The organism is Pseudoalteromonas holothuriae, from assembly GCF_945859825.1.
GTDB classification, from domain to species: domain Bacteria; phylum Pseudomonadota; class Gammaproteobacteria; order Enterobacterales; family Alteromonadaceae; genus Pseudoalteromonas; species Pseudoalteromonas holothuriae.
Genome location: NZ_CAMAPC010000022.1, coordinates 1 through 52,054 on the forward strand (window position 1 = coordinate 1; position 52,054 = coordinate 52,054).

The window sequence follows — 52,054 nt, forward strand, 5'->3', positions numbered from 1 at the left end:
GCCATTGGAAACTTTATTAGATGGAAAATTGATCTGGGCTGAGAAAAATTTAGCTCAAATCTAGACTGACAGTCACCGATTAAAAAACGGGTAACTGTCAGATCAAGTCTGAGCTAGTACAAATTAGCATAACGTCAAGCTCAACACTTTCATGTTTTAGTGCAGTGCAGCGACACATCATAGCGAAGCTGCACGGTATATAAGCACTCTTAGTACTGCACTTTGGGTGGGAAGTTTTGCAAAATATCACCAACCGTTTTATTGATTGAGGCTGTTCTTTGCTCTGGCGTTTGCTTAGAACGTAGTCGGCCTTCTTTGGCACCGCGCCAAATTAATTGTTGTGATGCATTATCAATCACGTCAATAACCAAAGTGCCCACGTCGTATTCTTTGGCTGTAGTTTGGCTTTGCATTCCCCAGCCCCAATAATTCCAACGCACGCCATAGTGTGTGTTGAGAGTGCTAGATTCTATTTTACTCTCTACAGATGCATGATAGTTAACTAACACGTCGGCTGTGTCGGCTTCAACCATACGCATACCCTGTGTGGATAAGCTTTGCTTGATTGCCGTTCTTACCCGCTTTTCCATTAAATCATTGATCTGGTAGTCTGTTTTGCTTGCTTTTAGGGCTGCATTGGGTGCCCATGCAAAGGTTTTATAATTTGCAAACTCTATTGATTGGTCGTAATCCCAATCTGGCGAGCTTGAGCACGCACTCAATAATAATATTGCGGATGAAATAAGTAACTTTTTAAACATAATCAACACTCCTTTGGTCACCTTGCTAAGCATACAAGCTGACCTATAAACAATTTAAACTATCAGATCAGACCGTTGCATTACTGCTATGTTCCACTTCAATCCAGTCTTTTTCGTCTACCCAGTTTTGGCTACCATTTTTAACGCTGCGAATTGGCACAATATAATCACAGCTAATTTGTGGCTTAACAGAAGCAAAAATAGGCACGAAACCAAAACTTAATGCAGTTTCGATAATGGCTTTTTGGTTCTGGGGATCAATATCAGCCGCTTCATCAATATAAATAGGAATACGATATAGCGCCTGCTCTTGATCAGAAAGTAAATAACGAATGAATAACATACCACATAACAATTTTATTGTAATACGTGTTCCATTTGACCCAGCTGAATCAATTTTATCAAATTGTTCCGTTTCTCCAGCGCGATTGACTACTTCAAAGCGAATATCGAACAGGTCTGTAAGTGTTAAACCTGCTTTGTCACTTGCTAATTTAATCAAATGGTCTTTGGCTTGGTTTAATGCCTTTTGATCAGTCGGTTGTACTGATAGTAAGTCAAAATTATCTCCTTTTTCATAACTATCTGAGGTGCTAATAATGGTATCTATACTGTCAACTAACATTTTACGAGCAATAATATTAATCTTAAATGATTGCAAGTTTGAAATGCGATGCTGGCTTATACCACGATTAAAGCTATTCATTTCACGACGAAGACGGTCTAAGTCTTCACGTAATCCTTTGATAGTTGCAGCAACTTCGGTTAATGCCACACGTGCGTGGCGTTCAACCGCGTCTCGTTCATTATCTAGGTTATGATATGCACTGATCAATTTTGCATATTTTTCATTTTCATCGCTTTCGTTATCGAATTTGGTAATACCGGCGTTATAAATATGCAGATAAGTGTTTCTAACATTAACAGCTAAGTTTTTCAGCTCGTTACACTGCTTATTAAATTGGTGTATCACTTCCGCTAAGTTATCAAAATCCAATTTAACATCTACAGGGTAGGGTACTTGCTTACCCGTAAAAATGTCTAATGTGTGATCTATGCGCTCAGATTTAACCTGACGTAATCTATCGTTTTGACGCGTTAATAAGTCTTGCTTACTTTTGATAATAGAACGTCTATCTGAAATTGAGCCTGCATTACGTTGCACATCTTGTAAATACTCATCAACTTGCTCGCGTTCGGCATTAAGCTGTTCACGAAGCAACTCTTGTGCATCTATAGATTGTTGCATAGTTTGATACTGTTCAAAGCGTTTTAATGCGCCTTCAAGGCCCATTAGCTCTTCATAAAGTGCATCACGCTCTTGTTGTTTTTGCGCAACATTAGCAGCCACGTCACGTTGTTGTTTAAATTCCAGTAATGACTGTTGCAGTGCATCTAGCTGCGCTTTTAGTTGCTCTTTATTATCACCACTTTGCATTTGCACCGGGCTGAGCTTTTTAAGTTTAATGGTTGCCCCTGGTAAAGTCAGTTCACCGCCTTTAACATTGGCTGATAGCTGTGCTAAAAACGCGCCAAATTCATCATCATCGGTAATCGTAACTTCACCAAGGTTGGTGGTAGCAAACGATAGTAAATCGGGATTTAGAATACGTGATATCTCTTCAACTTCTTTAAGCGACAAGTCTTCTCGCATGCGAGTAAATAAGTTAAATTCAAGGTTTTTAAGCTGTAGTTTTAAACTCTTGATTTGCTTTTGTGTTTCGTTAATTCGATAGTCCAAAGTATGCAAGCTTTGGCCCTGCGCACTATTAATAGAAAACGATAATTGCTCATATTCTTTTTTTAGTAGCTGCAAATTTGTTTTCAATGTTGCGTGGTTAGTCAGTTCAAACTCGGTTTTAAGGGCATAATAATCGTTAAACCATTGCTCTATTTGTGTTTGCTTTCGCTCAATATCTCGTGATTGTTGTAAGTACAGCTGTTGTTTTTGCTCAAAATCATGTTTTTCTTGTTCAATGTCTTCTAACTGAACACTGAGTTCAGACATATGTTCTTGCTGGTATTGATCATACTCAACTAGGGCAACATCAATCTTAGGCGAGTAGGCGGCAAGTTTACCTTTAATGGTAACTTCACTTTCAAGCATCGTTTCAAGTGCTGCGATAGGTTCTTGCATTGATTCTAGTGCACTTAGTTCGCGACGAGCACGATTAACTTTATCAAATGCCCTTCGCCACACTTCATAAAAATCCACACGCGAGTTTGACATATGGCGCTCAAATACTCGCAGCATAAAACGTTTTACGTCACTTGCTCCAAGTTTGTGTAGATTTAAAATACGGCGGAATATTTCTTTATAGATAGCCGCATCTTGCACATTGTTAAGCGGGATCATTTTAAGGTTTACATCGGAGTCAAACTGAGTTGTTCCACCGGTGAGTAGGGCGTTTAATTCTTGTGCTTTGAGTTCTTTTGGCTTTTTACCTTGGGCTTCTAAGTGTTTAAATAACTTAGTGTATTTGATGATGCTCTTACCCTCGGTAAAATCATCAAGGTTTAATTGACCATTGAAGCAAAAAAACTGATGTGCAAAGCCGGCTATTTTTCCAAGTCCAGCAACGCCAATTACCACATCACCATGGGGTAGGTTCGCCTCAAGCAAAATATATGACTGATCTGTAGAGAAATAAAACTTTCTAGTGTCTTCTAAGTCATGCCCATCCCATTCAGTTAAGCGCAAGTCATTTATTAATGGGAACTGTAGGGCATTAATAACAGAACTTTTGCCGGTATTATTTGGGGCGCAAATCGAGGCGCTTTTATTCAGAGGTATGACGCATTTTGCGTAGCCTGCCGTATTCAATAATGCTAATTTACTTAGCCCGTATAACTTACTCATACTTCTTCCTCGAGTCCGTCAAAACTGCCTTCGTTTACTTCCATTAATGCGTCGATATAACGATAAACGGGTGCTAGGTGCACAAAACCTTGTTCAACTTCTTTTGCGAGCCCTAAACGGACCATACGAAGGTAAACATCTTTTCGTAAATCGGATCCTGAGAAAATTTCCAACTGATCGAATAGGTGCTTATTTAATTGAACTAACGTTTGCATCAGCTCCAAATCTGCCACTTCGTCAAATAAGGCACGCAGAGGGTCCTTACCTTGGTTTGCATAATGCTCAATCAAAATGAATACGGTCAAAGCAATGGCTCTGGAGATTTTACCCATGTTTGGTGTACTTTCATCGCTTGCAAGATAGTAAAAGCCTCTACTGTCGTGCTGTAAGTCGTGACCAAGGGCATTAAATAAGGCCTGATAAGCATCAATATGTTGGTCCAGTTGTTGCCAAAGTGTGGTGTCTTGCTCACTGATGTGATGTCCGCTCACCAATTTTTTATTGATGGCTTGTAATTCACTTAGTTCTGATAAGTTAATTTGTGTCATGATTTTATTCTTGTACTGTACTTGCATTAAACGGGTAAAGCGCAAAGGTATTGCCATTAATGCTAACTTTGGTGCGTTCAGTGTCTTGATGTAATTCAAATTGTTGGTCGCTGATTAACTTTTGGTATAAAAACAGCATTTCATCTGCGTCTAAGCTCGGGTATTGCTCATTCAAAAAGTCCAGTAATGCCTGACGTTTAGCGCCGCTATTGGCAAATTTTTTGGTAAATGATAAACGCACATCGTTATAATCAGGAATGTTTGGGCTTTGATAGGCTGGCACGTCAGTGCTGTCAGGTAACTCGTAGTCTGCATGTTCAAATTGAGCAAGGCTTGCCATGTATGCAACCATATGACGTTGTTGGCCAAGTGAAAAACGCTGAATGTCAGATACAAATTCAGGTTGTACGGAGGTAAGCATACGATCAACACCATTTTTACGAATTAAACCAAGCACTTTGGCAGCTTGTCGAGTGATTAATGTATTACGACGTAATTCTTCACGCAGAGGCATCAGCATATCAGCACTTTTTCGCAAACTCTCACGTCCTACTAGGTGCATATCTAAAATTCGAGTACGAAGTTGTTCAAGCATTCGCTTATCGCGGGCACCGCGGCCAAACAGCTCGATGTTTTCAATCTGGTTGCTGATTTGTTGTTCTATCATAATAAAACAGGCATGAAATGGACCTCGAATATCCACCATTTCAAGCATTGGTTCGATATACTCATCAAACGCTTCAATAACCGCTTTATAACGCTTTTGCAATGATAGATTACTGTTGTCAGACTTTGCTTGTTCAACGAGATTGAAAATAGCACTTTCATTATGTTCAAACAATTTGACTATTTTACGAACACGTTCATCCATGATGCGGCTAAAGCGTCGAAGCTCGCTGAAATCACCCTCATCACCCGCTTGGTGTAAACGTAAACCTAGTCGCTCTAAGTCTTTTACTAACACAGTAATTTCTTCTGCTAAACCTAAGTTTTCTTCTTGTAATAAAAAGCTGGCAAAATCGGCGATTGCACGATTAATCTCTAATTGTGATGACTTAGCCAGTGGAATGATAATTTCTTGATTTAAAAGACGGTTAGTCTCTTTAAAAATTCGTTCGCTCGTCCACTGAGGATTTTTATGTTTTATGATGCTTTGAACATCTTTTGCGCTGAAATCGGTCATTTTAAACCGTTTAAAAAGCAGCTCTAATACGCTCCAATGTTCATGAAGTGTATTTAATACTTTTTTTGCTGGGATCATAACTTTCCAGTTTGTATCAATTTTGTGACATATAGGGCAAATTAATTACTTGTAGCCATAGCGTATACACGCTGCAAATGCTATTCTTCGCGCCGATTTACCACGTTACCTTCAAATTTTATTAATTTTACTTAACAGGTTGTTTACGCAATATGGTTACGCCCATTATCCTTACCCTGATAGCGATTGCGTTCTTGCTTATCGTTATAGAGGATATCATCCATGTAAACAAGGCCAAAACTACCCTTTTTTTTGGTACTTTATGTTGGATTATCGCTTTTATCTTCCCAATTAATGGGCAAAGCCCAGAAACTGTACAACATCAATTAGATCATAACATTCTTGAAATCGCCACTCTATGGTTATTCTTAATGGCAGCAATGACATTTGTCGCTTATTTGAATTCTAAAGGCTTTATTCAAAATATTGTTCACCGGGTAATGCCAGCCCAGATAAGTGAGCGTAAGTTAATGTTTTTGGTCGGTATATCAGCATTTATATTTTCGTCTATTTCAGACAATATTACCGCAACATTGATTTCCCTTGCTGTGGTTATGTCATTGAAGTTAGACCCCAAAAAATTAATAAAGTACGCAACACTTATTATTTTTAGCGTAAACAGTGGGGGGGTGTCGTTAATAACCGGTGATGTAACCACGTTAATGATATTTTTAGCTGACAAAGTGACGATCCCTGATTTGTTATTGCTCATCGCGCCTGCGTTAGTGAGCGTAATTGCACTTGCTGCAATGCTGTCGGTGGGTATGAATAGCACTTTGGAGTTTAATAAAGATACAACTAGGCGAATTGAAAAAACCGACATTACCATTGCAGTTATTTTTATGTCGACGATTTTTGCCACTTTATTTTTAAGTGTGCAATATAAAGTTCCGCCATTACTTACTTTTTTGTTTGGCTTGTCTTTGATGTTTTTAGTTGCACAGTTTTTGATGCGAAAAAAAGATGTCAATAAAAAGATTATTGATTACATTCGTGAAATTGAATACGACACCTTATTGTTCTTTGTTGGTGTGCTGCTCTTGGTTGGTGCGCTCAAAGAAGTAGGTGTTTTAGCCATGTTTACAGATCTGTACGTTTATATGAGTCCAGAATATGCTAACTATTTGATGGGACTGCTATCGGCAGCTGTCGATAATGTGCCGCTTACCGCTGCGCTGTTAAAAGCAGATATAACCATGACGGCTCAGCAGTGGCTGATGTTCACCTATGCAACTGGTGTTGGTGGCTCAATGTTGGTGATTGGATCTGCGGCAGGGATCATTGCCATGAGTAAAGTAAAGGCATTGACCTTTATGAGCTATTTGCGGATGTCATTGTATTTACTCATCGCTTATACCATTGGCTATGCGGGGGCATATGTGTCAGGTCAGTATATTTAGCCATTTTAAAGGTGTTTCTCGAATAAAAACTTGACACCCAGACGTCTAAAAGATATTTTTTGTCGGCCCACTTAATAAGTGGGCTTTTATTTTGCCAAGATTCAGGTTTGTTGCGGCAAAATATACAGAAGAGGTGCGATGCTTAGGTATTTAGTGGTAGGTGACGAGAGCCGATGACTGCTAATGAGGGAAGTATTCGCCGAGAAAAGCCATAGCACGTCACTGTGGGTTTTCGGTTTGCGAGGCTGAATCCTCGGAACTGTCACCGTTAATGGTGGAGAGCTTCTGGCAAAGGTCATATCATATTATTCCAGCACCTTTATTGCCAAGTTCTCCTGTTTTTATTGATCACGATGTGTGATCACAAGGAGATATCATGAGTTCGCAGTACACAGTCGCAAAGTTTGGTGGCACCAGTGTAGCCAATTATCCCGCCATGCTTCGCTGTGCGCAAATTATTCACAACGACAATCAAGTTCGGTTAGTTACTGTAAGTGCCAGCGCAGGCGTGACTAATCATTTGGTTACTCTCACTCAACAAAAAGCTAATGAATCACAAAGACTTGCGCTAGTTGAAGCCGTTGTTGCCATTCAAGATGCCATTTTACAGCAACTAACTTTAGATACTGATTTAGCAAAGGGCTTTGAACAAACCCTAGATGAATTTAAATCTTTGGCTTTGTTACCTGCTTTAAGCACTCAGCAATGCGATGAAATGTTGAGCTTTGGTGAGCGGCTTTCGTCTTTTTTGTTTACTCAAGTACTACGTAATTTAGGGGTTAATGCAGATCGCTTTGATGCTCGTAAAGTACTCAAAACCGATAATCGTTTTGGCAAAGCCACTCCTGATATTGTTGCCACAGCAGAAGCTGCACAATCACACCTTATCCCATTATTAGAAAGAAAAGTGATTGTTACACAGGGTTTTATTGGTAGTGATCCGTATGGACAAACGACTACGTTAGGCCGTGGTGGTTCAGATTATAGTGCGGCATTATTGGCTGAGGCAATTAAAGCACAATCTATCCATATTTGGACCGATGTTGTGGGTATTTTTAGCACTGATCCAAGACTATGTAGTAAAGCAACACCGATAGCCCGTTTAAGTTTTGATGAAGCGGCTGAAATGGCGACTTTTGGTGCTAAAGTACTTCATCCTGCCACCATATTGCCCGCAAGCCGTAGTGGGATTGCGGTGTTCGTTGGTTCAAGCCGAGACCCTCAAGCGGGTGGTACTTGGATTGAACGTGAAAAGTCGAACCTGCAGGGTATTCGTGCGGTAACACAGCGTAAAAACCAAATACTGCTAACATTGAAAAGCCCCGAAATGTTATTAGCCAGTGGTTTTTTAGCGCGCATATTTACTATTCTAAGCGAATATAACATCTCTGTTGATTTGGTCACTACGTCAGAAATTAGTGTGGCTATTACCTTAGACAATGCACAAAACTCATCACGCCCAGAGTTAGATCAAGCCTGTCTTGAACAGTTAAGTAAATTTTGCCATGTAACCGTTGAGAATAATTTAACCTTGGTTGCATTAATCGGTTCACAAATCCAGCTTAAACAACATCAGATGAATCTCATGCAGGTATTGAGTGATTTTAATATTCGTTTAATTTGCCATGGCGCAAGCAAACATAACTTGTGCTTTTTAGTTGAGCAATCCCATTCCGACCATGTTGTGCAATCAATCCACGCTCAATTATTAGAATCTGCGTAATAGGTATATCAATGAAAAAGGGCACTTTAAATAGTGCCAAATCTTGATTTGTATTGATATCGTTGAATTCTAATAAGTAAATTGATTAGTCTACGAAACAGAGCGTGGACCTATTTCATTCGCATTTTTTAACAACTTAAGTATAATCGGCCGACCAAAACAATAACTAAATTTGCGTAAATATGGCTCAATTACGAGATGGTTTTCAAAGCCGAATTGGCTTTGTACTCGCCGCGGCAGGTGCTGCAGTTGGATTAGGAAATATTTGGGGGTTTCCCACACAAGCGGCGAATCACGGTGGTGGTGCGTTTTTACTTGTTTACTTTATTGTTATATTTTTGTTAGCACTGCCTGCACTTTATACTGAACTTTATCTTGGCCACCAAGCACAATCAAACCCGGTTACAGCGCTTCGTCAAGCATGGCAGGAAAAAGCACCTAAAATAGGTGCTGGTGCAGGGTATATGGGGCTGTGTGGTGCCATAGTCATGTTAAGCTTTTATTCAATTGTGGCAGGTTGGATGTTGGCATTCTCGCTTGAGCCACTTGCACATGTATTTGGGTTTGAAAAGTTGAGTCAATTTTTAAAAGGAGACTCAACACTTAGAAACTTTATTTTTACGCCATTAATGTTGCTGCTTACTGCGAGTATTATTCTCAAAGGCGTTAAATCAGGTATTGAGGCATGGTCGCGGCGACTAATGCCTGTTTTGTTATTATTACTTATTGCTTTAATCGCCTATATTGCTACCTTGGAAGGCGCTGCTAAAGGCTTTAGTGCTTACCTTATTCCAGACTTTTCTAAAATTACCGACCCAGATTTAATTATTGCTGCAATGGGTCAGGCATTTTTCTCATTATCGTTAGGTGTGGGTTGCATGATGATCTACGGCTCATATTTGAAGCCAAACGAAAACCTACCAAAGTTAACATTAAGCGTTGCAGCTCTAGATACGGGGGTTGCATTTTTAGCAGGCTTATTAATTATACCCGCAGTATTTGTTGCTCAACATAATGGTGTACAAGTGTTTCAAGACGGTAAATTGATAGGTGAGGGTCGCCTAATTTTTGCTGTATTACCTGAGCTTTTTTCAAGTATGGGAGCAATTGGTTTATGGGTTGGTATGACCTTTTTTGTTTTGATGTCCATTGCGTCACTAACCTCAACCATTTCATCAACTGAAATCCCTGTCTCTTTTCTTGTTGAAAATCATGGCCTCGATAGACGAAGTGCAACTTGGTGGGTAACAGGCGTGATTATGGTTGTAGCAAGTTTAATTATTCTGAATTTTGAATGGTTATTTGGCTTAGTCATAAGCGTATTTACGCAATACCAACTACCGTTAATGGGTTTATTTTACTTTATTACAGTAGGCTGGATGTGGAAACGTGGTAATCAGCTACGTTTAGAATGTAAAGGCTTTCATTACTGGTTTGCACAATATGTTCGATTTGTGTGCCCAGTGTTGATGACAGCTGTGTTTTTAAATGTAGCAATAAAGTAGCTTAGTATATATTTGGAAAAGGCGTTTAAAACGCCTTTTTTGTTTCAAGCATACGGTATATTGTTACCAACGATTGATATAGTTTAGCTTAATTGTTTTTTCGTCGAACACGGTTCTTTTTTCATGCCAGCCATCTTCAAGACTGTAGCCTTTATTTATACTCAACTGATAAAGTTCGTCTGGCGCACTTTGATAACGTAATCGACTGAATATGGATAGATTGTCCGCGCGAGTATTATGTTGTAGCAAAGTATTCCATGACCACTCGCTATTAAATGCAACATTTGCCTTAAAGCGTGTGCTATACATATTTTCTTTAATTTCGCTTTGTGAATAGTAATGGTGACGTCTGCTCAGCTGTAACAGTACATGTTTGTTAGGCTTATAATTAACTTCAGCCAATACCTGCTTCCTATCGCTGTTATAAAATTCACCCGTTGTGATGCTAAGGTTACCAAATACTGTTTGATCCGTTGGTGTCTCCAAATAGGCTATCCATTGCCCAAAACGATAATTATCAGCATCAAAACCTATTGTTTTACCTAACGCATAGTGCTGTTTAAGTCGTTCTTTTCTAACCTCATATTGAAAATGAAAAGCAGTTGCATCTTTCATCTCTATACGCATTGGGCGAACTACATATCTTTTGCTCAACCAATTGTTATTTACATCACTTCGTTGGTAGTAAAAATAATTAATTTGATAGTAATTAATATATTCACTCAATGAGCTGGTTTTAGGTCGTTCACGATAGTGTGATACGAGTTCATAATAGTTAATACCATTACGATTGACAAAGCCTAGTGCTGGGTTAAAGTCTTCACCTAAATATCTGTACTTGGTACGTATATACACTTTATCGTTAGGTAAAGTAAGTTGAAGGCCATATGCTTTGGTATCTTGCTGTGAATACTGCTTCTGTGTTTCTTGATACCAAGCGTGTGTTCTTATTTGTTGATCATTAAAAATATTGCTTTCAAATCTATAATCTACACCATACAACTTGGTGTTTTTGCGCCCATCAGCGCTACCATTGGTAATGATTGCGCCTACTTGATGTTTATCTCCTAATTGGTGTTTTACACGGGCAACGCTCAGTTGGGTCGTTTCGCTAATTTCGCCATCTTTTTCTTGGTTTACACTTAAAATACCAAAACTTGTATTCCCTAACTGGCCTGTTAATTTCCCACCCCAATCAATGTCTAACACACCATTTTTAGTGCCCTGACCAATCTTACGCGAATAAAATGGCATCCCGTTATAATCATTGTTGTTAAAATCACCAAAACTAAATACTTGGCTGTCTTGTAAGAAAAAATCACGTTTTTCGGCAAAAAACTGACTAAATCTGGTCATATTTATATTTACTTCGTCTACATCAGTACCAGAAAAGTCAGTATTTACCGTCAGCACGCCGGTTAAGTTAGGCGTAAATTTATAAAATGCATCAATCGAAGGAGTCCATTTTGACTCTGTTTGAGTATCTTTAAAGCTCAGCCCTGTCTTTAGTTCAATGCCGACGCCTTGGGATAAGCCTTTTAAGTTACTGATTTTGGCAACCTGTGGGGCTGTCCAGCCCGCATTTTGTGGATCGTTAATATTCCAATAAACTTGCTTGTATGGCTTTGATAATTTGTGCCGTAACTGTAGTCCCCAGTCATTCTTATTCGGGTCAAACGATATTGATTGCATCGGTATAGCCATTTCAACGCTCCAACCATTTTGGGTGCGTTGTGTTTTGGCATACCAAATAGTGTTCCACTGACCTATGTAATGCGTACCATCGATTAGACCATCTTCTTTAACACCTGAAGGCGTAACGTGAAATAAGTAGGCATCACGCTTATCAAAATTAGTGTCTAAAGTAATACCAAAGTAATCTTCATCCCACATACGGTCACCTTGGGTAAGCACTCTGTCAGTAATTGTGTTTTGAGGTTGAGTAATTTCAGCGGCAACGTAAAAAAATGCATCATCATATGCTATTTTGGCTTTAATCGGGTAGATGGGCTTAGTACCAAAATTAGGTCTGAACTCAACAAATTGCTCAATTACCCTCGAACCATGCCATTCTTTGTTTTCTATATAACCATCAATAACAGGTGGGGTATTTAATTTTGATAAACTAATATTCTCTCTTTTAAAGTCAGTGGTTGCGTGCGCGGTTAAACATAACAACATCGCAGCTAGGTAAAAACATGTTAAGTAATGCATACTATTTCCTGATAAAAATACTTCATAAAATCATCTCAGGAACACTGTAAAAAGACGTGAAAAAGTAAGGAAATCAAATGACAAAAAAGTGATTAATTATTTTAAATTTAAGTAAGCTGTTGATAATAAAACTTTTAAATTATTTATTTGTAAGCGTTCGTAATATAGTTCAAGCAGTAAATAGTCAATGACTTATAAGGTGAACTAATTTTTTGGCTGTTACGTAGTGACGAGGTAATGTTTTTTAGGATTTGATCAAATGTCTCGCGCACTTTATTGGTTTACTCACGACTTACGCCTAGCAGATAACGAAGGGGTTATTTCATTGTTATCATCCAATAATTCAGTGGCATTTATTTATGTTATTGACCCTGATTGGTTTAGGCCACTCAATTATAGTCAAACATCAATGGGCGTGCACCGATGGCTTTTTTTACGGCAGTCAATTGAAGACCTGCATAATCAACTAATTGCAAAAGGTCAAAGCCTGCAAGTTGTGGTTGGCAACTCGGCAAATCAAATCTCAAAATTAGTTCGTGATCACAATGTCACGGCGCTTTACACTGCACAACAGTTTGGTCTTTATGAGCGGCATTCGTTAGAGAGAGTTAAAGCAATTTGCCCAAGCTTACAAGTGTATTCTTGTTGCACCAATACGTTGTTTACAAAGGATCAGATTGATGAGCACTCAATACCAATGCAATCTTTTTCAGCATTTAGAAAACATGTAGAAAGCAACGATTACAGCGTTAAAGAAGACCAAATACAAGAGAGTTCTCTTTGGGAAGCAAAACGCGCTTTATTACCTTTACAGGCGAAGAATCAGTTTAATAAAGTGCTCGATGACATAGAGCAAACAATGTTCAGGCCTCATGCCATTAATACTTTAAATAAATGGACAAATGAATTTGTTGGCGGAGAACAACATGCCTGTGAACATTTAAGCTATTATTTTAGCTCATCCGCACCGTTGACTTATAAAAAAACTAGAAACCAGTTAGAAGGAAAATGTTCATCCACAGGGTTTAGTCCTTATCTTGCAATAGGAAACCTCTCGCCAAGGCAAGTGTGGCATGCATTACGGCGCTATGAAAAACAAAACTTAGAGAATGAATCAACTTACTGGGTTGGTTTTGAACTATTGTGGCGAGAGTATTTTCAATGGTTATTGAATGATAACCCAAAAGCATTTTTTATGTTTAAAGGTTTGGCTAACAAAAAACCACTTACAAGTTTCTATACTCAACGATTTGCACAATGGTGTAATGGTAGAACAAATTATCCCTTAGTTAATGCATGTATGAACCAGCTTAATGCAACTGGCTATATTTCAAACAGGGGCAGGCAAATTGTAGCCAGTTGCCTAGTTAATGAACTTAGCGTTGATTGGCGATATGGTGCGGCTTACTTCCAAAAGCAGTTAATAGATTATGACGTTGCATCAAATTGGGGGAATTGGCAGTACATAGCTGGGGTAGGTGTAGACCCTCGAGGTGGACGGCATTTTAATATTGAGAAACAAACTCAACTGCATGATGAAAAAAACGCCTTTATAAATAAATGGCAAGGTAACCTTGAAGGCGAACAGACCTATGATTTAACTGATGCATCAGATTGGCCAGTTAAATGAGTAAATTAAATTTACCTGAAAAGACTTGCCAAGTCTGCTTGCGTCCTTTTAGCTGGCGTAAAAAATGGCAAAAGGATTGGGCTAACGTTAAATACTGTTCAAAACGATGCGCAAGTGACAGACGCACGTTAAGGAATAAACTATGAACAACACCTATCGATGCCTCAGACTTATTTTAGGTGATCAGCTCAACGCTCATCACAGTTGGTATAAACACAAGCATGATGATGTACTTTATGTAATTGCTGAGTTACATCAAGAAACCTCGTATACAACGCATCACATTCAAAAAATATGCGCTTTTTTTAGTGCAATGGAGCACTTTGCTCAGGCTTTAACAAAGGCCGGGCACAACGTAGCGTATTTATCTTTAGACGATACACGCGCCTTAAAAACGATACCAGAATTAATAAAATCGTTGATTTTAAAGTATAAAATCAATATTTTTGAATATCAGCTACCTGATGAATATAGGCTAAGGTCGCAGTTGTCATCGTTTACGAACTCTCTGTCAATTGAGGTTAACTACTTTGAAACTGAACATTTTTACTTAGATGAGGCACAGCTCACAGAGAGTTTCAAACAGGGTAAAAGTCATAAAATGGAAGCCTTCTATCGTAGGATGCGAAAAAAATTTAATATCTTGATGGATGGTGAAAAGCCATTAGGTGGTGACTGGAACTATGATAAACAAAACAGGAATAAGCTCAAGTCAGCAGACTTTGCCAAAGTGCCAGAACCATTACTATTCAAACATGATGTTAATAACATAATCGCACGTTTAAAGCGCCATGATGTTAAAACGATTGGCCGAATTAATGACAATTTAAATTGGCCAGTAACTCGTATACAAGCCAAAACACTGTTAGATTTTTTCTGTCAGTATTGTTTAGCAGGTTTTGGGCAGTTTCAAGATGCGATGACATGCAAACTCGATAATGCATTGCAATCTAGCCAATGGAGTTTGTTTCACAGTCGTTTGTCGTTTGCACTTAATAGTAAAATGCTTAGCCCAGAGTTTGTTATTAGTACTGTAGTGGCATATTACCATAAGCACCAGCAGCAAATTTCGCTACCTCAGATAGAGGGGTTTGTGAGACAGATTTTAGGTTGGCGAGAGTTTGTTAGAGGGATTTATTGGGCTAATATGCCGCAATATGCTCAGCTTAATCACTTAAAAGCAGAGCATGCTTTACCTAGTTGGTTTTGGAATGGTTCAACCCATATGAACTGTTTAAAACATGCCATACAGCAATCTCTAGATTATGCATACGCACACCATATTCAAAGGCTGATGATCACGGGCAACTTTTGTTTACTTGCAGGTATTGACCCTGATGTAGTGGATGATTGGTATTTAGGAGTTTATATCGATGCAATAGAGTGGGTAGAAATGCCCAATACCAGAGGTATGAGTCAATTTGCTGATGGTGGGATAGTTGGCTCAAAAGCTTATGCTGCAAGCGGCAATTATGTGAAAAAAATGAGTGACTACTGTAGTGGTTGTCAATATGACGTAACGCAAGCTACAGGCAAAAATGCATGCCCGTTAAACTCCTTATATTGGCGTTTTATGAATAAGCATGAAGAAGCCTTTGCTACAAATCCCCGTAACTCAATGGTTTATGCAAATTGGCGCAGAAAAAGCGAACTGCAACGCAAAGAAATTATTGAACAAGCAGAGCAATATCTCATAGATATTGAGTTACTTTAGCAACTAACTTTTTAAATAACATCAGTGTATCCTTTTTAAGAAAATAGTTGAGAAGGCAGCAACTTGAAAGCACTAATTTAGACGGGTTCAATTATGTGTTATGGTTAATTTTGCATTTTATACAGTGCCTTTCTTTTAAACACTTCATGTTCAGCGATCGTGATTAATTTTGCTAACTCACCGCTTTTTTTCATTTCTTTAAGCTTATTATCTACTCTTTTTATCAGGTTAATATGCTCTTTACGAATGTAATGATACAAGGGCAATTTATCTAAGTGCTGTGTTTGTGGGGTTATGTCTGTTATGCCAAGCTTTTTAAGTACCACAAGCCCATCCATTTTATTTGTGAGTGCGATATCAGCAAGCCCAGCTTGAATTAGCTTAAACATTTGACTGGTATTGTCAGTGTCAGTTATATCTTTTAAGCCTTTTGTAATATTGTCCGTATGCTTAACACCTCTTACCTTAACAACTTGATAACGTGCTAAATCTGCAGGGGTTTTTATATTCACTCCACTGCCTTTTTTGCTAAATACCATCGTTTCAAGATAATAATATGAGGTAGGGACCCGTATAGTTGAAGGTGTTTCTTCACCATAACTATATATACGCATTATTTCGCCATCATTTAACCCTACTGCCGTCTCGTGCTGAGCACGCTTTCCAGGTAATGGTGTGATAGTTATATTGATACCTAAGCGTTTATAAACTTCAGTAATAACAATACGACCTACTTCTTGTTCAATTAAGAAATTTATTGATGCAAAGTGGTAGCTTTGCCCGTAAAGGGGTAAAGATAGCAAGCAAAATAGTAAATAAAGATACTTCATAATTCTCTAATTTATAAATGGGCTTAACACAGCAGTACTTGCTTTGATTATAGCTTAATTGTTTATGGCAGACTAAAAGCCGATATTTAAAGTCATGATAAGAATATCAGTGAAATCACAATACTGGTACTTGAAGCTCAAGGTGCAATAAATAACTGTGCAATAAGTGCTCTCATTCAACAGATTTTGTATCATGCTAATATCATTTTGCATCTAAGGGTTTACAGTGCTACACAGCCTCTGCTTTGTCCGAATTGTCAACTCGCTGCTGCAAAACAAACAGCAAAGATAAGAACGGCCTAGTGCAAAGGGATATGAATAGCGTTTTTCTGCCAGTACTATTCACATTTTTATACATATTTACAATTGCATAAATTTGTAGGCTGATTAGTATGTTACAGCGCAAGCCAAAAAAGAATAAAACAATGCCTGTATTACAATTTGGTGATTTTCAATTTGATATTGCTTTATCACGCCTTACTCACGCCCATGCACAAGTAAGCCTTGATCCTAGGCAAATAGCCTTACTGACCTACTTTTTACAAAACCCACAGAGAATTATAAATAGAGATGAACTACAAACTCACATTTGGCAAGGGGTTATTGTTACTGATAATGCGATAAATAAGCTTATTGCTAATTTGCGCAAAGCACTGCGTGATGATGCAAAAGAACCTAAATATGTGCAAACAGTTCCAAAGTTAGGTTATCGCTTTGTTTGTGATGTCACTCCTATTGAGGTAGAAAGGGCTAAGCCTAACAACCAGTCACAACAAACAGTTAATTCTCCTCAGTTTTCAAGTGTTTGGGTTGTAGGTACGACCGTATTAATAATTTGCACTTTTATCTTCTGGCTCATTCAATCGAGCTCTAGTGACCCTAGTTTTGGTGATACAAACACACTAACTCGCTTTCATGGTTTGAAACATACCCCCGTTTTTATTGAAAATGAGAATAATTTTTTGTTTATCAATGATACTCACAGAAATAAGACTGTTTGGCTTAGCGATAGTAATACAGCATTGCCCCAGCAAATAAATCAAAGTGGCCGTTTTATAGATGACTTGATAAGTCATTATAATGGTAAATTATTGTATAAAGGGTATGAGCAAGAGTGTGGCTGGTTTATTACAAACTTTAATATAAAAAGCAGCCAAATTGGTAAGCATGTCGAGCAATTCACATTATGCGGTAATTTAGCAGTACACAGCTCAAAATTTAATGAGCGAAACGAAACTTTGTATGTGCTCGCACATCCAAAAAAGCAAGAGCACCTTAACCAATTATACCATGCGCAGCTCGGGCAGCCACTGGCACTTTTATCCGTTGATTTAGGCGAGAATTGGCGAATTGTCGCTATGGACCTAAGCCAGCTAGATAATAGAGTTCTGTTTACGGCACATTCACTTGATGGTAAAAGTGGCGCGTTTAGTTATGATCCAACTTTAAATGAGGTTAAAAAGCTCACCGAATTTGAAACTCTCGTTGAGCATATTGTGTGGGATCATAATGCTCAGGGAGTTGTCTTTATTACACAGGCACCAAATAGCCGTTTAATGCACTTAGACCTACAAAGTAATAATACGCAATTATTGGCCAACGTTAATGAGCGACTGTGTTGTAATATTGTACGCCATCCTAATTTGATTGATTATGTTTTTACAAGTAGTGACATAAACACAGATATAAAATGGCTATCAGCAAATTATTCGCTAGATAATAGCAGTGTCATTGATAGAGAGCCGGTTTTTGCAAATACCAAAGAGGGGCATTATTTTTTGTCTAACCGCTCTGGTAGTTCACAAATTTATTATCAAGCGCCTAATAAACATGCCCGACTGGTTACTGAACTCGCTAAGAACGTGAGAGTAGACTCTATGGCATTGTCAAACGACGATACTTTTTTACTGTTACGAGACAAACATCGCTTATGGCTTGTATCAACAAAAGATGAAGTATCAATAAATAATACATTTATTGATGGTTACGCTTATGCAGAGCATTGGCTAAGTAACACGTTATTCTCAGTTACAGTCAAGCAACATAAGGTAAAGCATGTTTTTATATTCAACACACAAATGCAAAAAATTGCCCAATTACAAGATGACTTTACCCAAATATTAACTGACCCCTTAGACCCAGCAACATATTACTTTGTTGGTAGTGAGGGAAAGCTTTATCGTGCATCCCCAGAGCAAATATTCTCGCCTACGACTGCACAGCAACTTAGTGCTATTGGAGATCTACCAGAGTTTTCAAGGCTATTAATCGAAGACCGCATTCTTTATGTTGTCAGCCGCTATGGAGATACGCTCTCAACCTATAAAATTGGCGATACACTGCAATTTCTAAGTAAGCAACCAATTAATGTATACCTCGGTTTTGATGTAAAAAATGGCCAAGTCATATATTCAGGTAAAACACACTATCGCAGTGAAGTTTATAGAACTGTTGCCTACTAACTCAACCAAGGAATTATAGATGACAAATAAAGTATTAGTATTAGGTGCAAGTGGGGCAACAGGGAAGCACGTTGTTACTTGTTTGCTCAAACATGATCTCAAGGTTGTTACGATTGTGAGAGAGTCGAGCACATTAGCGCCAATTTATGAACACAATGATAATTATGACGAAGTAAGAGCACAAATAGATACATTAGATATTGAGGTATTAGCAAAGCTTATATCACAATGTAATACCGTAATTTGCTGTCTTGGCCATAACTTAAGCATCCAAGGTATTTATGGTAAACCTAGAAAACTGGTGGTTAATGCTTTGATGAAGGTTACATCGGCTATCTCTAAGCTAGAAAAAAAAGCGAAAACAAAAGTTATTCTAATGAATACAACGGGAGTTAGAAATAGAGATATTGATGAAGCTCCTCCGCTATCTCAAAATCTCGTTATAGGTTTATTACGATGTACACTTCCTCCCCAAGTTGATAATGAGTTAGCTGCTGATCATTTGCGCGTTAACATCGGCCAAAATCATCCATACATTGAGTGGGTATCAGTACGCCCTGATGCTCTGATAGATGAACAAGCCGTTTCTCAATACGATATCACAGCTTCACCAACGAGAAATGCTATTTTTGATGCAGCTCAAACTAGCCGCATTAATGTAGCCAAATTTATGTGTGAGTTAACGCTTGATGAAAGGCTTTGGCGAAAATGGGAAGGACAAATGCCGGTCATTTACAATCGTGAGCTTTGATTTTAAAGCTGGTGCTGGTGTTAAAAATTAACAGCCGGACTTAGTTAACCTTTGTTGTGGAAAGCTTTTGATATCAGGCTTTGTAACCTTGCTACGATGACTTGCTATTGTGTAAATGCATATCAAGTTAATTATTTAATGTGTAATAGAGTGTAATATCTACAAAGGTTTATTATTACTAAAAATGCTTTAAACTTAGCGTACATGTAGTAATGAATTTTGGTTGTTATAAGTGCTAAAACCAACCCGTTTGTTTAGCTTTTTAATCGTCTTTTTAATATTTTGGGGTAACCCCGTAAGTGCTCAAAATGATTGGCAAATTATAGATGAATCGCTCAATCAAAAGCTAAATTCTGATCCTAATATAGCGTTAGAACAAGCCCAACAGATACTAGATACAAACCAGTACACATTTGAAACAAACCATGAAGCTTGGTTTTCACTTAATGAAATAATTGCTCACGCACAGGTTAACCTTGGGTACTTTGATAGTGCTTTAGTGATAGCCACTCAACTCTATGAACAACACAATGCTCAGACATACCCGATTTATAGAGTAAGGGCACTGTTGTTATTGGCTATGCTGTCAGAGCGACGTAGCGAAGTTAAGAATGTACAAGCTAAATCTTTGGAAGGGCTAAAATTACTTAAAAATGTCAAGACACCACACCCAATACTAAAAGCCGACCTTTATGCTTTACTGGGTACCAGTTATCGCTCACAAGCTGATTATGGTAATGCACTGAAATATGCAAAACTAGCCGCAGAGCTAAGCAAAAGCAACTTACCCAAACTTGCTCGCGCGCACAATCAGATTGGTGTGATCTACGACTATAGCGGTAACTTTGAGTTATCACTTAAACATCATGAACTATCTCTAAACATACGCAGACAAAATAATAATCAACAAGGGATATCAGATTCACTCTATAACATAGGTGAAATTTACCGTGATATGCAGCAGTTTAAGCAAGCACTTCAACATTTTAAACAAGCATTAAAAGTTGACCAATCTTTAGGTAATCCTTACCACATTGCAAATAGCCATGGCAAACTAGGACAAGTTTATTTGGCTATGGGTAAAATACAACTGGCTAAAGAACATATTAAGCAGGGAATAGAGATTACTAAAAGTATGAAGGCACCAGGTGATACTGGTTGGCAACTAAGTAATATGGCACAAGTTTATATTGCTCAGGGCAGGTTTGATGAAGCTCAAACAATAGCGATGGAGGCCTTAGAGCTTGCTTTGCAAGCCGATGCTAAACGCACAGAGCAAACAATACGCATGACGTTGTTAGATATATCAATAAAGCAAGGCAATCTAAAACTGGCTCGTGAGCATATTGAATTATTGCTTTCTATGCCAAATACAGGTTTACAGTACCAACAAAAGTTGTATCAAGTTAGTGCAAAGCTATATGAAGAGGAAGGCAATGCTGTAGATGCGTACCAGTCGCTAAAACAGTTTGTTGATGTACAAAAAAAGCGTAATGTCGATTTGCAAAAGCAGCAAACAGCGCGTTTAAGGCAAAATGTTGAAGTTATTCGACAAGAGCAAGAACTAAATTTATTGCTAAAAGAAAAAGATTTACAACAAGCACAACTTAATAATCTTAAGCTGCAAAGAGGCATTGTAATGTTAATAATGTTGTTGCTAGCGGGTGCTGTTTTGATGATTTACTGTAAGCAGGTTACTAAGCAAAAAATGACTGATTTAACTGCAAGCATGTTGGCAACAAACTTAGAAGAGAAAAATCAATTATTGGCGGATGTATCTCATGAATTGAGGACACCACTTGCAGCATTAAAGTTATCTGTTGAACTACTGGAACATAATATAGAGCCAGATGTAAATAAGGCATATGCAAGAGTACATGGAAAAATATCGCAACTAGATAACCTAATTGGTGATATATATCGTTCGGCACAGTTTGATAACAATGTTATGCAGTTAAATAAAGAACGGTGTAATTTAGGGGCGTTAATTCAAGATATAGTCAGTGATTTTGAACCGCAATTTCAGGAAAAACCCCAATCGTTAACTGTAAGTAAGTTACCAAGTAATTTAATGTGCACTGTAGATCCAGAGCGCTTTAAACAGATAATTATCAACTTATTAAATAATAGCCTTGCTTACACTTATGAAAATGGTGAAACGCATATCTCAATTGATGTAATTGACCATGGCAGCACAAAAAAAGTACAACTGATTGTTGCAGACTCTGAACCTGGTTTAAATGATATTGAGCTAAGTAAAATATTTGAACGCTTGTACCGTGTTGAATCATCAAGAAATAGAGACTTAGGTGGCTCAGGTTTAGGGTTAGCGATATGTCGCCAAATTGTACTCGCCCATGGTGGCGAAATTGTTGCTGAACAAAGTGCGCTTGGCGGTGTTGCTTTCAAAGTGCAATTAACTATAAATAACGTATAAACAAGGTACTTTTTAACTAGGCTTTGTGTATGGTTTTCTCTGCTTTTATTTTAAAATCAAGGCTATAAAGTAACCAAAATCTATATTTGATGCTGTTTTCGCCATGCTGCTGGCGTAATGGCATAGGCTTTTTTAAACTGACGAATAAAATGTGTTGTATCACTCCAACCTAGCTCTTCTACAATTTCACCTATTGACATTTTAGTGTGCAATAAAATGGTGCATGCTTGAGTTAAGCGGTACTTTGTGATCCAATCCCCTATTGAATAACCAGTTTGCTGTTTAACTAATGTGGCAAGATAGGCAGGGCTAGTGTGAACGGCAAGTGCAACATCCTTTAGAGAAATAGGCTGTGTATAGTTCAGTTGAATATGATTCAATGCATTAACTACCTTGCTCGATTTAAAAGTGCTGTTTATCTTTGTTGCACTCGCGTTTAGTGCTTCATTCAAAATCAAATTAAGAAAGCTTCTAAACACGTCTAAATCATTCGAGTGTTGTACATCAATATAATCTTGTAGCTGTAAAAAAAGCTGGCTGATCCATTGCCTGCGGTTTTCATTCAATTCGACCACGGGAAGAGCACCTAGGCGTATGTTTTTAAAAGGCTTCATCAGTTGATCTTCGTCACTAAGCCCGAAGCAATTTGGACAAAAACTTAACCACCAGACATCTAAATTTTGTACATTAGTTAACTTGTGTGGCATGCCCGCTGGCAATAACGTGAGCATATTAGCACCAACTTTGACCGACTCGCCATGATCAAGATGCAATGTACCGTTTAAAATGAATGTAATAACGTAATGTGTTTGCGAGCCGTGATCGTCATGATCTATTTGAGTGATTAGCTCATGGCCTACACTGAGAGCGTGTTTTAACATTTCCAGAAACTTAAGATCAAACAATTAGCAGATTATAGCGAATAGCCAGCTATATTTTCTAGCATAAATATTGATGATAATAGCTGTCAACGATAAATCAGCCGATTCGGCGCAGGCCAACACATAGGGTTTTTATGGACATATCACTTGCTATCATCGCGTTATCTTTACATATTTTGATTTGGGAAAAATTGCCTGACTGGGGGAGTTGGTTCAATTGGTTAATTGAGCAGGCCCCAAGGCCTTTGCAATATCTCTATGAAGCATGGCAATGCCCATATTGCTTCGGGTTTTGGGCAGCATTATTGTTGCATTGGTTAACTGGGGTATACACCTTAAGTTCGCTTGAAAATATGGTCAATTATCTTGGCAATGTAGCACAACCTTTAGCTTGGTTTTTTGATGCATTAGCAACAGCACTGTTTGTTATGCTTGGCAGTTTAGGGTTTAAGGCTATTTCAGGTCCAGCGATTAAGGGCTATCAGATGACAATGGAATTTAAAAATTAACGAGTGCTAAAGAGTAGGAGTTAACATGATACCAACTTTATTTGAATCAAATAGGCTCACATTTAGAAGTGCTGAAACGTACTTCAATAACATGCCAAAGCAAATTATTAGCTACGTAGGTTTGTTACTGACTGACAATGTACTCAAGACTCTGCCTCAAAACTGGCAGGCAGCATCTCAAACTGGAAGCGAAGAAAAATGGCTTGTTGAACAATTAAATGCAAGCTTACTGATCACCATTGAGTGTAAAAAATCATTAGACATAATTGGATTCATTTTTATTCATCCTGACAATAAGAATGCCCAAATTGGTTACTTGCTGGGTGAACCGTATTGGCATAAAGGCTATGGAAGTGAAGCATTAGAAGCGCTTGTTCAGTACTATCAAAAATCAGGAGTAATTAAGGTTTTGCATGCTGGGGTTAGCGCAGAGCATTTTGCTTCTATTAAGCTACTTGAAAAAGTGGGTTTCACTCGGGTTGAAGCAGATTGTAACAACTCAAATAATGTCATGTACATGTTAACGATTTCCAAATAAGGATTGTAATAGCTGCTAATATGAATTTAAAAAAGTAGTGGGGAAGGTAGGTTTTAGCTTCTCCACTACTTTTAAATAAAAATTACTCGTAAGTTGCCCTAAACTGCGTACCAGTTCCTTGTCCAGTTACCATAAAATAATGCCAACCAGAGTTTGGACTATTTATTGTAATTAGTTCTTCACTGCTATTAGCTGTTGTTGCTGAATTTTCAAAATTACTGGCACTAGGCCAACCTTGACTATTTTGATAAATGCTTGCGTCACTATTACCACCTGTTGTGTTGATGGTGAGTTTTGACTGCCCAGATGGAACTGAAATTGCTACATATACAGTATTACTACCTAGACAAATTGCTTGAGCATTAGTTAAGTTCCCTCTCGTTTGAGGTGCTTTAGTTTCACATATATTTGTTGCCGGTGGTGTTATGATTGGGTCAGTGTAACTTGCAGTTAATGTTACATTATCCGAGTCGGTCCAGCCTTTAACTGAGACATAATAAGTACCTCCAGTATTAGCTAGGCTGCTGCTGTCACACGTCTCGCTTACATTACCGCCTTTATATGGTCGGCAATCCCAGTTACTTGTGGTATCTGCATCGTCAAATTTGACATAAAGGTCAGGGTCACCAGTACCAGCACCCATGTGTACATTTATATTTGTTGCATCTTGTGGTACATCAAATGTAAATGTTTTAGTTTCGCCTTTGACTACATCAATATTTGATTTAGTAACACCATTTTGTAGTTTGTTACTGGGCACTGTCGTACCATCGGTAATTGATATTGTATAATCTTCTACTTCACCCCAACCAAAGCTTCCACACGAGGGTACCTTGGCATCAGTAAGCTCATATGATTGCATAACTCGCATTACAGTTGTAGTTGGAGATGTGCCTTGCGGGATAGTAATTGAACCAATAACTTCATCAAGTGTTGTTGCACTTGTTTGCAGTAACAGTTCTGTCGCATCATCAAAGCTATTATTGTTGTTTAAATCTACATAAACCGCCCAATTGGCCAAGTAAGGACCACCAGAGTTGTGTGTTAAACCAATCTCTGTTGTTTTACCGGCTTCTAGTGTAAATCCGCTATCAAAGAAATGTGTAAATTGACTTTTATCAGACGCATTATTGATTGCATCAAGCCTTACATTACTGGTCCATTGTGTTGTTGATTTGCCATAAGCTGCACAGTATGCATCACCACTTACAGTGACATCCTGTTGCTTAACATAACTTACACCATCTTGTAGTGTCGCGGTTAATCGAGCAGTGTAAGTTCCAGTATATGCATAAGTATGAGTCGGGTCTGATTGAGTGCCGGTATGATCTCCATTGACTGCACCATCACCAAAGTCATATGCAATTGACGCAACAGCGCTGGTATCGGTATTGTCGTCAAAACTTACAGTTAAGTTATTTGCCGTGACGTTAGCATTAAACTCAGCAGGATTATGCGCTTTAATATCGACCGTAAAATCTTCGACCTCACCCCATCTAATACGTCCGCATGGCGAAGACAATTTCTCATAGCTTTGTAGAACACGCATACGCGTTTTCCCTTCCAAAGCAGTATCTGATAGCGTGAAAGAGCGCTCAATTGCACGGCTGGTATTTGCACCTGTCCAGTACCACACATTCTCTGTCTCTTCGAAAGTTCCATTTTGGTTGCTATCAATGTAAATTCGCCATTCTGCATCATATGAAGACTCAGAGCCTGTTGCACCTTGGCGTACTGAGATAATATTTTCGCCTCTTACTGCGCCCATAACTGTACTTGTGTGATCAGAGTAGGGCGTAGAACCGGATGTTACACCCGTGCCATTTAGGGTAACGTTAGCATTAAATTGATACTTGGGTTGGTTACCATAAGCTTTGCAGTAGTCTTGTCCAGCAGGCGCGGTTACTTCAATTACTTTTGAATGTGTCACTGTTTGACCATTTTTCAACGTAATGGTAAGTGTGACAGTGTAGCTACCTGAGAACAAGTAGGTGTGATTTGGGCTAAATTCAGTACTTGTACTCGAACGACTGTATGTACCATCGCCAAAATCCCACTCAACAGAGGCAACATCTGAGTTTGTAATACCTGAAAAGCCCACCGTTAAGTCATTAACCGTGGTGTTGGCTGAGAATTCTGCAGGATTTGCTTCTTTAACAATATTTATTTTATAGTCTTCCACCTCACCCCATGTAAAATCTCCGCACGCTGCTAATTGTGCTTCGCCGTCACGAAGTTGATATGATTGAAGTACGCGCATTCTTGTTGTACCTGCAAGGGCGGTTTCAGGAATGGTAATATTGCCAAGCACCGGCTCATGTGATTGTATCGTTCTTGGTAATGCATAGTGAAGTAATTCATCATTGCTAAATACATTATCTTGGTTTAAGTCTATATAAACTGCCCAGTAGGCTGCATAAGGACCAAATTTATTGCCACGTGTGCCTTGTTGTAACTCAATACCCGTCGCAGAGCCAGCATAAGCTGTGAACGCTTCTTTTGTGGTTTGATCTGTATATTGCCTACGCCAAGTGTCGTGCTTTAGACTATTAACCTTAACACTCTGTGTATGCTGAAATAATGCATTAGTTGCTTTAGCCGCACAATAACCAGTACCAGGAAGCGCAGTGACTGTTATTTCAGTACTGACGGAATTAATCAACCCATGATTATCTGTGGCGGTATATCGAACCGTGTATGTGCCCGGAAATTGATATGTGTGGGAGACATTATCACCTTCAGCGTATGGTTCATTGCTGTAAACACCATCTCCGAAATCCCATAATGTTGAAGCAATCATACCATCTTGATCAGTTGCTTGACCGGCAAATGTTACGGTTAAGTTATTTGTGGTGGTATTAGCTTGTGTAATTGTCGCTGTAGGCGCGATATGTGCAGAAGTACGTAATGCTGCCATGGTTGCTGCTCGTTCATTATGAACGCGTGCATTGTTATTAGTTGCAACGGTACCGCCAGCTTCATCTTTATAGATTTGGTCTGGATTAGACCATGCATTTAAGCGCTCTCCACAATCTGAGATAGCCATCATAGTTCGCCACGTTTTTGCATCATTGCAATAGCCATGGCCGTAAGCGAATGGAGTAGTCGTCGAGTCGTTATCATGCCTTGCGCCATATAAATGCCCCAGTTCATGCGCAAAGGTATTCTTAAACGTTCCCCAACTACTTAACGTAAATAACGCACTTTTTTCATCGGTACCAATTTCGCCCGCCCAACCAGCCCAAGGAGATGATTTATCTTTATCAGCTAGAAACACCATAACATCCGCTTGATGCTCATCTCTTAAGCTTTTTAGCTCTTGACCATAGCCGTTAGGTGCCAAAGGATTTGGGTTCTTTAACCAATCACTTGAGTTTTCATTTAACAGGGTTGAATTATCTTCTGCCATGTCACCGGTTGATTTATAACCCGTTTGGTATGAATGAATGATGCTAACTGATGCATTTATGCCACTTGCTGCATAGCTGTCATTCGTGTCTTTTTCCATCAGCGCTAGGTACGCATCAACATCGCCAATTTCTTGTGCTAGCTTTTCAGTATACGCGACAATGACAGTCACTTGAGGTGTGTTAGTTGCACTTGATAATGTCTTCGACAGAGCATTGCTCAGGCCTTCTACAGTCAATACGTTGTGCTGAGTATTTGTTTGTGGGTGATTGGAGTCATCAACTGGCAGCTTGTCATCTTTGAATTTACTTAACTTATAAATACTTGAATCAGTTTGTGACGGCGTAAGCAAATAACCAACATCATTTATTGTAATTTTTGCGCTATAACGGCCATTGATGTTAATCATAGAAAGCTTGGCAGCGTTGTCATACGACTTACCATCAATTAATGTTTTGTTAGCTTGTGGACGAGTAACGCGTGTAAGTTCAATTTGAATATATTTTCCATCTATCATCAAACTAATTAAATCGCCTACTTTAAGTGTACTGACAGCAATAGTATTTAACTCAACCGACTGCACTAATGCATTATGTGCAACTTGGTTTGTTTCTTTGTTTGATATGTTTTTATTATGTCGTTTTTTAGAGCTTTCATTTTCAAATGCAATGGCGTGATTAAACAAAGTCACTTCTTGTGCTATGGAAGAAAATGAAGCAGTGACTGCCAGAACTGCGGCAATTTTTTTTAATTTATAGTGTTTCACTGCGATACCTTAGAATTTTTATGCTCAAATAATCGATTTGAGCGGGTGTTGTTAGCGACATTTCAATTTAAGAAAAGTCAAATGAACAGCAAGATATAATGTATACAATATATCTTACTGTTCATTCAGTATACATATTGATGAATTGATTGCTACAGTTTTGTGTTTTTTTTAGATGGTAATGTGAAAAATAAGTAATTGTTCTTGCCGAAATAATTACTTTAGTCATTTTGTATTAGTGATGTGTATCGTGAAGAAGGTGCTTTGATTGGAATTTATGTTTTTTACATAAAAAAGCAACCCAATCATGGATTGCTTTTTATACAAAAATTATTTTTTAGAAGCTTAAGTCAACACCAATGTAACCTGTGCGCCCTAAGATAGTCCAACCGTTAATTTGGCCTCGTGATGTCGTCCAGTGATCACCACCATTATTGTCGGTGATGTTATTTAGACCCAGATAAACGGTAGCTGTATCAGAAACTTGATAATCTGCGCGCAGATTATGCACTCGTGAGTGTGACGGTGTATCCGAATCTCTATAATCCGGTTTTGAGTCATCATTCCAGCGGCCACCTTGTCTAAACTTAAAAGTCCAGCTTAATGTTAAGTCTTCCAATTTGTATTTAGTAACCAAGCTTGACATCCATTTAGGGTCACCCAGTTGGCCAGATTCATTATTAGTCTCAACTGTATCGTCAAGGATATTAACCGTTGAGGTTGAGCGTTCAAAAATACGACTGGCTTTTAAGTCAAATGATAATGCATCCCATGTGTAGTAAAGCTCCATGTCTACACCTCTGGCACGTGCAGAGTCGTAGTTTAAGCTTAAAGGTTTAACATATTCAACATCACCATTTGCTTGTCGTTTAATCAAATCACAAAACATGTTATCGACACTATTTGCTTTAAGGTCAACACAGTTAGACATAACACTTGAGCCATTAAAACCTGAAATCATATCTTCAATTTCAATATCATAATAATCTATTGACGTTGTTAGCCCTTCAAGAAAATTATCAGTTGGTGTATAAACTAAACCTACAGTTAATGTGTCTGCTTTTTCTTCTTTTAAATCAGCATTCCCAGAGTTTCTAACTTCAGCACGCTGTGTTTTTATATTTGATGTCCACCCTTTAGAGATGCCCAGTAACGCACAGTTGCCTATACGACGTCCATCAGAGGGACCACCATTAATATTTGAGTCATCACAAGGGTCACTAACGTCACTAAAGCCTATGCTTTGTGCAGCGTATAGTTCTTCTAGTTGTGGAGCACGCACGGCCTGAGAAAAGATTGAGCGCATACGAACATCATCATTTAAGGCCCAATTTAGAGCTAATTTTGAGCTTTCAAAGCGACTGTCGTTACTTGAATAGTCAGCAATACGGTATGCAGCTTCGATATCTACTTGCTGTGCAAAAGGTAAATCACTCAATACTGGTACAAGTACCTCAAAATATACTTCTTTGATATTGCGGCTTGCATCTAGTGGACTTTTTTCTGAGCTTAGCTTACCAGATGACCATAATTCTGATGGGTCAAAGTCAATACCTTCATAACGGATGTCAACACCGGTACTTACTTGTATCATACCCGCATCAAGCTCATAAACATCTCCTGCAAGGTTGACAGTAAGCGCATGATTAACGGTATCTGTAATGGCTTCAAAACCATCTACTACATAATCTAACAAAGCATCAGACTGGCGTTCAAAAGGAGAGAAAGTAGGGCAATTGCCTTGTGCTTCACATTCACCAACAACTTGTAATTTACTGGTGAGTCTGTCATGGCGCAGTTGGCTTACACTATTTAACTTAAATGATGAACGGCCAGTTGTAAAATTAACATCCCAAAACCAATCATCATTGTATACGCCCGATAAGGTTAAGTTTGATGAAATAAAATCTCGCTGAGTATTACTTTTTCGACCGCCATGTTCATAAAATGTATGATGGAATCCAATCCAATCCTCATCATCGAAATTATCAGTTATAGAAGCTGGTGTATCAAACAGCTCTTTAACTTCAGATACTTGCATCCAAGCTCGTTTAAATGGTGGGTCGATAATATTATTTGATTTAGTGCGCGCCAAAGTGATGTCATATGATAAATCAAAATCCTCAAATTGATAGTTTAATGAACCAAACAAGTTAATACGTTCAAAAGGGTCTTCAATATGCCCCCATTCAGTGCCATCATATCCATTCTCTTCTTCTACCAGCCAACCATCGTACATGTCTCTAAAGCGTGCTTTTAGCGCAATATCTTGGCTAGATTCATCAAAATCATACCAGTCATAACCCCCATCTTCTGCGTTGTAAACTGAAAAAATTGTTTGAGGTACACCCCAAGGAATAGGTGATAGGCCTGTTTTCCAAATTTTATCAGGTTGACCTTCACTTTTGTTTGGGTTGGTTACAGAGCGTTGATAATTATAAGACTTTGCTCTGTGGGACTGCTTCAATGCATTTTCTGATAAGTAATCAAATGCAACTGTTAAATTGCCATCATCTTCATTAAAATTAAAACCATGGGTTACCGATAGACTACGCGTACTGTGACCACCTTCTTTAGTACCGCCTAGATGTACATTTACTTTAGTCCCTTCAAAGTCTTTTTTGAGGATAAAGTTAACAACGCCTGCAATTGCATCCGAACCATAAATCGCGGACGCCCCACCGGTCATAATTTCTACGCGCTCAACTAAAGACGAAGGAATTGTACCTATATCTGTATACATGGCTTGGCTATCTGAAGTAACTGAGGGAGTGCGCTTACCATTTACCAGTACAAGTGTTCTTGCTTCACCTAAATTACGTAAATTAATGACATTTAGGCCTGCGTTACCAAAACTATAATTGCCTTCAGCTGAGTCAAAACCGTCAGCAAATTGTGGTAGGCCAGTTAGAATATCATTAACGTTTTGAGCACCCGTAATTTTAATATCTTCAGCCGAGATCACCACCGTGGGCGAGGGCGCTTCAAAGTTTAAGCGTTTAATACGTGAACCAGTTACTTCTATTCGTTCTGGTTTATTTGCTCCACTTTCATCCTCAGCAAAGGCGATATTGCTTGATGCAGCAACGGCAATAGCAATTATGCTTTTAGTTAATGTGGTGTTTAAATTCCTGTGATGACGCATTGTGATACCCCTTAGTGTCATTGTTTTTGTTATGTTGTTAAAACGTCTAACGCAGTCGGATTGAGCAATTGGGCTTACAATATTTCCACGCAGATATATTGTATACAATATATCCATTGCAAAATATTGCAAGTACTTTTATTGGGGAAAAGTCAGTAATAGAAACATTTTTAGCTAGACCAAGCTTTATGGCATTATTTTCAGGCAAGCAACTAAAGGGTTGGATTGGATTACGAATGAGAGTTGTTGAAGAGGTTACTTATGATTACTTACGTACTATTGGGATACATTATCTTGCTGTATTTAAAGGTAGAATGTTGAGTAAATGATCAGCAAGCTACAAAGTTTATGAATAAATAACTTAACTGAATATCTTATAAGTATAAAAATTGATAAATTTGCAAAAATCATTGCGCTACCGTTGATTGTATACAGTATATAATATACCTTTATCACTCACTGCATGTACTTATGTTCAAGTATTTGAAGTGAATTGCTTTGTCCTTGCAAAGTAGTAGTTATTATTTTCCCTGAAATTAAAGCCCGGCATCGCTGGGCTTTTTCATATATAGAAACTAGCGCTGAAATTGATAAACACTACCAAGAGATAATAACTTGGTTAATTCATCAAGGGCAGTGTAACTTTCATTCATTAACTGTGGGTCGGCTAAGTCTTTATCTGTCAACTTATCTCTATAATGCTTATTAACCCAATTTGTTAAAGTATCGAATTTATCTGCATTCATCATCACGTCAGGGTTAATAGCATTTAACTCATTGTCATTCAGTGCTACGCGAAGGCGCAAACATGCTGGACCTCCACCATTTTGCATGCTTTGCTTCAAATCAAAATATTTTACTTCTTTAACAGGGTTATTGGCACTGAGCATATAATCAATATACTTATTCACTCTCGCGTTATTTTTACACTCTTGCGGTGCCACCAGCATCATTGAAGCATCAGGCAGTGTCACTAGTTGGCTATTGAATAAGTAACTTCGAACTGCATCATCAACACTTACCATATCTGTTGGTACTTGAATAATATGCATCTCTTTTTCACCTACGTAAGCGTGCTTAACTACCTCTAATGCATTTGTTTGATTTAAAAATGCCTGCTCATGACACAACAATACATTTTCATTGCCAACTGCTATCACGTCATTGTGAAAAACACCTTGGTCGATAACATCAGGATTTTGTTGTAAGAATAACGCTTGACCTTCATTGAGATCATGTAATCTAGCAATAGCTTGGCTCGCCTCAAGCGATTGCCGGGCTGGGAACTTACTCGGGCTCACAATACGACTGTCTAAGCTACTTGTTCCATAAACAAACAGCTCTAGTCCTTTTGACGCATGATCATCACACAATCTAGTATGATTTGCTGCGCCTTCGTCACCAAAGAATGGCTGTTCAGGTAAGTGTGTATGATGTACAAAGTAATCATCATTTTTAAACATCGCTTTGAGTAAACTCGTTGTAGTGTGTGGTTCTAACGAGCGATGAAACTTATTATTAAGGTTTGCACTTGTAAAGTGCACCTTCGAATCTTTCGTATCCAAAGAAGGGGAAACGGTTGCAGCATTGGCCGTCCACATCGCTGAAGCTGAATAAACCGCTCTTAATAGCACCACAGATTCCTTTGCTACTTTATTAATTACTTGCGTGTCATTACCAGTAAACCCTAAACGCCTAAGTGCATTAATGTCTGGGCGGGCATGAGGGGCAAAAATCCCTTGTTTTAACCCCATTTCATGCATGGCTTTCATTTTTGCTAAGCCTTGCAATGCTGCTTGTTTTGGGTTTGATATAGCATCAGCATTATTGACAGATGCTACATTACCATATGATAGTCCAGCGTAATTATGAGTTGGGCCAACGAGGCCATCAAAATTCACTTCATAACTGGCCGTTTTATTATTCATGTTATGTTCCTGTGCTGTTGATGTGTTAGTTAGTATGACAACTGTATGAATATTGGCAATCAGCATTCGATTTCAGTAATTAAATATTGAATATACGAAATTATGAATATATGATTTACCGTATATTCATTAAAAGAGATCACAATGGATTTATTGACTTTTTATAAAGCACTAGCTGATAACACGCGTTTGCAGTGTTTATTGCTTGTAGAGCAAGAAAGTGAGCTGTGTGTATGCGAATTTATGGCTGCCCTTAAGTTAAGCCAACCTAAAATATCAAGACATCTCGCACAACTGCGCAAAGTCGGTATTTTAACAGACCGAAAGCATAAGCAATGGGTTTACTATCGCATTAATGAACAATTACCTCATTGGGTAAAAGATATCATTACGCAAACATATCACCATAACCGCGCATTTTTGCGAACCGCAACTGAACAACTCAATAGCATGGGTGAGCGCCCTGAGCGTGTCGCAAACTTCTGCAACAATCAATAAGGAAAAAACATGACAATTAAAGTAGGTATTAACGGCTTTGGTCGAATGGGCCGTTTAACGATGCGGGCACTTTATGCAAGCGAGGGTATTGAAATTATACACATTAATGATCCCGCTGGTGATGCAGCTACCTTGGCGCATTTGATGAACTTTGATTCTGTGCATGGGCGTTGGCAATTTGAAGTAGGTGCAACCGAGCAGCATATGATCATAGACGAGCATAAAATTGCTGTCACTCATAATAAAGAAATAGCGCAAACCGATTGGTCACACTGTGACTTAGTCATTGAAGCATCAGGTAAAATGAAAACCAAAGCAGCCTTACAAGCCTATTTAGAGCAAGGCGTAGAGCAAATAGTAGTGACAGCGCCTGTAAAAGAAGAGGGCGTACTAAATGTGGTATTTGGTGTAAATCATACAGACTACGATAAAAGTACACATAATATTGTTACTGCGGCATCATGTACTACTAACTGCTTGGCCCCGGTTGTTAAAGTGTTACAAGATAAAATTGGTATAAAACATGGTTCAATGACCACAATTCATGATATTACCAACACACAAACAATTTTAGATGCCCCACATAAAGACCTACGGCGCGCACGCGCTTGTGGTATGAGTTTAATTCCAACCACCACGGGTTCAGCTACTGCAATTACGCATATTTTCCCAGAGCTTAAAGGCAAATTAAATGGTCACGCTATTCGTGTGCCACTGGCGAACGCTTCAATTACAGATTGTGTGTTTGAGGTGACAAGGCCCACGACCAAAGAGGAGGTTAATGCTTGGATGGCTGAGGCTGCAAACGGTGAACTTAAAGGTATTCTAGGCCATGAAACGAGACCGTTAGTATCGATAGATTACCGCACTGACCCTCGCAGTAGTGTTGTGGATGCGCTATCAACTATGGTCGTAAATGACACTCAATTAAAAATGTATCTGTGGTATGACAACGAGTGGGGCTATGCAAACCGAACCGCAGACTTAGTCCGTTTTGTTGTTGCAAAGCGCTTTGCGTAATCACTATGATACTAAGTAACCTTTCAAGCGACATTAAACAATACCTCGTGATAACAGGTAATTACTGGGCTTTTACGTTAACTGATGGCGCACTACGTATGTTAATTGTGCTGTATTTTCATCAATTAGGGTATAGCCCAATCAACATTGCTATGCTGTTTTTGTTTTATGAGTTATTTGGGGTGATAACTAATTTGCTTGGCGGCTGGTTAGGTGCGCGTCTAGGTTTAAATAAAACTATGAACTTAGGGCTATCGTTACAAATAGTGGCACTAGTAATGCTGGCCATTAACCCGGATTGGCTGAGTGTCGCGTTTGTAATGGCAGCACAAGCACTTTCAGGTATTGCTAAAGACCTTAATAAAATGAGCGCTAAAAGCGCCATTAAACTATTGGTCCCAGAAAATGCAGATAATACCTTGTATAAATGGGTAGCAAGGCTTACTGGCTCTAAAAATGCCCTAAAAGGCGTAGGCTTTTTTATGGGGGGCGCACTACTTAGTTTACTTGGTTTTCAAGGAGCGTTATGGGCGATGACCTCACTGTTGGTGGTTGCTTGGATAACCAGCTTGGTATTGCTCAAACAAGACCTTGGAAAGAAGAAGTTTAAGCCAAAGTTTAGCGAGCTATTTTCTAAAAGTAAGCAAGTAAACGTTTTATCTGCTGCTCGGTTGTGTTTGTTTGCCTCTCGTGATGTATGGTTTGTGATTGCATTGCCTGTTTTTCTATCAAGTACTTTTGGTTGGGATCACACATTAGTAGGTAGCTTCATGGCTATTTGGGTTATTTTTTATGGCATAGTACAAGCCAATACTCCCAAAATAACACAGAATAAAACCAAACAAGTAACTCCAAGCAAACAGCTAACAAGTTGGGCTTTGTTGTTAACAACTATTCCTGCATTAATAGCCATAGCGATTAGCCAAAACTTCGCGAGCATGTGGGTTATTGTTATTGGTTTGCTCTGTTTTGGTGGTGTATTTGCTATTAATTCATCACTGCACAGCTACCTCATCGTCAAATTTGCTGATAGCGATGGAGTATCGTTAGATGTTGGCTTTTATTATATGGCCAACGCGATGGGGCGCTTACTTGGAACTGTACTATCAGGTGTGGTATATCAGAGCTTTGGGCTAATAGCTTGCTTGTGGATATCTAGTTTTTTATTAGCATTGACCGTTTTAATTAGTCGCCATCTTAATAGCAACTAACGTTTATAATTTATATAGACACATTATAGAAGCTGGTTTTATACCGGCTTTTTTTAATACCTGTCATATTGTTTGACGATATAAGGAGATATGTTCAATTTTAAAGTCCCCCAGCGTAAATGATCATTTAAAGTACTGAGTTAACTAAAAAACAACTTTTTAACGTTTTGTTGCTAACAATTGAGTATTAATTCTAATTCCTCCATATTCCTTGCACTTTTTCCTTCTAATCTTTGCTGCGGTTACTCGTACTAGGTATGCACAGTGGTATACCAAGTTAAGGACCAACTTAATATTGAAAAGGATAATAATTTCAAATGAAACACGTTAAAAAATTAACTCAACTGCCTAGGTTGTTGGTTGCTACAATGATGATATCTACAGTGTCAATCACAGCTACTGCGGCAATAAATACTGATGATGACAAAGTAACACGTCTTGATTTACAAGGGCAAATAGATAACTTTGCGCCATTTTCAAAAACTTTATGGGCAGGCGCGCACAACGCCTATGCATCTTATAGTTGGAGTAAAGGCACCTATACTGATGTAAACCAACATTATTCTCCCAAAAGTTTGCTAAGACGCGGTATTCGCGTAATGGAATTTGATATCTACCCCGAAGGCACTTTTGATTCAACGCCAATGCTATGCCATAACTCATTAGAAAATAAAGCACTATGTTCAAGCTTTCATGCCAAGTTGTCTGAAGGGTTAGACGATATAAAGGATTTTCTTCGCGATAATCCCGATGAAGTCATTCTATTAAAAATAGAAGCATATAAGCATAATGATCATAAAAATTGGCATAACAAAATAGGGGAGCGGTTGCAAAAAGACGTCGGAGACTACCTCTTAGTTCCTGAAGATTGGGGTTACGCAGATAAAAGTTGTGCATCATTACCAGTTTCCCACTTATCAAAACGCGATATTCTCGCTGCGGGCAAGCAACTTGTTGCGGTTGTGCAAACACCGAGAGATCATAGCAACTTATGTTCGTACCATCGCTCTGGTAAATACTCTAAATTTTGGAATACCGTATTTATTGGCGTAGACGCGTTTGATGGCAATGGTAATTTAAAGAGTAATCAACCATTTTGCCAAAACGGTAGCGATGAATGTGTGAACAACGATCAAACCGCTCATTACAATGCAAATAATATGACGGTTGTTATTGATGACGCTACACAACTGGCAACTGATGGACCAAGTGCGAGTAAAACTGGTGATAAAGTACTCAATAACTGGGCTAAGAAAGGTGCGCAAATTCTTGAGTTAGCTTTAGTAGAAGCCAACAATACGGGTTCAGCTAGTGGTTATGGTGCGAATGAAGTACAAATTGAAGATTATATATGGTCATGGAAAACCAATCACCCGAATGGGGCTGGCAATTGCGCAAGTTTAGAAAGTAATGAAGTCATTATCGATAAAGCCTGTACAAACTTGCAATATCATACCTGTGTCGACGACGATAGAAATTGGCAACTTTCAGCAAGTAAAGGTGAATGGAGTTCTGGGTTTTCAAGTTGCAATAGTTTAGGTGGTAGTTATAAATTTGGTATGCCATTTAATGCATATGAGCAGGTACAGCTCCTTAACGATATTCAGTCCACCAACGAGAATATCTGGTTAAACTATTATAATGCGTTTAATGATTTTTGGTATGCAAACGCATCAGAATACATTGACTGGCAGTTTGTTGAGCAGTCCGCAGTGGGTTCAACAAACAAAGGTGACTCGTTTGACGACATAAGTTTATTAAAGCGCAAAGCATTAGTAGGTGGCACATTCAATTTAAGTTATGTAAAAATACGCTCTGGTAGCAGAATAAACGGATTTAAAGCATGTTACGAAACAACACAAAGTGTAAGCCATACTAAAGTAGGCACCTCAGAACGGTGTGTTACGTATGGTGGTAGTGGTGGTAATTGGGGTAATGCTTTAACTTTTGACTCAAGCAAAAGCGAGTACTTAAAAAATATTACTATTTGTAAAGATGATGCCAAACACGGTTATGATACTGTTTACTATATAAAGTTTACCTCTAACAATGGCAATCATATTTCAGGTGGCACAAACCAAGGTACGTGCACAACCTATCGCTCTACTTCATCACAGCAAATATTTGCGTTTCACGGCAATGAAGGCAGTGAGTTAAATGCATTAGGAGTGTACAAAATTGGCAATACATTTGTTGATGAAGGCCTCTATGCTACAGGCTGGCTAGATAAAGATGACCCAAATAATGGTGACAATGAATTATTCAACGCACATAAAACAGCAGGGAATATCTCCACAAGCTGTGAATCTAGTGACATTGCTGGCATCATTGCGAGAGTGGTTGATACTAAATTAGACTCAAGCCTTAGCGGGCAGAAATTAGTAAACAACAGTACAGGCTTTGCATGCTGGAATTCAAGCAATGGTGGCAGCAGTAGTAATACCACCTGTGAAGATTACGAAGTAAAATACTTCTTCACGAAAGCCGGTTGCTTACCATAAACACAACATTAAACAATAAAGCGCCATTTCACACGATGAAGTGGCGCTTTCTAATTATTTACTAATTTACTTTAAAGCTTGAATTCGTTGCTCAAGCGGTGGATGAGAAGAGAAAAAGTCAGCCACACTTTTTCCTGACGCTATACCAAATGCCATCATAGAACCTTCAAGTTGTGACTCTTGGTTTTGTTTTAATCGCTCAAGCGCTGCACGCATTTTATGCGCACCCACTAAATCGGCAGCGCCTTTATCAGCAGCAAACTCTCGCTTTCTGCTAAAGTAGGCAACCACAATCGACGCTAAGATACCGAATAGAATTTGAAAAATCATGTCAAATACAAAGTAAGCCCAGCTGCTACCTTCTTCGTCATCACCTCTAAAGAAGTTGTCAACAATACCCGCCAACACTTTGGCGATAAATATCACAAAGGTATTCACCACGCCCTGAATTAATGTCAGCGTTACCATATCGCCATTTGCTACGTGTGAGACTTCGTGGGCGAGCACTGCTTCTGCCTCATCTTGGCTCATTTTTTGTAATAGACCAGAGCTCACAGCAACTAAGCTGTTGTTCTTACTTGGACCGGTAGCAAATGCGTTGATTTCAGGGCTGTCGTAAATAGCCACTTCAGGCATTTTTATGTTGGCTTGCTTTGCTTGACGAGCAACTGTTTGTAATAGCCAGTGCTGTGTTTCATTGCGAGCTTGCTCAATTACCATGGCACCCGTTGATTTTTTTGCAACCCACTTAGACATAAACAGTGATATAAATGAGCCACCAAAACCAAACACCAAAGCAATGAGCATAATGCCGCTATAGCTTCTGCTAGAAATACCTAACACAGACATTAAGATAGATAAAACTACCCCTAACACCAGCATTACAGCTAAGTTAGTTAGTAGAAATAACACAACGCGTTTCATAATCACCTCAGTGAAATAGCAATAGTAAAAACTGCAAAAAATATAATGCAGAGTCAGATTCTTAATACGTAAAATGGGGGAACTTGTGTCACTAATCAATAGCGCAATATGCAATAAAAGAAGGAAATCTGGCTTTTTTAACACTTAATTTTTTGTCAAGAGCCAAACATGGAGTTTGGCTCAGATTATTTCTTATGAACGCAGCGAAAATACCGATTCTTTAAGCTGTGCGTTCAATACGTCATCTTTTAAGACACCTTGCTCACTGTCAAATACATCGTAGAAACTTGGTACAGACAAGCTTGCTTTAACGTCCATTGCAAAAAATGGCGCAGAGCCTACTGCGCTACTTAAAACGCTTTTTGCGCCACCAGGACCTGGAGACGTAGCCAATAATAACATTGGTTTGTTTTGGTATACTTTTTGGTTGATGCGAGAAGTCCAATCAAAAATATTTTTATAAGCCGCTGTGTATGACCCATTATGCTCTGCAAATGAAACGATGACTGCGTCTGCTTCACCAATCTTTTTATAGAATGTTTGTGCATGTGTTGGAATACCCTGATCATTTTCTCTATCTGAGCTGTATATCGGCATTTCGTAATCATTCAAATCTAGAACTTCTACATGTGCGTCTTCAACTAAAGAGGCGGCATAAGTTGCCAGTTGCTTATTAATGGATTGACGACTACTGCTTGCTGCAAATGCTAAAACTTTCATAATTCTCTCCTAATTTTTTGGGAATTGATGGCAAGTTATTTTGCTACTTAAAAAAACCAACTCGCTGTATTTATTTGTTGCATAGCAGTATAGATTAAGATTCAATATTAATTAATAGGTGAAAAGTAAAGATACTGTTTCCATATGACTAATAATAAAATTTTTGATGGCGTGCTTATTTTTACCCAAGTGATTAAAAGCGGTGGCTTTGCAGCTGCTGCTCAAGCTTTAGGGTTTTCAAACTCTCATGTGAGCAAAGAGGTGAACAAGCTAGAGGCCCGTTTAGGCGTTAGGCTGTTAAACCGTACGACAAGATCCATTGCGCTGACCCCAGAAGGGGAGTTGTATTACAGTTATTGCTTACAACTTGTAAACGATGCAAGTGATGCATTTGCGCTACTAACTCACAATGATAATGAACCAAAAGGTGAATTGAAGCTGAGTTGTCCACTAGGTATAAGTCAAAGCTATATTCAGCCAGTGATTGAGCAATATTTAAAACGTTATCCAAACGTAAAACTCAATTTAGACTTTAGTGACAAGCGAATTGACGTAATTGGCGATGGGTATGATTTAGTTGTGCGAGCAGCTCCAGTACTTGAAGAGTCTAGTTTAATATGTAAACGACTTTTTTCTTGTTCTACTCATATTGTTGCCTCGACTGATTATATTGAACGCCATGGACGTCCACATCACCCTAAGGAGTTGGTCAATCATGATTGTATCTGTTATTCAAACTTAAAAGCACCAGAACGCTGGGAGTTTATTGATGTGAAAGGCAAGCAATTTATTGTTAATGTAAGGGAAAAGATCAAATCGAACAACGGTAATATGCAAGCTAGCATGGCACAATCTGGATTGGGTATATGTCGCTTGCCTGAATTTTACATTACTGATGCTTTAAGTACAGGTGAGTTACATGTGTTGTTTGAGCAGTTTCCACAGCCTCAGGTTCATGTTTACGCAATTTATCCCAGCAAAAAACACTTATCACCTAAAGTAAGGTGTTTTATTGACTTATTAAGTGAGCAACTAATTGACGACGAACTAAATTCGCTAAATTAGATAAGTTCATATAGTTTTAATTGAGGTATTCAAAAAATAATTAGTACCAGAGTAGGAAGTATAATGGATAGCCCTTTTTTACAGAACATCATCTTCTTTTTTGCGGCAATAGACCCAGTAGGTACTATCCCAATTTTTCTAGCTGTATCAGCTCACCTTCGTCAACGAGAAAAGGTTTTTATGGCAATTCAAGCCACGCTTATATCGGCAGTTGTATTAGTCTTTTTTGTAATTGGCGGTGAGCTTATTCTTACGGCTTCTGCAATTCCTTTGTCGGCATTTCAAATTGCAGGGGGCAGCATCTTATTCATTTTTGCTTTAACAATGGTATTTGGCGATGCAAAACCTGAATCTGAACTAAAATCGCTGCAAGGGCATTCTCATTCATCGGTATTTCCGTTAGCTATTCCATCAATCGCAAGCCCCGGAGCAATGCTTGCTGCAGTTATTTTAACAGAAAAAGACCGCTTTAATATTCAAGAACAGTTAGTGACTACATTAAGCATGCTTGTGGTGTTAGCTATGACTTTAGCGCTCATGCTTATTTCATTATTTTTTTCTAAGAAAATTGGTCCACAAGGCGCAGCAGTGATCAGCCGCGTTATGGGGATCATCGTCGCATCACTGGCAGTAACACACATATTGACTGGTATAAAAGCTTTTTTTAATTTGGCATAAACGTTCAAATTCATACGTGTAAATGCTTAATGTTTATTTATGCCATAAATCTAGCTTAATCATAAAACTTATCAAAGCGGTATTTCTTCTATCTGAGCCCTGTTTAGGCTATAGTAAAATATAACATATAAAGTTTATTGAGCTTCTACACGAATGTTTTTTATACTTTTTACTAAACTTAAGTAGGGTAACAAACAACACATGAAAGAAGATAAAAAGCTTAGCTCACTTGTGCATGAAGAGCTACCTCAAGAGCATGATGACCCATTTATTAGCACATTGCATGTTATCATTCGCATCGCGATTAAAGCATTGGCTTTACTAATGGTGTTAATCATATTGTGGGGGGTTGCTGATGTTATATTCGTAATCTATCAAAAGCTGATGGCTCCACCAATGTTTTTGCTAAGTGTTGGCGACTTATTCCAAGTGTTTGGGGCATTCATGGTCGTTTTGATAGCTGTTGAAATATTTATTAACATCAGGCTGTACTTGGGTACCTCTATTTTGCCATTACAACTGGTGATTGCAACAGCCTTAATGGCGATTGCAAGAAAGGTGATCATACTTGATTTTGATACAACATCACCTGAATATGTATTTGGCATAGCCGGAGTTGTGTTTGCGCTTGGTTTATCCTACTGGCTTGTTGCTAAGAAATAGCCTGATGTTTTTACATAATTCTATGTAATCTATGTTTTTGTCGCTCGTTAATAAGAAATCGGCTATCATATGCAGTAATTCCCCCTCTAACTACTGCTTTTGTCCGATAACAAATGCAGCTATTACATTGAGAAAATCATGAAAAAGACTTTTGCCTTAACACATCCAAAGCTTAAGCCTGCACGTTTAGTCGATGCAATAAAACACGAAGTTAAAAAATACCTTCGTCGTGAACGCAACAAAACTTTACCTGTTGGCGCTGACTATTGGGACTTTGATTGTCGTTTTGGCGCAACAGAATCACAAGCAGACGTGATAGCAACGAAAGAAATTAATAAATGTATTGATGAAGCTGTAAAAGCAGAACTTGACTCATTTTATTTAGAAATTTTAGCTAAGCCCGGCGTTCGAACGTCATCGATTGACGAAGACTTAGAGTAGCATTTACTCTTATGTTCAAGCAGGGGTACATTTGAGTGTACTCCTGCAAATTTGATTTTTAAGTGATATTTTTATGCCGCTTAAATAATAAAGTAAACGATAAAGCAAGCCCTCCAATAGCCCCTATTAAATGCGCTTCTATCGCAACCCGAGAGTTAATCAGTTCACCCACCTCAACACTTGGCCCTTGTATTTGCTCCCATACAAGTTTTACCCAAATACCAATGAATAGAAGTACCCCAGAGCGCACACCTACTTGAATATCCTTAAGCGCACCCCAAACAATCACACCATGCAATAAGCCACTTAAGCCCGTATAAATTATGATATCTGGACACATTAGCCAAATTCCAATACCGGTCCATAAAGCTAAAAACAAAATATGCGCAATATATTCTTTTACACTGCGATGTTCGCCATGCAATAACCAAATAAATATCACGCCTAAAGCATTTAGTGCTAGGTGGGTCCAGTTACTATGCATAAATTGACCTGTGAAAACTCGCCACCATTGCTGTTGCACAACACTGCGATCAAATTCAAGCCAAGGGTTTGCATTTATTAGCAATAATAAGCTGCATAGTGAGATTAGTATCAACGGCGGAGCTAAATATTGTTTTTGTAGAGGTAAATCAATCATATTATCTATACATTATTTTTTTGCATATTGTGCCTCTTTGCTTTTATCATGCCAATGATTTGAACAGATAAAAGTGAATATTATGAAATATGCCTATCCACTGATGGGAGTTTTACTATTCAGCGGCTGTACTTTGAACCAAAGTGCAGTTGAAACGTCGCAAAAGCGCGAAACCAGAGAGCCAGAAGCCGCAACAGGATTACAACAAAAGCAACAAGTTGTTAGTGAAAAGTTTATGGTAGCGGCTGCAAATCCTTATGCGTCAAAAGCAGGACAAAATATGCTAGCACAAGGCGGCAGCGCAATTGATGCGGCAATAGCGACTCAATTAGTGTTAACTTTGGTTGAACCACAGTCTTCGGGAATAGGCGGGGGAGCTTTTATCTTATTTTTTGATAAGAAGTTGAATCAGTTGGTCACCTTTGATGGTAGAGAGGTCGCACCAAGTGATGCAGATCATACGCTGTTTTTAAATGAGCAGGGTAAACCTGTACGCTGGATAGACGCGGTAGTAGGCGGACGTTCGGTAGGCGTACCGGGCATTTTGCATGCATTTAAACAAGCGCATGATAAATACGGTAAACTACCTTGGCAAGAGCTGTTTCAACCGGCAATCAAGTTAGCGAGTGAAGGATTTATTGTGTCAAAACGACTTAATATGCTTCTTCATAAGCGCTTTAATCCAGGGCTTGAGAAATTATCCCCTGCAAAAGAGTACTTCTACCCAGGTGGAGTACCCTTGAAAGTTGGTACAATTAAGAAAAACCCTGATTTAGCCCGACTGTATACGCAAGTAGCACAACATGGCATTAACGCGTTTTATCAAGGTGAAAATGCAAAAGCAATAGCTGAAGCAGTTCAAAACTCTTCAATAGCACCTGGCAAACTAACTCAATCAGATTTAGCAAATTATAAGAGTAAACAACGTGATGCAATTTGTATTGACTATCATAAGAATAAAGTTTGCTCGATGGCACCGCCAAGTAGTGGTGGTATTGCGGTATTACAAATTTTAAAACTATTGGAAGGAAAAAATCTGAGTCAGTACAGGGCAAACGACCCAAAAAGTTTGCATTTATTTACACAAGCCTCACGTTTGGCTTTTGCGGATAGAAATCATTATGTAGCTGACCCAGATTTTGTGGCTATACCCACAACAGAGCTACTGCAAAGCGACTACTTAGCAAAACGCGCTACGCTTATTACCGACAAAGATAATCACAATGTACCAGTAGGTAACCCAACAAAAGGTGGATTAGCCTATGCAATGGACGATGGATATGAACTGCCCTCTACCTCTCATGTATCGATTGTAGATAGCGATGGTAATGCTGTATCCATGACCAGCTCGATTGAGATGGCATTTGGTTCAACGGTTATGGTAAATGGCTACCTTTTAAATAACCAGCTTACAGACTTCTCCTTGAGTCCAAAAAAAGAGGGCCTTTGGGTAGCTAATAGAGTTGAGCCAAACAAACGCCCGCGAAGCTCTATGGCACCGGTCATGGTATTTAACCAAGATGGAAGCCTGCGTTTGGTGGTAGGTTCACCAGGAGGTAGCCGTATTATAAATTATGTTGCACAAACTATTATTGGCGTTCTAGATTGGCAATTAACACCTCAAGAGGCTATTAATTTACCCAACATTACCAATAGAAATCATTATACAACTTTAGAAAAAGGTACTGATCTTGAGAGCTTTGTTCCGTTCTTCAAACAAAAAGGCCATAAAGTACAAGTAAGAGACTTGAACTCCGGAATACATGCAATTGAGATTAAAAATGGCAAGTTATTAGGTGGCGCTGATCCTCGAAGAGAAGGGATTGTGTTAAGCGAAAACCAACAATAACCATAGGTTTGTAAACTAGATTAAGTTATAATGTACGGCCCAGTTTACGCACTTTTAAGTGTATTACTGGGCTTTGCATTGGTCTGATGTGCGCGAATTTCATTGAAATTTAACCACATTAGGCAATAATGAACTCTCAGCCTATAAAAATGTGTCAAAACTTGTAAATATGACTAAACAAACTGATCCAAACTATTTGTACATCCCTTATTCTGGTCCAAATCTTTTAGAAACGCCTTTACTAAACAAAGGCAGTGCCTTTAGCCAACTAGAACGTGAAAGTTTTAATTTAGCTGGTTTGCTTCCACCTCGTTATGAAACTATTGAAGAGCAAGTTGAACGTTGTTATCAGCAATACTCTAGTTTTAACGACAATTTAAACAAGCATATTTATCTTCGCGCTATTCAGGATAATAACGAAACGCTTTATTATCGTTTAGTGCGCGATCATTTAGAAGAAATGATGCCTATTATTTACACTCCGACAGTGGGTGATGCTTGCGAAAAGTTTTCAGATATTTACCGCAGCTCACGTGGCTTATTTATTTCTTATGAAGAACGTCACCAAATAGATGATATTCTTCGCAACGCAACCAAAGGCAAAGTAAAAGTTATCGTAGTAACTGATGGCGAGCGTATTTTAGGTTTAGGTGACCAAGGTATTGGTGGCATGGGCATTCCAATAGGCAAGCTTTCTTTGTACACTGCATGCGGTGGAATCAGCCCTGCTTATACTCTGCCAGTAATGCTTGATGTGGGAACCAATAACGAGAAACTGCTAGCAGATCCTATGTATATGGGAGCTCGACACAAGCGAATTAGCCAAACAGAATATGACGAATTCTTAGAGCTATTCATAAACGCAGTTAAACGTCGTTGGCCTACAGTGTTATTACAATTTGAAGATTTTGCTCAACCTAACGCGATGCCATTACTAAAACGTTATCGCAATGAAATATGTAGCTTTAATGATGATATTCAAGGCACTGCTTCAGTCACGGTAGGCTCCTTATTGGCAGCGTGTCGCGTTAAAGGTGATAAGCTATCTCAGCAGAAAGTTGTATTTGTAGGTGCAGGTTCTGCAGGTTGTGGGATTGCAGAGCAGATTATCAGCCAAATGATTGCCGAAGGTATCTCTGATGAGCAAGCGCGTAATCAAGTTTACATGGTTGATCGTTTTGGCTTATTAACTGAAGGCATGGAAAACCTACGTGATTTCCAAGCTGCATTAGTACACAGTAAAGATGCGCTTAGTGACTGGTCATACAGTGGTGACTTCGCGTCGTTACTTGATGTGATGCACTGCGCTAAGCCGGATATTTTGATTGGCGTGTCAGGTCAACCAGGATTATTCACAGAGCAAGTTATTCGTGCCATGCATAATGGGTGTGAACGGCCAATAATTTTTCCATTAAGCAATCCATCTCGACAAGTTGAAGCGCATCCGAAGGATGTAATTGAATGGACTGATGGACATGCGATTGTAGCTACAGGAAGCCCGTTTGCACCCGTTGAATTTAACGGCTCTACATTCCCAATTCCACAATGCAACAACAGCTATATTTTCCCTGGCATTGGCCTTGGCGTAATCGCATCAAAAGCAACTAGCATTACAGATGCAATGCTTATGGTCTCAAGTGAAACATTAGCTGAGTCATCACCTTGGGCCAATACTGGCAAAGGAAGTTTGTTACCTGCACTTGTAGAGATTGAACCATTAAGCAAGCGCATTGCTTTTGCAGTAGCTAAAAAGGCAATGGAGGAGGGGGTTGCACTAGAAATGTCAGATGATGCAATATGGGCTGCCATTGAGAGAAACTACTGGTTACCAGAGTATCGCAACTACAAACGTTGTAGTATTTAAATAAACATTGAAGCCAGCAAAAATGAAAGCTGGCTTTTTTATATCTATACTTAAATTTGACCAAGGAGGCAAAGCATAATTTAAGCACTCGGAGTAAATATGAAGTATCTGATACTTATTGTCTATGTGTTTACAGTAAAGTGTCATGCATTGGTTATTGACTTAGCCTCTGATTATGACACATCAATAAGCTATGGGCCCACTGATGTAGCAATGACATTGCTTATCAAAGTACAAAATAAGTTAGATGGAAAGCTTATTTTTAATCATATTGCTGCTAGTAGAATAAGAGAGTGGAGAGAGCTTGATAGTCACCCATCAACTTGCCTTTACAATAAAGCTAAAACACCTCAAAGAGAACGCCAAGCCATATACGGCAAGTACCCTTTGATGGCATTCCCTGCTAATAGATTAATCATAAACGGTGGACTATCACTTCCTCAAACTATTTCTATTGAAGACGTTATTTCAAAATATGGCTTGCAACTGGGCATCGCAAAAGGTCGCTCCTATGGAGAAGGGGTTGATAATATACTCGCACAAAAAAAACATCATATATTCTCAAACGAAGGGGCTAATAGCTCTATTAGACTAAGAAAAATGCTTTTACAAGGCAAGGTAGATGCAATTATTGAGTATGCGCCGGTATTTCAAAATGAGTATCCAAGCGAATCACAAAGTGGCGAGATAACGTTTCACAAAATTGCAGGTGCAAAAGAAGTTACTTTTGGTTACATAGTATGTGCCGACTCAGAAATAGGACACCAAGCAATTAAATTATTTGACGATGCGATGCGTGACCCTAAACTACAATCTGATATTGTAAAATCACATGAAGGATTATTCTTTGAACAAGAAAGCGCCATCATCAGGCAGGCTTTATTAGATGAATTTCTTGTTCAGGAGTGATTAATAAAAATATGGTTCAATAGAATCATCAGTTAACAAAGGAATTCACTATGCGTGTTATAAGCTTATTAATAGCTTCATTATTTTGTGCAAGTTCAATCGCTTCATCATTACCTGATGATCCTCATCTTTATGTACAAGGGTTAGCTAAAATACAAGTACAACCTGACAGGGCAACTATCAGAGTTGCTATCAGTGAAAAAAACAAACAGTTAATAACAGCAAAAAATAACGTTGATGGTGTAATGGCCAAAGCAATAAAACTTGCTAAGCGATTTGACATAAAAAGTGATGATATTCACGCTGAACAGCTTAATGTTTATAGGCAAACTAGATATAACCGTAATACTAATGAAGAGGTTTTTGAAGGGTTTAAAGTAACACGTAGCTTAACTCTGACATTAAAAAAAATACAAAGTTACCCCGAATTACTTCAAGAACTTGTTGATGCAGGCATAACAGAATTTAACAATACCGAATTTAGTGTGAGTAACCATGACGAATTAACTAATAAGCTAAAGCTAAAAGCAATAAAAGATGCAAAGTCTGCAGCCAAAGAGTTAGCTGCTGAATTTGAGGTACAAATCGATAAACTATATTCAGTGTCTTTTTCACCGCTCAGCGTACCAACGGTGCCTTATTTAAGGCAGGCGTCAGCAATGACAATGATGGACTCAGAGTCTGGTAACTATAAAGAAGCGTACAACACAGGTGCCATTACGATTGATGCCCAAGTTTACGCTGTTTATCTCATTAAGTAATCACCATTTTAACTGGGCACCAGTTTGGTGCCTATCGTCATTGTTCGTCTTTTAGTATACTTGTTGCTTTAGCCTTGATAGGTATTTGGGTTTACAGTGTATTATGAGTAGTAAAATATTTATTGTTGGATTACCAAGAACTGGCACAACGAGTGTTTGCATTGCGTGTTTAAATTTTGGCTTCAAAACTGCTCATACAGCCTATACCAAGCAGGCATTTCAAAATGCTCAGGTAATCGCCGACACACCAGTATTTAATGATTATCAACTCCTCTCTAGCGCTTTTCCAAAGAGTCGGTTTATTTATCTAGAGCGAGATTTAGATCTTTGGTTACCCTCAATATCTCAGCTTTTATCACGTATGGAGATAAACTTATTACGTCATGATGGCGGGTTTAATGACACTATAAAACGCTGTTTTTTGAATACGTTTAATAACTTAACACCTAGCTTGGCAAGCGATTTTGATTATCTACAAAGCTGCTATATGAAACACAAACAAGACGCTGAGGCATTTTTTGCAAAACAAGGGGCTGATAATTTAACTCTCAACGTAGCCTCAAGTAATGCTTTAGAACAATTAAGTTGTTTTTTAAACACCACAATTACAGACCCTATTCAAATGCCTTTTACCAACAAAGGCGGCAAAGTAACTGCTTGGAATAACATTCGCCACTCATTAAAAGTTGAATCAACAAGAAACGGAAAAGTTGATAAAGACGCTTTGCTGCTAAATCAATTGGCAAAATCATAGGGCCAAAAGTGCACAGACTTTGCCTGTGTACTTGAATACGATAGAATGCAGGTAATCGTAAGCGACCTGAGTACTCCACCATGTTTGAACTTAAATACCACACTCCATTTGAATGGACGCATAAAGTACTTGAAGACTTTGGCACATTTTTACAAGATCATGCCGCAGCCGAAAAGAAGGCGTCAGGTATGGCAATGTCTATGTTAAGTCATTATCCAGATAGAATTAAGTTAGTTAAAGCCATGGCTGACTTGGCAATAGAAGAAATGATTCATTTCAAGCAAGTGCTTAAGCTTCTCACTGAACGTGACATTATTTTAGGGAATGACCAAAAAGATCCATACGTTAAAAAAATTCGAGCACTATTTAGAAATGGAAAAGACGAATTTTTAATTGACCGTTTATTAGTTGCTGCAGTAATAGAGGCACGTGGCCATGAACGTTTCTCTTTGGTAGCCGAAGCATTGCCACAGGGAAAAGAAAAGGACTTTTATGTTGCCATTGCAAAGTCAGAAGAAAAACATAAAAACTTATTTGTTGAGCTTGCTTATGAGTATTTCGATAAATCAACTATCGACGCACGTTTAGAGGAAATATTAATTGCAGAAGCACAGATCTGCAGTGAAATTCCGTTTACCGCAGCACTACATTAATATTATAAGTTAGTTTGAATGCTCAGTTTGGTATGTGACTGAATAGATACTCGCCAAACTGGTTAAAAAATAACAAACCACAGAAATAACTGAAAAAATAAGTTGACTCATTCTTAAAAATCTATATAGTTAGTCACAGCTTAAAAGTAAGACCTTTATACACTCCATTTCGAAGCGTTATTATAAGTACCTCGTCCTGTAGTTTTTAAATATCATTTATTTTTTGTGCTATTCCGTCTGACTCTGATGATAGTCAGCATTTTAATTTTTTAATTTACAGGATAGATATTATGTCTAACACAGTTACTGGTACCGTTAAGTGGTTTAATGAATCTAAAGGTTTTGGTTTTATCGCTCAAGAAAATGGCGCAGACGTATTTGCTCATTTCAGCGCAATCAAAGGCGATGGCTTCAAAACTCTTGCTGAAGGTCAACGCGTTGAATTCACTCTTGCTACTGGCCAAAAAGGTCCTCAAGCAGAGAACATCGTTCCACTTTAATTTTAAATAATTAAGTGAAACAAAAAAGGCAGCTATAGGCTGCCTTTTTTAATATTCAAATTTCAGAACGATATTCTTATATAACCCCCTCTCAGTTCCATAAAGCTTAAATAACCATTACATTACTTATTACCATTAACTTAGGCTTTTTCATAAAGTGTTCAAGTTTATAAATTCATCTTGTAGCTAATGGACTAGCAAGCAAATTCCTGTAAATGCTAATTACTACAAGTTGTATTAAATAAATGACCAAAAATTGCTATAGATCAGAGGTTTAGTAACCAGAGAAATGTCTGCTATGTCGTTATTCTGCAAGAGTTATTTTAACGCAGTTAATGAGTCGTTTAGCCAGCTAGAATGCTCCATGTTTTAATAATCTAAATATCATTTAAGAAACTGAACTTAATGCCTGTTACAAGATCCGAATTTTTGCCCAAAAAAATTTGGAAAAGGTACGGACATGATTAAATTCTAATTCGTTGAGCGTTTTATCAGCAACCCTAAATTGAATGTATAGTCAATTTTTGCTTTGTAATTGGAGAACGAAAAGAATTCAAATTCTCCGTCGTTTCAGGCTGAGCAGTTGTGACTTATGTGGGTTGTGATGATTCATCAGCACTTTGGGCAGTGTCATTCGGGTATTTTTCTACATTATCACCTGACTTACATAGAATAACTAGCGATGCAAGTTCTGTCTTGAGGAAACACCTGAATGACTGCGGTAAAAACATACAGCAAAGATCAACACGCCTAATTATTTATAAAACTTATTTTAAACCAATATGATAGACATTTAATTTTTGCGTTGATTAAAAATACAAACTCTAGATTTAAGAAATAAAAGCTATTGACTTAAAAAAATAAGTCTGTATAGTTTGTCACAGCTTAAAAGTAAGACCTTTATACACTCCATTTCGAAGCGTTATTATAAGTACCTCGTCCTGTAGTTTTTAAATATCATTTATTTTTTGTGCTATTTCGTCTGACTCTGATGATAGTCAGCATTTTTAATTTTTAATTTACAGGATAGATATTATGTCTAACACAGTTACTGGTACCGTTAAGTGGTTTAATGAATCTAAAGGTTTTGGTTTTATCGCTCAAGAAAATGGCGCAGACGTATTTGCTCATT

Annotated in this window: 40 protein-coding genes and 1 riboswitch; of the genes, 27 read left to right on the plus strand and 13 right to left on the minus strand. The window is 38.4% G+C overall.

Annotated elements, in window-relative coordinates:
• Positions 1-209: 209 nt before the first annotated feature.
• The 4 genes from OCI93_RS18550 to OCI93_RS18565 all read right to left on the minus strand — a co-directional run bounded on the left by OCI93_RS18550 (position 210) and on the right by OCI93_RS18565 (position 5,430).
• Complete coding sequence (locus tag OCI93_RS18550; RefSeq protein ID WP_261593927.1) at positions 210-761, minus strand: DUF4136 domain-containing protein; 552 nt, start codon at positions 759-761, stop codon at positions 210-212.
• A gap of 67 nt (positions 762-828) precedes the next feature.
• Positions 829-3,621, minus strand: a complete 2,793-nt coding sequence (locus OCI93_RS18555) for an ATPase (protein ID WP_261627016.1) — start codon at positions 3,619-3,621, stop codon at positions 829-831.
• The gene (locus tag OCI93_RS18560) at positions 3,618-4,169 is read right to left on the minus strand and encodes a condensin complex protein MksE (protein WP_261627017.1); all 552 of its coding nucleotides are present in this window, start codon (positions 4,167-4,169) and stop codon (positions 3,618-3,620) included. The genes OCI93_RS18555 and OCI93_RS18560 overlap by 4 nt, the downstream gene beginning before the upstream one ends.
• 4 nt (positions 4,170-4,173) lie before the next feature.
• Positions 4,174-5,430 carry a hypothetical protein gene (locus OCI93_RS18565; RefSeq protein WP_261627018.1) on the minus strand — a complete coding sequence of 419 codons (1,257 nt, stop codon included), beginning with the start codon at positions 5,428-5,430 and terminating at the stop codon, positions 4,174-4,176.
• A gap of 152 nt (positions 5,431-5,582) precedes the next feature.
• Between OCI93_RS18565 and nhaD the strand changes: the two genes are divergently transcribed.
• The 3 genes from nhaD (at position 5,583) to OCI93_RS18580 (ending at position 10,058) form a co-directional block, all read left to right on the plus strand.
• Positions 5,583-6,830 (plus strand): sodium:proton antiporter NhaD, encoded by a 1,248-nt coding sequence (nhaD, locus tag OCI93_RS18570; protein WP_261593920.1) that lies wholly within the window; start codon positions 5,583-5,585, stop codon positions 6,828-6,830.
• Positions 6,831-6,950: 120 nt separating this feature from the next.
• A riboswitch (Lysine riboswitch) is annotated at positions 6,951-7,123 on the plus strand.
• Positions 7,124-7,206: 83 nt separating this feature from the next.
• Complete coding sequence (gene lysC / locus OCI93_RS18575; protein ID WP_261627019.1) at positions 7,207-8,553, plus strand: lysine-sensitive aspartokinase 3; 1,347 nt, start codon at positions 7,207-7,209, stop codon at positions 8,551-8,553.
• A 182-nt stretch (positions 8,554-8,735) separates the two neighbouring features.
• A complete protein-coding gene (locus OCI93_RS18580) occupies positions 8,736-10,058 on the plus strand; it encodes a sodium-dependent transporter (protein ID WP_261627020.1) in 1,323 nt (440 codons plus the stop codon).
• Between the two features lie 63 nt (positions 10,059-10,121).
• On the opposite strand, the gene OCI93_RS18585 is transcribed toward OCI93_RS18580, so the two are convergent.
• Positions 10,122-12,272 carry a carbohydrate binding family 9 domain-containing protein gene (locus tag OCI93_RS18585; RefSeq protein WP_261627021.1) on the minus strand — a complete coding sequence of 717 codons (2,151 nt, stop codon included), beginning with the start codon at positions 12,270-12,272 and terminating at the stop codon, positions 10,122-10,124.
• Positions 12,273-12,531: 259 nt separating this feature from the next.
• Here OCI93_RS18585 and OCI93_RS18590 point away from each other — a divergent pair, with 259 nt between their 5' ends.
• Genes OCI93_RS18590 through OCI93_RS18600 form a run of 3 tightly spaced genes read left to right on the plus strand, consistent with a single transcriptional unit; the run spans position 12,532 to position 15,616 of the window.
• Complete coding sequence (locus tag OCI93_RS18590) at positions 12,532-13,902, plus strand: DASH family cryptochrome (protein ID WP_261627022.1); 1,371 nt, start codon at positions 12,532-12,534, stop codon at positions 13,900-13,902.
• Entirely contained in the window at positions 13,899-14,048 is a 150-nt protein-coding gene (locus OCI93_RS18595; RefSeq protein ID WP_261593908.1) for a DUF2256 domain-containing protein, read from the plus strand. The genes OCI93_RS18590 and OCI93_RS18595 overlap by 4 nt, the downstream gene beginning before the upstream one ends.
• Entirely contained in the window at positions 14,045-15,616 is a 1,572-nt protein-coding gene (locus OCI93_RS18600; protein ID WP_261627023.1) for a cryptochrome/photolyase family protein, read from the plus strand. The genes OCI93_RS18595 and OCI93_RS18600 overlap by 4 nt, the downstream gene beginning before the upstream one ends.
• A 104-nt stretch (positions 15,617-15,720) precedes the next feature.
• Here OCI93_RS18600 and OCI93_RS18605 read toward each other — a convergent pair whose 3' ends face one another.
• Positions 15,721-16,446, minus strand: a complete 726-nt coding sequence (locus tag OCI93_RS18605) for a substrate-binding periplasmic protein (RefSeq protein WP_261627024.1) — start codon at positions 16,444-16,446, stop codon at positions 15,721-15,723.
• A 392-nt stretch (positions 16,447-16,838) separates the two neighbouring features.
• Between OCI93_RS18605 and OCI93_RS18610 the strand changes: the two genes are divergently transcribed.
• The 3 genes from OCI93_RS18610 to OCI93_RS18620 all read left to right on the plus strand — a co-directional run bounded on the left by OCI93_RS18610 (position 16,839) and on the right by OCI93_RS18620 (position 22,096).
• On the plus strand, positions 16,839-18,908 hold the full coding sequence (locus OCI93_RS18610; RefSeq protein ID WP_261627025.1) for a winged helix-turn-helix domain-containing protein: 2,070 nt from the start codon (positions 16,839-16,841) through the stop codon (positions 18,906-18,908).
• A gap of 19 nt (positions 18,909-18,927) precedes the next feature.
• Positions 18,928-19,659: an NAD(P)-binding oxidoreductase gene (locus tag OCI93_RS18615; protein ID WP_261593902.1), complete on the plus strand. Its 732-nt coding sequence runs from the start codon at positions 18,928-18,930 to the stop codon at positions 19,657-19,659.
• A gap of 232 nt (positions 19,660-19,891) precedes the next feature.
• The gene (locus tag OCI93_RS18620; RefSeq protein ID WP_261627026.1) at positions 19,892-22,096 is read left to right on the plus strand and encodes a tetratricopeptide repeat protein; all 2,205 of its coding nucleotides are present in this window, start codon (positions 19,892-19,894) and stop codon (positions 22,094-22,096) included.
• Positions 22,097-22,176: 80 nt separating this feature from the next.
• Here the strand turns inward: OCI93_RS18620 and OCI93_RS18625 are convergent, their stop codons facing one another.
• Positions 22,177-22,977 carry an AraC family transcriptional regulator gene (locus OCI93_RS18625; protein WP_261593900.1) on the minus strand — a complete coding sequence of 267 codons (801 nt, stop codon included), beginning with the start codon at positions 22,975-22,977 and terminating at the stop codon, positions 22,177-22,179.
• A 134-nt stretch (positions 22,978-23,111) separates the two neighbouring features.
• Here OCI93_RS18625 and OCI93_RS18630 point away from each other — a divergent pair, with 134 nt between their 5' ends.
• Together OCI93_RS18630 and OCI93_RS18635 are read left to right on the plus strand one after the other, a co-directional pair.
• The gene (locus OCI93_RS18630) at positions 23,112-23,486 is read left to right on the plus strand and encodes a hypothetical protein (protein WP_261593898.1); all 375 of its coding nucleotides are present in this window, start codon (positions 23,112-23,114) and stop codon (positions 23,484-23,486) included.
• Positions 23,487-23,511: 25 nt separating this feature from the next.
• Positions 23,512-24,024, plus strand: a complete 513-nt coding sequence (locus OCI93_RS18635; protein WP_261593897.1) for a GNAT family N-acetyltransferase — start codon at positions 23,512-23,514, stop codon at positions 24,022-24,024.
• An 82-nt stretch (positions 24,025-24,106) separates the two neighbouring features.
• On the opposite strand, the gene OCI93_RS18640 is transcribed toward OCI93_RS18635, so the two are convergent.
• The 3 genes from OCI93_RS18640 to astB all read right to left on the minus strand — a co-directional run bounded on the left by OCI93_RS18640 (position 24,107) and on the right by astB (position 33,271).
• Positions 24,107-28,198 carry a GEVED domain-containing protein gene (locus OCI93_RS18640; RefSeq protein WP_261627027.1) on the minus strand — a complete coding sequence of 1,364 codons (4,092 nt, stop codon included), beginning with the start codon at positions 28,196-28,198 and terminating at the stop codon, positions 24,107-24,109.
• A gap of 337 nt (positions 28,199-28,535) precedes the next feature.
• Entirely contained in the window at positions 28,536-31,343 is a 2,808-nt protein-coding gene (locus OCI93_RS18645; RefSeq protein ID WP_261593894.1) for a TonB-dependent receptor plug domain-containing protein, read from the minus strand.
• Positions 31,344-31,918: 575 nt separating this feature from the next.
• Positions 31,919-33,271: an N-succinylarginine dihydrolase gene (gene astB, locus OCI93_RS18650; RefSeq protein WP_261593893.1), complete on the minus strand. Its 1,353-nt coding sequence runs from the start codon at positions 33,269-33,271 to the stop codon at positions 31,919-31,921.
• Between the two features lie 144 nt (positions 33,272-33,415).
• Between astB and OCI93_RS18655 the strand changes: the two genes are divergently transcribed.
• The 4 genes from OCI93_RS18655 (at position 33,416) to OCI93_RS18670 (ending at position 38,501) form a co-directional block, all read left to right on the plus strand.
• Positions 33,416-33,769 carry a metalloregulator ArsR/SmtB family transcription factor gene (locus OCI93_RS18655; protein WP_261627028.1) on the plus strand — a complete coding sequence of 118 codons (354 nt, stop codon included), beginning with the start codon at positions 33,416-33,418 and terminating at the stop codon, positions 33,767-33,769.
• Positions 33,770-33,778: 9 nt separating this feature from the next.
• A complete protein-coding gene (locus OCI93_RS18660; protein WP_261627029.1) occupies positions 33,779-34,789 on the plus strand; it encodes an ArsJ-associated glyceraldehyde-3-phosphate dehydrogenase in 1,011 nt (336 codons plus the stop codon).
• 5 nt (positions 34,790-34,794) lie between these two features.
• Positions 34,795-36,000, plus strand: coding sequence for an organoarsenical effux MFS transporter ArsJ (gene arsJ, locus OCI93_RS18665; protein WP_261627030.1), 1,206 nt, complete (start codon positions 34,795-34,797; stop codon positions 35,998-36,000).
• A gap of 317 nt (positions 36,001-36,317) precedes the next feature.
• Positions 36,318-38,501, plus strand: coding sequence for a phosphatidylinositol-specific phospholipase C domain-containing protein (locus OCI93_RS18670; protein ID WP_261627031.1), 2,184 nt, complete (start codon positions 36,318-36,320; stop codon positions 38,499-38,501).
• A gap of 66 nt (positions 38,502-38,567) precedes the next feature.
• Here OCI93_RS18670 and htpX read toward each other — a convergent pair whose 3' ends face one another.
• Both htpX and OCI93_RS18680 read right to left on the minus strand, forming a co-directional pair.
• Positions 38,568-39,425, minus strand: coding sequence for a protease HtpX (gene htpX / locus OCI93_RS18675; RefSeq protein WP_261593886.1), 858 nt, complete (start codon positions 39,423-39,425; stop codon positions 38,568-38,570).
• Between the two features lie 192 nt (positions 39,426-39,617).
• Positions 39,618-40,145, minus strand: a complete 528-nt coding sequence (locus OCI93_RS18680; protein WP_261593885.1) for an NADPH-dependent FMN reductase — start codon at positions 40,143-40,145, stop codon at positions 39,618-39,620.
• A 144-nt stretch (positions 40,146-40,289) separates the two neighbouring features.
• Here OCI93_RS18680 and OCI93_RS18685 point away from each other — a divergent pair, with 144 nt between their 5' ends.
• The 4 genes from OCI93_RS18685 (at position 40,290) to OCI93_RS18700 (ending at position 42,992) form a co-directional block, all read left to right on the plus strand.
• Complete coding sequence (locus tag OCI93_RS18685) at positions 40,290-41,210, plus strand: LysR family transcriptional regulator (RefSeq protein WP_261593883.1); 921 nt, start codon at positions 40,290-40,292, stop codon at positions 41,208-41,210.
• 63 nt (positions 41,211-41,273) lie between these two features.
• Positions 41,274-41,888 carry a MarC family protein gene (locus OCI93_RS18690; RefSeq protein ID WP_261593882.1) on the plus strand — a complete coding sequence of 205 codons (615 nt, stop codon included), beginning with the start codon at positions 41,274-41,276 and terminating at the stop codon, positions 41,886-41,888.
• Positions 41,889-42,089: 201 nt separating this feature from the next.
• The gene (locus tag OCI93_RS18695) at positions 42,090-42,551 is read left to right on the plus strand and encodes a phosphate-starvation-inducible PsiE family protein (protein ID WP_261593881.1); all 462 of its coding nucleotides are present in this window, start codon (positions 42,090-42,092) and stop codon (positions 42,549-42,551) included.
• A 138-nt stretch (positions 42,552-42,689) separates the two neighbouring features.
• Positions 42,690-42,992 (plus strand): DUF6172 family protein, encoded by a 303-nt coding sequence (locus tag OCI93_RS18700; RefSeq protein ID WP_261593879.1) that lies wholly within the window; start codon positions 42,690-42,692, stop codon positions 42,990-42,992.
• 58 nt (positions 42,993-43,050) lie between these two features.
• Here OCI93_RS18700 and rrtA read toward each other — a convergent pair whose 3' ends face one another.
• Positions 43,051-43,632: a rhombosortase gene (rrtA, locus tag OCI93_RS18705; protein ID WP_261627032.1), complete on the minus strand. Its 582-nt coding sequence runs from the start codon at positions 43,630-43,632 to the stop codon at positions 43,051-43,053.
• A gap of 82 nt (positions 43,633-43,714) precedes the next feature.
• On the opposite strand from rrtA, the gene ggt reads away from it, so the two are divergent.
• The 8 genes from ggt to OCI93_RS18745 all read left to right on the plus strand — a co-directional run.
• Entirely contained in the window at positions 43,715-45,481 is a 1,767-nt protein-coding gene (gene ggt, locus OCI93_RS18710) for a gamma-glutamyltransferase (RefSeq protein WP_410007650.1), read from the plus strand.
• A gap of 169 nt (positions 45,482-45,650) precedes the next feature.
• Positions 45,651-47,345, plus strand: a complete 1,695-nt coding sequence (locus OCI93_RS18715) for an NAD-dependent malic enzyme (protein WP_261627033.1) — start codon at positions 45,651-45,653, stop codon at positions 47,343-47,345.
• 99 nt (positions 47,346-47,444) lie between these two features.
• Entirely contained in the window at positions 47,445-48,254 is an 810-nt protein-coding gene (locus OCI93_RS18720; protein ID WP_261593876.1) for an ABC transporter substrate-binding protein, read from the plus strand.
• A gap of 50 nt (positions 48,255-48,304) precedes the next feature.
• Positions 48,305-49,015, plus strand: a complete 711-nt coding sequence (locus OCI93_RS18725) for an SIMPL domain-containing protein (RefSeq protein ID WP_261593874.1) — start codon at positions 48,305-48,307, stop codon at positions 49,013-49,015.
• Between the two features lie 103 nt (positions 49,016-49,118).
• A complete protein-coding gene (locus OCI93_RS18730) occupies positions 49,119-49,769 on the plus strand; it encodes a sulfotransferase (protein WP_261627034.1) in 651 nt (216 codons plus the stop codon).
• Positions 49,770-49,849: 80 nt separating this feature from the next.
• Positions 49,850-50,422, plus strand: a complete 573-nt coding sequence (locus OCI93_RS18735; RefSeq protein ID WP_261593872.1) for a MiaE family protein — start codon at positions 49,850-49,852, stop codon at positions 50,420-50,422.
• Positions 50,423-50,712: 290 nt separating this feature from the next.
• Positions 50,713-50,922 (plus strand): cold-shock protein, encoded by a 210-nt coding sequence (locus tag OCI93_RS18740; protein WP_261627035.1) that lies wholly within the window; start codon positions 50,713-50,715, stop codon positions 50,920-50,922.
• A 1,035-nt stretch (positions 50,923-51,957) separates the two neighbouring features.
• Positions 51,958-52,054: cold-shock protein (locus OCI93_RS18745; RefSeq protein WP_261627040.1), on the plus strand; the 97-nt coding region annotated here is incomplete at its 3' end.

What these genes read in the sequence shown, in the direction of transcription:
- OCI93_RS18550 (WP_261593927.1), bottom strand. Translation starts at nt 761, where the DNA reads ATGTTTAAAAAGTTACTTATTTCATCCGCAATATTATTATTGAGTGCG.
- OCI93_RS18555 (WP_261627016.1), bottom strand. Translation starts at nt 3,621, where the DNA reads ATGAGTAAGTTATACGGGCTAAGTAAATTAGCATTATTGAATACGGCA.
- OCI93_RS18560 (WP_261627017.1), bottom strand. Translation starts at nt 4,169, where the DNA reads ATGACACAAATTAACTTATCAGAACTAAGTGAATTACAAGCCATCAAT.
- OCI93_RS18565 (WP_261627018.1), bottom strand. Translation starts at nt 5,430, where the DNA reads ATGATCCCAGCAAAAAAAGTATTAAATACACTTCATGAACATTGGAGC.
- nhaD (WP_261593920.1), top strand. Translation starts at nt 5,583, where the DNA reads ATGGTTACGCCCATTATCCTTACCCTGATAGCGATTGCGTTCTTGCTT.
- lysC (WP_261627019.1), top strand. Translation starts at nt 7,207, where the DNA reads ATGAGTTCGCAGTACACAGTCGCAAAGTTTGGTGGCACCAGTGTAGCC.
- OCI93_RS18580 (WP_261627020.1), top strand. Translation starts at nt 8,736, where the DNA reads ATGGCTCAATTACGAGATGGTTTTCAAAGCCGAATTGGCTTTGTACTC.
- OCI93_RS18585 (WP_261627021.1), bottom strand. Translation starts at nt 12,272, where the DNA reads ATGCATTACTTAACATGTTTTTACCTAGCTGCGATGTTGTTATGTTTA.
- OCI93_RS18590 (WP_261627022.1), top strand. Translation starts at nt 12,532, where the DNA reads ATGTCTCGCGCACTTTATTGGTTTACTCACGACTTACGCCTAGCAGAT.
- OCI93_RS18595 (WP_261593908.1), top strand. Translation starts at nt 13,899, where the DNA reads ATGAGTAAATTAAATTTACCTGAAAAGACTTGCCAAGTCTGCTTGCGT.
- OCI93_RS18600 (WP_261627023.1), top strand. Translation starts at nt 14,045, where the DNA reads ATGAACAACACCTATCGATGCCTCAGACTTATTTTAGGTGATCAGCTC.
- OCI93_RS18605 (WP_261627024.1), bottom strand. Translation starts at nt 16,446, where the DNA reads ATGAAGTATCTTTATTTACTATTTTGCTTGCTATCTTTACCCCTTTAC.
- OCI93_RS18610 (WP_261627025.1), top strand. Translation starts at nt 16,839, where the DNA reads ATGTTACAGCGCAAGCCAAAAAAGAATAAAACAATGCCTGTATTACAA.
- OCI93_RS18615 (WP_261593902.1), top strand. Translation starts at nt 18,928, where the DNA reads ATGACAAATAAAGTATTAGTATTAGGTGCAAGTGGGGCAACAGGGAAG.
- OCI93_RS18625 (WP_261593900.1), bottom strand. Translation starts at nt 22,977, where the DNA reads ATGTTAAAACACGCTCTCAGTGTAGGCCATGAGCTAATCACTCAAATA.
- OCI93_RS18630 (WP_261593898.1), top strand. Translation starts at nt 23,112, where the DNA reads ATGGACATATCACTTGCTATCATCGCGTTATCTTTACATATTTTGATT.
- OCI93_RS18635 (WP_261593897.1), top strand. Translation starts at nt 23,512, where the DNA reads ATGATACCAACTTTATTTGAATCAAATAGGCTCACATTTAGAAGTGCT.
- OCI93_RS18645 (WP_261593894.1), bottom strand. Translation starts at nt 31,343, where the DNA reads ATGCGTCATCACAGGAATTTAAACACCACATTAACTAAAAGCATAATT.
- astB (WP_261593893.1), bottom strand. Translation starts at nt 33,271, where the DNA reads ATGAATAATAAAACGGCCAGTTATGAAGTGAATTTTGATGGCCTCGTT.
- OCI93_RS18655 (WP_261627028.1), top strand. Translation starts at nt 33,416, where the DNA reads ATGGATTTATTGACTTTTTATAAAGCACTAGCTGATAACACGCGTTTG.
- OCI93_RS18660 (WP_261627029.1), top strand. Translation starts at nt 33,779, where the DNA reads ATGACAATTAAAGTAGGTATTAACGGCTTTGGTCGAATGGGCCGTTTA.
- arsJ (WP_261627030.1), top strand. Translation starts at nt 34,795, where the DNA reads ATGATACTAAGTAACCTTTCAAGCGACATTAAACAATACCTCGTGATA.
- OCI93_RS18670 (WP_261627031.1), top strand. Translation starts at nt 36,318, where the DNA reads ATGAAACACGTTAAAAAATTAACTCAACTGCCTAGGTTGTTGGTTGCT.
- htpX (WP_261593886.1), bottom strand. Translation starts at nt 39,425, where the DNA reads ATGAAACGCGTTGTGTTATTTCTACTAACTAACTTAGCTGTAATGCTG.
- OCI93_RS18680 (WP_261593885.1), bottom strand. Translation starts at nt 40,145, where the DNA reads ATGAAAGTTTTAGCATTTGCAGCAAGCAGTAGTCGTCAATCCATTAAT.
- OCI93_RS18685 (WP_261593883.1), top strand. Translation starts at nt 40,290, where the DNA reads ATGACTAATAATAAAATTTTTGATGGCGTGCTTATTTTTACCCAAGTG.
- OCI93_RS18690 (WP_261593882.1), top strand. Translation starts at nt 41,274, where the DNA reads ATGGATAGCCCTTTTTTACAGAACATCATCTTCTTTTTTGCGGCAATA.
- OCI93_RS18695 (WP_261593881.1), top strand. Translation starts at nt 42,090, where the DNA reads ATGAAAGAAGATAAAAAGCTTAGCTCACTTGTGCATGAAGAGCTACCT.
- OCI93_RS18700 (WP_261593879.1), top strand. Translation starts at nt 42,690, where the DNA reads ATGAAAAAGACTTTTGCCTTAACACATCCAAAGCTTAAGCCTGCACGT.
- rrtA (WP_261627032.1), bottom strand. Translation starts at nt 43,632, where the DNA reads ATGATTGATTTACCTCTACAAAAACAATATTTAGCTCCGCCGTTGATA.
- ggt (WP_410007650.1), top strand. Translation starts at nt 43,715, where the DNA reads ATGAAATATGCCTATCCACTGATGGGAGTTTTACTATTCAGCGGCTGT.
- OCI93_RS18715 (WP_261627033.1), top strand. Translation starts at nt 45,651, where the DNA reads ATGACTAAACAAACTGATCCAAACTATTTGTACATCCCTTATTCTGGT.
- OCI93_RS18720 (WP_261593876.1), top strand. Translation starts at nt 47,445, where the DNA reads ATGAAGTATCTGATACTTATTGTCTATGTGTTTACAGTAAAGTGTCAT.
- OCI93_RS18725 (WP_261593874.1), top strand. Translation starts at nt 48,305, where the DNA reads ATGCGTGTTATAAGCTTATTAATAGCTTCATTATTTTGTGCAAGTTCA.
- OCI93_RS18730 (WP_261627034.1), top strand. Translation starts at nt 49,119, where the DNA reads ATGAGTAGTAAAATATTTATTGTTGGATTACCAAGAACTGGCACAACG.
- OCI93_RS18735 (WP_261593872.1), top strand. Translation starts at nt 49,850, where the DNA reads ATGTTTGAACTTAAATACCACACTCCATTTGAATGGACGCATAAAGTA.
- OCI93_RS18740 (WP_261627035.1), top strand. Translation starts at nt 50,713, where the DNA reads ATGTCTAACACAGTTACTGGTACCGTTAAGTGGTTTAATGAATCTAAA.